At 65.9% G+C, this 54,959-nt stretch carries 60 protein-coding genes (2 of these 60 only partly in view); 32 read left to right on the top strand and 28 right to left on the bottom strand.

Annotation, left to right across the window (positions count from 1 at the left end):
* The 5 genes in view from nqrE to HNS34_RS06210 are tightly spaced (at most 3 nt apart) and all read right to left on the bottom strand, a layout consistent with a single transcriptional unit that may run on beyond the window.
* Positions 1 to 274, bottom strand: partial view of an NADH:ubiquinone reductase (Na(+)-transporting) subunit E gene (gene nqrE, locus HNS34_RS06230; RefSeq protein WP_172319148.1) — the 5' portion only. It extends 341 nt beyond the left edge of the window; 274 of the gene's 615 nt are visible here — the first part of the coding sequence; its start codon is at positions 272 to 274; its stop codon lies beyond the left edge, outside the window.
* Positions 274 to 936, bottom strand: a complete 663-nt coding sequence (locus tag HNS34_RS06225) for an NADH:ubiquinone reductase (Na(+)-transporting) subunit D (protein ID WP_172319146.1) — start codon at positions 934 to 936, stop codon at positions 274 to 276. Before HNS34_RS06225 ends, nqrE begins: the two co-directional genes overlap by 1 nt.
* Positions 937 to 939: 3 nt before the next feature.
* On the bottom strand, positions 940 to 1,734 hold the full coding sequence (nqrC, locus tag HNS34_RS06220; RefSeq protein ID WP_172319144.1) for an NADH:ubiquinone reductase (Na(+)-transporting) subunit C: 795 nt from the start codon (positions 1,732 to 1,734) through the stop codon (positions 940 to 942).
* Positions 1,721 to 2,503, bottom strand: coding sequence for an RnfABCDGE type electron transport complex subunit D (locus HNS34_RS06215; RefSeq protein WP_172319142.1), 783 nt, complete (start codon positions 2,501 to 2,503; stop codon positions 1,721 to 1,723). Before HNS34_RS06215 ends, nqrC begins: the two co-directional genes overlap by 14 nt.
* The gene (locus tag HNS34_RS06210) at positions 2,500 to 3,753 is read right to left on the bottom strand and encodes a Na(+)-translocating NADH-quinone reductase subunit A (protein ID WP_214647443.1); all 1,254 of its coding nucleotides are present in this window, start codon (positions 3,751 to 3,753) and stop codon (positions 2,500 to 2,502) included. Before HNS34_RS06210 ends, HNS34_RS06215 begins: the two co-directional genes overlap by 4 nt.
* 198 nt (positions 3,754 to 3,951) lie before the next feature.
* On the opposite strand from HNS34_RS06210, the gene HNS34_RS06205 reads away from it, so the two are divergent.
* The 4 genes from HNS34_RS06205 to HNS34_RS06190 all read left to right on the top strand — a co-directional run bounded on the left by HNS34_RS06205 (position 3,952) and on the right by HNS34_RS06190 (position 7,825).
* Positions 3,952 to 5,142, top strand: coding sequence for a cytochrome c3 family protein (locus HNS34_RS06205; RefSeq protein WP_235952638.1), 1,191 nt, complete (start codon positions 3,952 to 3,954; stop codon positions 5,140 to 5,142).
* Positions 5,143 to 5,165: 23 nt separating this feature from the next.
* Positions 5,166 to 6,323 (top strand): cation:proton antiporter, encoded by a 1,158-nt coding sequence (locus tag HNS34_RS06200; RefSeq protein WP_172319140.1) that lies wholly within the window; start codon positions 5,166 to 5,168, stop codon positions 6,321 to 6,323.
* A 297-nt stretch (positions 6,324 to 6,620) separates the two neighbouring features.
* A complete protein-coding gene (aroQ, locus tag HNS34_RS06195; protein ID WP_172319138.1) occupies positions 6,621 to 7,064 on the top strand; it encodes a type II 3-dehydroquinate dehydratase in 444 nt (147 codons plus the stop codon).
* Positions 7,061 to 7,825, top strand: coding sequence for a helix-turn-helix transcriptional regulator (locus HNS34_RS06190; RefSeq protein ID WP_328700476.1), 765 nt, complete (start codon positions 7,061 to 7,063; stop codon positions 7,823 to 7,825). Before aroQ ends, HNS34_RS06190 begins: the two co-directional genes overlap by 4 nt.
* A 466-nt stretch (positions 7,826 to 8,291) precedes the next feature.
* Here HNS34_RS06190 and tsf read toward each other — a convergent pair whose 3' ends face one another.
* Both tsf and rpsB read right to left on the bottom strand, forming a co-directional pair.
* Entirely contained in the window at positions 8,292 to 9,167 is an 876-nt protein-coding gene (tsf, locus tag HNS34_RS06185) for a translation elongation factor Ts (protein ID WP_172319136.1), read from the bottom strand.
* A 77-nt stretch (positions 9,168 to 9,244) separates the two neighbouring features.
* Positions 9,245 to 10,045, bottom strand: coding sequence for a 30S ribosomal protein S2 (rpsB, locus tag HNS34_RS06180; RefSeq protein ID WP_172319135.1), 801 nt, complete (start codon positions 10,043 to 10,045; stop codon positions 9,245 to 9,247).
* A 300-nt stretch (positions 10,046 to 10,345) separates the two neighbouring features.
* Between rpsB and HNS34_RS06175 the strand changes: the two genes are divergently transcribed.
* The 3 genes from HNS34_RS06175 to HNS34_RS06165 are packed head-to-tail and all read left to right on the top strand — an operon-like array spanning position 10,346 to position 13,008.
* Positions 10,346 to 11,236 carry a PfkB family carbohydrate kinase gene (locus tag HNS34_RS06175; RefSeq protein WP_172319133.1) on the top strand — a complete coding sequence of 297 codons (891 nt, stop codon included), beginning with the start codon at positions 10,346 to 10,348 and terminating at the stop codon, positions 11,234 to 11,236.
* Complete coding sequence (locus tag HNS34_RS06170; RefSeq protein ID WP_172319131.1) at positions 11,233 to 12,168, top strand: pseudouridine-5'-phosphate glycosidase; 936 nt, start codon at positions 11,233 to 11,235, stop codon at positions 12,166 to 12,168. The genes HNS34_RS06175 and HNS34_RS06170 overlap by 4 nt, the downstream gene beginning before the upstream one ends.
* A 60-nt stretch (positions 12,169 to 12,228) precedes the next feature.
* On the top strand, positions 12,229 to 13,008 hold the full coding sequence (locus HNS34_RS06165; protein WP_172319129.1) for a DUF502 domain-containing protein: 780 nt from the start codon (positions 12,229 to 12,231) through the stop codon (positions 13,006 to 13,008).
* A gap of 68 nt (positions 13,009 to 13,076) precedes the next feature.
* On the opposite strand, the gene HNS34_RS06160 is transcribed toward HNS34_RS06165, so the two are convergent.
* Positions 13,077 to 14,885, bottom strand: a complete 1,809-nt coding sequence (locus HNS34_RS06160) for an extracellular solute-binding protein (RefSeq protein ID WP_172319127.1) — start codon at positions 14,883 to 14,885, stop codon at positions 13,077 to 13,079.
* A 224-nt stretch (positions 14,886 to 15,109) separates the two neighbouring features.
* On the opposite strand from HNS34_RS06160, the gene HNS34_RS06155 reads away from it, so the two are divergent.
* The 7 genes from HNS34_RS06155 to HNS34_RS06125 all read left to right on the top strand — a co-directional run bounded on the left by HNS34_RS06155 (position 15,110) and on the right by HNS34_RS06125 (position 21,578).
* Complete coding sequence (locus HNS34_RS06155) at positions 15,110 to 15,478, top strand: nuclear transport factor 2 family protein (protein ID WP_172319125.1); 369 nt, start codon at positions 15,110 to 15,112, stop codon at positions 15,476 to 15,478.
* Positions 15,479 to 15,546: 68 nt separating this feature from the next.
* Positions 15,547 to 16,332 carry a 3-hydroxybutyrate dehydrogenase gene (locus HNS34_RS06150; RefSeq protein ID WP_172319123.1) on the top strand — a complete coding sequence of 262 codons (786 nt, stop codon included), beginning with the start codon at positions 15,547 to 15,549 and terminating at the stop codon, positions 16,330 to 16,332.
* 175 nt (positions 16,333 to 16,507) lie between these two features.
* A complete protein-coding gene (locus HNS34_RS06145) occupies positions 16,508 to 17,539 on the top strand; it encodes a patatin-like phospholipase family protein (protein ID WP_172319121.1) in 1,032 nt (343 codons plus the stop codon).
* Positions 17,540 to 17,671: 132 nt separating this feature from the next.
* On the top strand, positions 17,672 to 19,147 hold the full coding sequence (locus HNS34_RS06140; RefSeq protein ID WP_172319119.1) for a class I adenylate-forming enzyme family protein: 1,476 nt from the start codon (positions 17,672 to 17,674) through the stop codon (positions 19,145 to 19,147).
* The gene (locus tag HNS34_RS06135) at positions 19,144 to 19,788 is read left to right on the top strand and encodes a DsbA family oxidoreductase (protein ID WP_172319117.1); all 645 of its coding nucleotides are present in this window, start codon (positions 19,144 to 19,146) and stop codon (positions 19,786 to 19,788) included. Before HNS34_RS06140 ends, HNS34_RS06135 begins: the two co-directional genes overlap by 4 nt.
* A 6-nt stretch (positions 19,789 to 19,794) precedes the next feature.
* Positions 19,795 to 20,343: a methyltransferase family protein gene (locus tag HNS34_RS20975; RefSeq protein WP_172319115.1), complete on the top strand. Its 549-nt coding sequence runs from the start codon at positions 19,795 to 19,797 to the stop codon at positions 20,341 to 20,343.
* The gene (locus HNS34_RS06125) at positions 20,340 to 21,578 is read left to right on the top strand and encodes a multidrug effflux MFS transporter (RefSeq protein WP_172319113.1); all 1,239 of its coding nucleotides are present in this window, start codon (positions 20,340 to 20,342) and stop codon (positions 21,576 to 21,578) included. Before HNS34_RS20975 ends, HNS34_RS06125 begins: the two co-directional genes overlap by 4 nt.
* Here HNS34_RS06125 and mfd read toward each other — a convergent pair.
* Both mfd and HNS34_RS06115 read right to left on the bottom strand, forming a co-directional pair.
* Positions 21,575 to 25,018 carry a transcription-repair coupling factor gene (mfd, locus tag HNS34_RS06120; protein ID WP_172319111.1) on the bottom strand — a complete coding sequence of 1,148 codons (3,444 nt, stop codon included), beginning with the start codon at positions 25,016 to 25,018 and terminating at the stop codon, positions 21,575 to 21,577. The two genes, HNS34_RS06125 and mfd, sit on opposite strands and share 4 nt — an antisense overlap.
* A 20-nt stretch (positions 25,019 to 25,038) precedes the next feature.
* Positions 25,039 to 25,560, bottom strand: coding sequence for a component of SufBCD complex (locus HNS34_RS06115; RefSeq protein WP_172319109.1), 522 nt, complete (start codon positions 25,558 to 25,560; stop codon positions 25,039 to 25,041).
* Positions 25,561 to 25,691: 131 nt separating this feature from the next.
* On the opposite strand from HNS34_RS06115, the gene hemB reads away from it, so the two are divergent.
* Entirely contained in the window at positions 25,692 to 26,690 is a 999-nt protein-coding gene (gene hemB, locus HNS34_RS06110) for a porphobilinogen synthase (protein ID WP_172319107.1), read from the top strand.
* A 3-nt stretch (positions 26,691 to 26,693) separates the two neighbouring features.
* Here the strand turns inward: hemB and HNS34_RS06105 are convergent, their stop codons facing one another.
* Entirely contained in the window at positions 26,694 to 26,855 is a 162-nt protein-coding gene (locus HNS34_RS06105; protein WP_172319105.1) for a hypothetical protein, read from the bottom strand.
* A gap of 237 nt (positions 26,856 to 27,092) precedes the next feature.
* Here HNS34_RS06105 and HNS34_RS06100 point away from each other — a divergent pair, with 237 nt between their 5' ends.
* The 7 genes from HNS34_RS06100 (at position 27,093) to HNS34_RS06070 (ending at position 34,426) form a co-directional block, all read left to right on the top strand.
* On the top strand, positions 27,093 to 27,953 hold the full coding sequence (locus HNS34_RS06100; protein WP_172319103.1) for an MBL fold metallo-hydrolase: 861 nt from the start codon (positions 27,093 to 27,095) through the stop codon (positions 27,951 to 27,953).
* A 72-nt stretch (positions 27,954 to 28,025) separates the two neighbouring features.
* Positions 28,026 to 28,454 (top strand): protein tyrosine phosphatase family protein, encoded by a 429-nt coding sequence (locus tag HNS34_RS06095; protein WP_172319101.1) that lies wholly within the window; start codon positions 28,026 to 28,028, stop codon positions 28,452 to 28,454.
* A 75-nt stretch (positions 28,455 to 28,529) separates the two neighbouring features.
* Complete coding sequence (locus tag HNS34_RS06090) at positions 28,530 to 29,450, top strand: lysophospholipid acyltransferase family protein (protein WP_172319099.1); 921 nt, start codon at positions 28,530 to 28,532, stop codon at positions 29,448 to 29,450.
* Between the two features lie 299 nt (positions 29,451 to 29,749).
* Complete coding sequence (locus HNS34_RS06085; RefSeq protein ID WP_172319096.1) at positions 29,750 to 30,307, top strand: lipid-binding SYLF domain-containing protein; 558 nt, start codon at positions 29,750 to 29,752, stop codon at positions 30,305 to 30,307.
* 132 nt (positions 30,308 to 30,439) lie between these two features.
* Positions 30,440 to 32,905 carry a penicillin acylase family protein gene (locus tag HNS34_RS06080; RefSeq protein WP_172319094.1) on the top strand — a complete coding sequence of 822 codons (2,466 nt, stop codon included), beginning with the start codon at positions 30,440 to 30,442 and terminating at the stop codon, positions 32,903 to 32,905.
* Positions 32,902 to 33,336, top strand: coding sequence for a GNAT family N-acetyltransferase (locus HNS34_RS06075; RefSeq protein ID WP_172319092.1), 435 nt, complete (start codon positions 32,902 to 32,904; stop codon positions 33,334 to 33,336). The genes HNS34_RS06080 and HNS34_RS06075 overlap by 4 nt, the downstream gene beginning before the upstream one ends.
* 163 nt (positions 33,337 to 33,499) lie before the next feature.
* Positions 33,500 to 34,426, top strand: coding sequence for a hypothetical protein (locus HNS34_RS06070; protein ID WP_172319090.1), 927 nt, complete (start codon positions 33,500 to 33,502; stop codon positions 34,424 to 34,426).
* Between the two features lie 66 nt (positions 34,427 to 34,492).
* On the opposite strand, the gene HNS34_RS06065 is transcribed toward HNS34_RS06070, so the two are convergent.
* Complete coding sequence (locus HNS34_RS06065) at positions 34,493 to 35,695, bottom strand: DVUA0089 family protein (protein ID WP_172319088.1); 1,203 nt, start codon at positions 35,693 to 35,695, stop codon at positions 34,493 to 34,495.
* Between the two features lie 132 nt (positions 35,696 to 35,827).
* Between HNS34_RS06065 and HNS34_RS06060 the strand changes: the two genes are divergently transcribed.
* Positions 35,828 to 36,997: a cytochrome P450 gene (locus HNS34_RS06060; protein ID WP_172319086.1), complete on the top strand. Its 1,170-nt coding sequence runs from the start codon at positions 35,828 to 35,830 to the stop codon at positions 36,995 to 36,997.
* 234 nt (positions 36,998 to 37,231) lie between these two features.
* Here HNS34_RS06060 and HNS34_RS06055 read toward each other — a convergent pair whose 3' ends face one another.
* Both HNS34_RS06055 and HNS34_RS06050 read right to left on the bottom strand, forming a co-directional pair.
* Positions 37,232 to 37,678 (bottom strand): YaiI/YqxD family protein, encoded by a 447-nt coding sequence (locus tag HNS34_RS06055; RefSeq protein ID WP_172319084.1) that lies wholly within the window; start codon positions 37,676 to 37,678, stop codon positions 37,232 to 37,234.
* On the bottom strand, positions 37,675 to 38,433 hold the full coding sequence (locus tag HNS34_RS06050) for an HpcH/HpaI aldolase family protein (RefSeq protein ID WP_172319082.1): 759 nt from the start codon (positions 38,431 to 38,433) through the stop codon (positions 37,675 to 37,677). Before HNS34_RS06050 ends, HNS34_RS06055 begins: the two co-directional genes overlap by 4 nt.
* Before the next feature lie 163 nt (positions 38,434 to 38,596).
* On the opposite strand from HNS34_RS06050, the gene HNS34_RS06045 reads away from it, so the two are divergent.
* From HNS34_RS06045 to HNS34_RS06005, 9 genes are all read left to right on the top strand, one after another.
* Positions 38,597 to 39,793, top strand: a complete 1,197-nt coding sequence (locus tag HNS34_RS06045) for an ABC transporter substrate-binding protein (RefSeq protein WP_172319080.1) — start codon at positions 38,597 to 38,599, stop codon at positions 39,791 to 39,793.
* Positions 39,794 to 39,865: 72 nt separating this feature from the next.
* Positions 39,866 to 40,642, top strand: coding sequence for an ABC transporter ATP-binding protein (locus tag HNS34_RS06040; protein ID WP_172319078.1), 777 nt, complete (start codon positions 39,866 to 39,868; stop codon positions 40,640 to 40,642).
* Between the two features lie 94 nt (positions 40,643 to 40,736).
* Positions 40,737 to 41,564, top strand: coding sequence for an ABC transporter ATP-binding protein (locus HNS34_RS06035; protein WP_172319076.1), 828 nt, complete (start codon positions 40,737 to 40,739; stop codon positions 41,562 to 41,564).
* 5 nt (positions 41,565 to 41,569) lie between these two features.
* Complete coding sequence (locus HNS34_RS06030; RefSeq protein WP_172319074.1) at positions 41,570 to 41,980, top strand: hypothetical protein; 411 nt, start codon at positions 41,570 to 41,572, stop codon at positions 41,978 to 41,980.
* On the top strand, positions 41,977 to 42,366 hold the full coding sequence (locus HNS34_RS06025; protein ID WP_172319072.1) for a hypothetical protein: 390 nt from the start codon (positions 41,977 to 41,979) through the stop codon (positions 42,364 to 42,366). Before HNS34_RS06030 ends, HNS34_RS06025 begins: the two co-directional genes overlap by 4 nt.
* Entirely contained in the window at positions 42,363 to 42,731 is a 369-nt protein-coding gene (locus HNS34_RS06020; protein WP_172319070.1) for a hypothetical protein, read from the top strand. The genes HNS34_RS06025 and HNS34_RS06020 overlap by 4 nt, the downstream gene beginning before the upstream one ends.
* The gene (locus tag HNS34_RS06015; RefSeq protein ID WP_172319068.1) at positions 42,731 to 43,132 is read left to right on the top strand and encodes a hypothetical protein; all 402 of its coding nucleotides are present in this window, start codon (positions 42,731 to 42,733) and stop codon (positions 43,130 to 43,132) included. Before HNS34_RS06020 ends, HNS34_RS06015 begins: the two co-directional genes overlap by 1 nt.
* A gap of 85 nt (positions 43,133 to 43,217) precedes the next feature.
* Positions 43,218 to 44,228 carry a branched-chain amino acid ABC transporter permease gene (locus HNS34_RS06010; protein WP_172319066.1) on the top strand — a complete coding sequence of 337 codons (1,011 nt, stop codon included), beginning with the start codon at positions 43,218 to 43,220 and terminating at the stop codon, positions 44,226 to 44,228.
* Positions 44,225 to 45,532 (top strand): branched-chain amino acid ABC transporter permease, encoded by a 1,308-nt coding sequence (locus HNS34_RS06005; protein WP_172319064.1) that lies wholly within the window; start codon positions 44,225 to 44,227, stop codon positions 45,530 to 45,532. The genes HNS34_RS06010 and HNS34_RS06005 overlap by 4 nt, the downstream gene beginning before the upstream one ends.
* A gap of 63 nt (positions 45,533 to 45,595) precedes the next feature.
* On the opposite strand, the gene HNS34_RS06000 is transcribed toward HNS34_RS06005, so the two are convergent.
* From HNS34_RS06000 to HNS34_RS05935, 14 genes are all read right to left on the bottom strand, one after another.
* A complete protein-coding gene (locus HNS34_RS06000) occupies positions 45,596 to 45,820 on the bottom strand; it encodes an SDR family oxidoreductase (RefSeq protein ID WP_172319062.1) in 225 nt (74 codons plus the stop codon).
* Positions 45,817 to 45,933: an SDR family oxidoreductase gene (locus HNS34_RS20910; protein ID WP_172319060.1), complete on the bottom strand. Its 117-nt coding sequence runs from the start codon at positions 45,931 to 45,933 to the stop codon at positions 45,817 to 45,819. The genes HNS34_RS06000 and HNS34_RS20910 overlap by 4 nt, the downstream gene beginning before the upstream one ends.
* 114 nt (positions 45,934 to 46,047) lie before the next feature.
* Positions 46,048 to 46,872 carry a sulfite exporter TauE/SafE family protein gene (locus HNS34_RS05990; RefSeq protein ID WP_172319058.1) on the bottom strand — a complete coding sequence of 275 codons (825 nt, stop codon included), beginning with the start codon at positions 46,870 to 46,872 and terminating at the stop codon, positions 46,048 to 46,050.
* Between the two features lie 71 nt (positions 46,873 to 46,943).
* Positions 46,944 to 47,933 (bottom strand): tRNA dihydrouridine(20/20a) synthase DusA, encoded by a 990-nt coding sequence (gene dusA, locus HNS34_RS05985; protein WP_172319056.1) that lies wholly within the window; start codon positions 47,931 to 47,933, stop codon positions 46,944 to 46,946.
* Positions 47,934 to 48,211: 278 nt separating this feature from the next.
* Positions 48,212 to 48,919: a ferric reductase-like transmembrane domain-containing protein gene (locus HNS34_RS05980; RefSeq protein ID WP_328700473.1), complete on the bottom strand. Its 708-nt coding sequence runs from the start codon at positions 48,917 to 48,919 to the stop codon at positions 48,212 to 48,214.
* Positions 48,920 to 49,215: 296 nt separating this feature from the next.
* On the bottom strand, positions 49,216 to 49,581 hold the full coding sequence (locus tag HNS34_RS05975; protein ID WP_172319054.1) for a hypothetical protein: 366 nt from the start codon (positions 49,579 to 49,581) through the stop codon (positions 49,216 to 49,218).
* A gap of 117 nt (positions 49,582 to 49,698) precedes the next feature.
* Positions 49,699 to 49,866 (bottom strand): hypothetical protein, encoded by a 168-nt coding sequence (locus HNS34_RS05970; RefSeq protein ID WP_172319052.1) that lies wholly within the window; start codon positions 49,864 to 49,866, stop codon positions 49,699 to 49,701.
* 98 nt (positions 49,867 to 49,964) lie between these two features.
* On the bottom strand, positions 49,965 to 50,660 hold the full coding sequence (locus HNS34_RS05965; protein WP_172319050.1) for a CBS domain-containing protein: 696 nt from the start codon (positions 50,658 to 50,660) through the stop codon (positions 49,965 to 49,967).
* 39 nt (positions 50,661 to 50,699) lie between these two features.
* Positions 50,700 to 51,299, bottom strand: a complete 600-nt coding sequence (petA, locus tag HNS34_RS05960) for a ubiquinol-cytochrome c reductase iron-sulfur subunit (RefSeq protein ID WP_172319048.1) — start codon at positions 51,297 to 51,299, stop codon at positions 50,700 to 50,702.
* Positions 51,296 to 52,141 (bottom strand): enoyl-ACP reductase FabI, encoded by an 846-nt coding sequence (gene fabI / locus HNS34_RS05955; protein ID WP_172319046.1) that lies wholly within the window; start codon positions 52,139 to 52,141, stop codon positions 51,296 to 51,298. Before fabI ends, petA begins: the two co-directional genes overlap by 4 nt.
* Positions 52,134 to 52,313: a hypothetical protein gene (locus HNS34_RS05950; RefSeq protein ID WP_172319044.1), complete on the bottom strand. Its 180-nt coding sequence runs from the start codon at positions 52,311 to 52,313 to the stop codon at positions 52,134 to 52,136. The genes fabI and HNS34_RS05950 overlap by 8 nt, the downstream gene beginning before the upstream one ends.
* Positions 52,314 to 52,319: 6 nt before the next feature.
* Positions 52,320 to 54,086: a DUF3141 domain-containing protein gene (locus HNS34_RS05945; RefSeq protein ID WP_172319042.1), complete on the bottom strand. Its 1,767-nt coding sequence runs from the start codon at positions 54,084 to 54,086 to the stop codon at positions 52,320 to 52,322.
* Positions 54,083 to 54,415 carry a hypothetical protein gene (locus tag HNS34_RS05940; RefSeq protein WP_235952637.1) on the bottom strand — a complete coding sequence of 111 codons (333 nt, stop codon included), beginning with the start codon at positions 54,413 to 54,415 and terminating at the stop codon, positions 54,083 to 54,085. The genes HNS34_RS05945 and HNS34_RS05940 overlap by 4 nt, the downstream gene beginning before the upstream one ends.
* A 92-nt stretch (positions 54,416 to 54,507) precedes the next feature.
* Positions 54,508 to 54,959, bottom strand: partial view of an RNA polymerase sigma factor gene (locus HNS34_RS05935; protein ID WP_172319040.1) — the 3' portion only. The gene runs 175 nt beyond the window's last position; the window shows 452 of its 627 coding nt (coding positions 176–627); its start codon lies beyond the right edge, outside the window; the stop codon is at positions 54,508 to 54,510.

Below are 54,959 nucleotides of genomic sequence, written 5' to 3'. Positions count from 1 at the left end.
CGATCACCCCGATAAAGGCGATGAGCGCGAGATAGGAGAGGTCCAGCTCCGGCCTGCCCGCCCATGCCCAGGCGCCGGGTGCGAGGACCGCCTGGTAGATCAGGTGGTTGAGCGGCACCGACACGCCAAGCACGAAGGTCATCGCCACGCCGAGCCCGATCGCGCTTTCGGTTCGCCGCGACAGCGCCAGGAAGGTGCAAAGCCCCAGGAACAGCGTCAGCGGCATGTTATCGACGAAAGCCGCAAGCAAAAACAGGTTCCAGGCGTCGCTCATTACGCGGGCTCCATCCGTGCGGGAGGCGTGTGCTCGGGGGCCTCGGCCTGTTCGGGCCGGATCGAACGGATCGCCCAGACCATCCCGCCCAGAAGAAAGAACCCCGAAGGCGCCAGCAGCATCAGGCTGAGCGGCGTGAACCAGCCGCCCTGATCGGCCAGCGGCAGCACCTGCGCCCCGAACAGCTCGCCCTTGCCGAACAGCTCGCGCAGGCCGCCGAGGATCATGAGGATCAGCGAATAGCCAAGGCCATAGCCGAAGCCATCGACCATCGACGGCAGCGGCGGGTTGTGGCTGGCATAGGTTTCGGTCCGGGCCATCACCACGCAATTGGTGGTGATCAGCCAGACATAGACCGACAGCGCCCGGCTGATCTCGGCGAAATAGGCCTGCAGGAACTGGTCGATGACGATCACCATCGCCGCGATGATCACGATCTGCACGATCATCCGGATGGTGTCGGGAATGTGCCGCCGGATCAGGCTGATGATACCGCAAGACAGCGTGACCACGATCGTCAACGACACCGACATGGTCAGCGCCGTGGCCAGCGTCGTCGTGACCGCCAGCGCCGAGCAGAGGCCGAGGATCTGCAAGGTGACCGGGTTCTGCCGGATCAGCGGTTCGGTCAGGGTTTTCCAGTACGGGGCGCGGGCGACCATGGCTCAGAACTCCCCGCGCTCGATGGCGTCCAGCAGGGGGCCGTAGCCATCCGGCCCGAGCCAGAAACGCACCATCTGCGTCACGCCCCGCCCGGTGCGTGTGGCCCCGGTGATGCCATCGACCTCGTGCACGCCCGAGGCGGGGCCGCGCGCGACGCGAAAGCGCAACTCGCCGCTCGCGTCGCGCAATTCGGTGCCCGGAAAGCTGGCCCGCCACGAGCTCTCCTCGATCCGCGCGCCCAATCCCGGCGTTTCCGAGTGCTGCGTGACGGCGATACCGGCGATCGTGTTCATGTCGCCGCGCAGCGCCATGATGGCGTCGATGCGCCCGCCATAGCCCTGGCCGCTGAGCGGCAGCAGCAGCAGCGAAACGGTATCGCCGTCGCGCAGCAGATAGACCTGCACGAAGTTGGGCCGCTGGCCGAGCCCCGCGATGTTCTGACCGGCATCGAGCACGGTCCAGTTCGCGGGATCTGCGAGGGCCGCCTCCAGCGTGGCGGGCGTCACCTCCGCGGCGGCGCGGCCCCGGTCGAGGTCGATCACCACGGTCGAAAGCGTGCCGCCCGATTGTTCCAGCAGATCGCTCATGCCGGGAATGCCCTGCACCAGTGCGGCGATGCGGGCCTGTTCCTCGGCGGCGCGGTTGGCGGCCTGGATCGGGCGCAGCCAGACGGTCGCGCCGCTGACCAGCGCCGCCGAGATGGCCGAGACCAGGAAGGCCACCAGGATCGTCTTGGTGCGGCTTTCATTGGGCAGCGCCAGCAAGCGGCGCAGCGGGTTCCAGTCACGTGCGGCCATGTCGCCTCCTGCGTTGAGCGACCCAGAGCGCCAGCGCGGCTTCGTCCAGCAGCGGCGCGACGAGGGAGGTGAGCAGGGCGGCGGCGACAGCGATCTGCACCGGCGCGGCCCCGGTCCATTGCATGGCGAACATGACGACCAGCGCGGCATAAAGCGCGCCGCCCGTGACGCGGCCCAATTGCGTGGCGGGGCTGGTGACGGGGTCGGCGACCAGCAGCACAAGGGCGATGCCACCCGCGAAGATCACCGGATCGGGCAAGACCCCGGCCAAGACGGCGGCAATCGCCACCACACCGGCCCCCGCGAACAGGGCCAGCGGCATGACGCCGGTTGCCACGCCGATCAGCGCCGCCGGGATCGCCGCCCAGGCGACGGGATCGTCGAAACCGGGCCAGCCGAAGCCGGGAAAGCCGAAACCCAGGAAGGACAGCGTGACCGTCGCGGGATGCACCACGTTGCGGCCCCAGCCGCCGAAGACAAGCTCGCCCATCACCACGCCGAAACTGATGCCCAGGACCATGCGGAACGCGCCGAGCCCCTCGGGCGCCAGCATCGCGATGGCCAGCGCCGTCGAGATCGCGGCCAGCGAGGGCGGCTGCGCCCGCACCAGCATGAAGACGAGGTGCCAGACCGCCACGACCAGCAGCGCAAGGCCAAGCTGCGCCAGCGCGCCCGCGCCGCCGAACCACAGCCAGAACAGCATCAGCGGCAGGTAGGCGGCCAGCAGCAGCAGGGCCACGGTCTCGCGGGTCCAGAGGCCACGGGTCATGCGGCGGCCTCCGTGCGGATCCGGTCGAGCAGGGCGCGCAGTTGCGCCATCAGCGTGCCGCCCTCGGCCAGGACATAATCGGCCAGCGCGACGTCCTCCTCCAGCAGCGACAGCAGGCCGAGCCGGGTCGCGGTTTCCTCGTCGCCCGCGCCAAGCGCGCGCAGGAACGGCACGGCGGGCAGGGCGCCCCCGAAAGCCTGTGTCAGCGCGGCCGAGGGAATGACGGGCCTGCCGATAACGGATCTTGTCAGCGCCGCGATCAGCCAATGCGGGCGGGGCCCTGCCTCTTCGCGCGGCAATACCGTGACCTGGCGGTGGCGCGGCGCCAGCCACTGCGCGACATGCCCGTCCAGCGGCGATCCCGACATCAGGACATGGGGGCCGGGCAGGGCGATATGCTGCGTGAGCTGCCGCAGGTCGGCACCGGGATGGGTGCGCACCATCCGCCCCTCGCGCAGGGCCGCCCCGGCGAGATGCACCAGCCGTGTCATCGGCAATTGGCCTGTCTCCACCAGCGCGCCGATGGCGGCCACATCCTCGGCGTGGATGTCCCAGACCGGGTTGTCCAGCGTGGCGGGGCAAAGCTGATGGATGCAGATCCCGGCGGAGCCTTGCGGATGGCGCCCTCCGCGCGGGACGATGCGGATGCGGTCATGATCGAGGTCGGGCGCGACCGGCCCGCAGACGATCACCACCCCCTCGGTCATCCGGGTCAGGGCATGCAGGCCACGGGCAAAATCCTCGTCGCGCCCTTCAACCGCCGATTGCGGGGCAGGGGCGTGGGGCCGCGTGTCGCTGGCCATGACGACGATTGCGGCGGGCGTCTCATCTTGTGCGGGCATGCCCCCGAAGGGCCGCCGCCTGAGCCAGGGCCAGACGCCCGCGCCCTGCAGCAGCGCGCGCAACCCGCCAGCCATGTCTGCCCGGTCGGTCGCGTGGCGCTCAACGCCGCCACCCGCCTCGCGGAAGATCACCACCTCGGAGAGTTTCTTGCCCGGCAGGAGCGACATCCGCGCGATGCGTCCCGCGATGGGCGCCGTGAAACAGATATCGGGCGCATGGCGCAGGCAGGCCACCGCCGCGCCTTGCGCGACAAGATCGCCCTCGGACACCAGCGGCGTGACATGCAGCCTGGCGCCGACAGGCGGGCGCACCGCCGCTTCCTCGGTCTGGACCTCCGCGATGTCGGGGGAGGCGGGCGGCGACGGGAAAACCGGGCTCAGCCCGGCACGGGATATTGCAACTGCCATCCTGTCCCCACTCGATTACCTGACCAGAGGCTACGCCCTCGGGCACGTCCCGACACATCCTGCGCGCACGCTAGCAAAGACAGGATGCAAGGGAATTGATTCACGTCAAGGCGGGGCAGGGTGGATTGATTAGCATCGCCCCTGCGGCTTATGCTCTCAGGGCGCGTGAATGTTTTGTGAACAAATCGAGGATCTGTCATGTCGATTTCATCCCATCTCTTCCCGTCCGGATTGCTCGCGCGCGGATTTGTCATCGCGGTCTGGCTTGCCGCCATGATCGCCGGCGGGGCGGTCTTCGGCCAGACAACCGATACGGAAACGGGCGAGGAGGCGGTCATCCCCTTCGCGCTGCCGCAATCGGGGCCCTTCACGCCTGCCGAGATCGAGATCGGCAATGACCAGGCGATTGCCGACTGGTTCCGTTCGGCCCACGCCAACGCGGCCTCGCAAGCCTTCAGCCATTGGGACGACGAGGGCGAGATCAACGCCTCCTGCGCGACCTGCCATTCGGGCGAGGGGTTCCGCGATTTCCACGGGCTGGATGGCACGCCCGCGGGCGTCGTCGACGGCCCCATCAATGTCGGCGGCGTCGTGGATTGCGGCACCTGCCACAATGCCGGACTGGCGCAGATCGAAGAGATCACCTTTCCCAGTGGCGTCGTGCATCCCGTCCAGGGCGTCGAGGCTTCGTGCCTGACCTGTCACCAGGGCCGCTCCGCCGGGATCGACGTGGTCGAGGCCATCGCGGGGCTTCCGGATGATGAGCCGAATGCCGAACTGCGCTTCATCAACCCGCATTACGCCACCGCGGCCGCCACCTGGCTCGGCGGGTATGGCGCAGCGGGTTACCAGTACGAAGGGCAGGAATATTCCGGTCGCTTCTTCCACGCGCGGCCCGTGGCAAGCTGCAATTCCTGCCATCAGCCGCACACACTGGAGGTTGAATTCGAGCCCTGCCTGACCTGCCACCTGGCCGACAGCCCCCAGGAGATCCGCATCGCGCGGCAAAGCTATGACGGCAGTGGCGACACCTCGGTCGGCATCCGCTCGGACATCATGGCCAATGCCGATACGCTTCTGGGCCTGATCGAGGCCTATACCGTCGAGATCGCCGAGGCCCCGGTCATCTATGACGGCAACCGCTACCCGTATTTCTTCTCGGACGCCAATAATGACGGCGAGATCGACATGTCCGAAGGCCGCCCCGTCGCTTATTCCGCCTGGACGCCGCGGTCCTTGCGCGCCGCCTTCAACTGGAAGCTGGTGACAGCCGATCCCGGCAACTACGCCCATAACCCGCAATACTCGCTGGAACTGCTCTATGACGCGATCGCCGATCTGAGCGGGCCCCTGGGCATCGACATGGACGCGTTGAACCTGCTGCGCTGACCGGACCCGGGAGGCCCCGCGCCATGGACCAGCCTGTCCTGCTGATCACGCTCGGCGTGCTGTTCCTGGGCGGGCTGGCCGCGGATCATATCGGGCGGATGACCCGGCTGCCGCGCGTGACGCTCTTGCTGCTGATCGGGCTCATGGCGGGGCAATCCGGGTTCAACCTGTTGCCTGCGCAGGCGCATGACTGGTTCGAGCCGATCTCGGTCGTGGCGCTGACCATGGTGGCCTTCCTGCTCGGGGCGGACCTGACGCGCGGGAACCTGTCGCTGCATGGCCGCGCGATCTTTGCCATCTCGATCATGATCGTGATCGGGACGGCGCTGATCGTCTGGGGCGGGCTCAGCCTTCTGGGGCTCGATCCGGGCCTGGCGCTGCTTCTGGGCGCGATTGCCACGGCGACGGCGCCCGCCGCCATGGCCGATGTGATCCGGCAATCGGGCCTGCGCAACAGCTTTACCGAGACGCTTGGCGGCATCGTCGCCATCGACGACGTCTGGGGCCTGATCCTCTTTGGCATCTGCCTGGCGCTGGTGCATGGCTCGGGCGGCTGGTCCGGGCCACTGGTCACGGCAGGCTACGAGATCGGCGGCGCGATCCTTCTGGGCCTGATCGTCGGCGGGCCTGCCGCGGCCTTGACGGGGCGCCTGAAACCCGGTGAGCCGCTGAGGACCGAGGCTTACGGGATCGTCTTCCTGACCGCCGGTCTGGCACTGTGGTTCGAGGTGTCCTTCCTCATCGCAGGCATGACGGCGGGGGCGATGATCGCCAATTTCGCGCGCCACCACGACTATGCCTTCAACGAGATCGAGCGGATCGAGCTGCCCTTCATGCTGCTCTTCTTCCTGCTGGCGGGTGCCTCGCTGGAGCTTGACGCGCTCTGGTCGCTCGGCTGGATCACGGCGGCCTATGTGGGCCTGCGCATCGTCGCGCGGCTGATCAGCGCCGAGATCGGGGCGCGGGTAGGGCGGGTGCCGGCCTCCGAGGTCCATCTCTATGGGCCGGCCCTGATGCCCCAGGCGGGTGTCGCGGTCGGCATGGCGTTGGTGGCCGCGGAAACCATGCCGGATTGGGCGGTGACGATCATGTCGCTGACGATTGCCTCGACCGTGGTGTTCGAAGTGATCGGCCCGCCGGTGACGCTGGCCGCGCTGCGCCGTCAGGCGCGGACCGCGTGAGGGATGCCGGTTGCGGTGTCAGGGATTGAAGGGCGCGGTGCAAATATCCGAAAACGTAATCTGATAATCATGATTATGTAAATATAATACACACATATCGGCGGGACACCATATCAAATACATGGCGTTATATCAAAATATTACACCGCATTCTTAAAGCACTTTCGCCCAACCGCGCCCCGCTTCAGCCACCACAGCCCACCTCAAGACGGCAGCGCCCAACAGCGCCGCACCGCATTCCTGTCTCGACAGCGGCTTTCGCCACCCGCTATACCTGTCACCAGTTGGGGAACTGAAATGCGAATACTTGTCCTGAACGGGCCGAACCTGAACCTTCTGGGTCAGCGAGAGCCCGCCATCTACGGCACCACGACATTGGCCGACCTCGAGGCGCTTTGCCGGTCCGAGGCCGAGCGTTCGGGCGTGACCCTAGGCTTTGCGCAGTCGAACCAGGAAGGCGTGCTGGTCGATGCGCTGCACGGCGCGATGGAGGATCAGGACGGCGTGATCCTCAATGCCGGGGCCTATACGCACACATCGGTCGCGCTGCGCGACGCGATCAGCGCCATTTCGATCCCCGTGATCGAACTGCATCTCAGCAATACCCATGCGCGCGAGGCGTTCCGCCATGTCTCGATGATCGCGCCGGTCTGCCTGGGCGTCATCGCCGGGTTCGGCGCGCAGGGCTATCCGCTGGCGGTACGCGCCATGGCCGATCACCTCAAGGCCCCTGCCCCGTGAGGCAGCTGCGCGCATATCTCGACGCCCGCACGGTCGATGACCTGTGGGAATACCACACCGGCCTGATGGCCGATTACGGGTTCGACCGGCTGTTCTACGCCTATACCTGCTTTCAGACCGCCAACACGTTCAGCGACCCCGAGGATGCGCTGATCCTGACCAATCATCCCGCCGATTACGTCTATTCCTACGTCTCGCAGGGGCTGTTTCGGGATGCGCCGATGCTGAACTGGGCGACGCGCAATGTCGGCTCGACCAGTTGGCGGGTGATCCGCGAGTCCTTCATGGCGGGTAGCGACCTGTCGCCGGGACAGCGCAGCGTGATCGAGCTGAACCGCAAATACGGGCTGACTGCGGGCTATACCATCGCCTTTCCGATGGCCGTCAAGCGCGCCGCCGCCGGGATCGGCCTGACCGCGAAGCGCGGCGTCACCCAGGATGAGGTCGACGCGCTGTGGCAGATCAAGGGCGAAGAGATCGAGATCATCAACCATGTCGCGCATCTGTGCATCACGCAATTGCCCGCGACAGGCCAGAGCCGCGTCCTGACCCCGCGCCAGAGCGAGGTTCTGGAACTGGTGGCAGATGGCAAATCGGTGCAGGACATCGCGCTGCTTCTGGGGCGCAAACCGGCCACGGTGGACAAGCACCTGCGCGGCGCGCGCGATACCCTGGGCGTCGAGACCACGGCGCAGGCGGTGCGCAAGGCCTCGGTCCTGAACCAGATCTTCGTGCTTGAGGATCAGCCTGCGATTCGCTGACCGAGCGCGGAAAACCACCCCCTCAAAGCGCTTTGGCCACCGATCGGCTGGCAGGTTTCCGCCCAAAGGTAGGGGAAACCTGACTTTTGCTTTGGCTGACTTTACGTCAATCTGACGGGGTTCCGTGAGTGATGACTGAAATTTTCTCGGTCAGGAGCATTGGGGCCATCGGGGGCATTATTCACCCCGGTGGTCCGCAAACCGGGTTCGTCCCGGACCTGACCCAGTCCGCCGGTCGGATTTCAGATCGGCGGCGGGTCACCAAGACCCGACGAACGGCCATCCCCAACCGGCCACCACATCGGGATATCAGGTTAAGAAGCGGCGCTTTTCCGTCTCGTCCCTCAGGATTTGCGCCGCTTCTTATCCGTCCTTCCCCCGAAACATGAAAAGGCAGAGACCCCTCCCAAGATCTCTGCCTTTCTGGCGGTCGCCCTTGCGGGCCCGCCGGGATAAGCGGTGCGGCTTACCCCTGAACGGCCTTCGCAACCTCGGCTGCGAAATCCTCTTCCTTCTTCTCGATGCCTTCGCCCACTTCCAGCCGGACAAAACCGGTGACGGTGGCGCCAGCCTCATTCGCGGCCTCGGCGACGGTGACATCGGGGTTGACCACGAATTGCTGGTTCAGAAGCGTGGATTCTGCAACGAATTTCTTCATCCGGCCCACGATCATCTTCTCGATCACCTGCTCCGGCTTGCCGGATTCCCGGGCGATATCCATCTGAACCTGCTTTTCCTTCTCGACCACGGCGGGATCGAGGTCATCCTCGGACAGGGCTGCCGGGTTGGCGGCGGCGATATGCATCGCGATCTGTTTGCCAATGGCCTCGTCGCCGCCCGAAAGCGCGACCAGGACGCCGATCTTGCCCATGTCGGGCGCGGCGGCGTTATGGACATAGGAGATCACGGTTTCGCCCTCGACGCGCGCCATGCGGCGCAGGGTCATGTTCTCGCCGATGGTGGCGATCTTGGCGGTCAGCGTGTCGGCGACGGATTTGCCGCCCAGGTCGGCGGCTGCCAGCGCGTCCACGTCCGAGACACTCAGCGCGACCTTGGCGATGCCCGACACCATGTCCTGGAACTCGGCGTTCTTGCCGACGAAATCGGTCTCGGAGTTCACTTCGACCGCGACGCCGACACCGCCCTCGACGGCAACGGCCACCAGGCCCTCGGCGGCAACCCGGCCCGATTTCTTGGCGGCCTTGGCCAGTCCCTTGGTGCGCAGCCAGTCAACCGCGGCGTCCATGTCGCCATCGGTTTCGGTCAGCGCTTTCTTCGCGTCCATCATGCCGGCACCGGTGGTGTCGCGCAGCTCCTTGACCATTGCAGCAGTGATTGCCATGGGTCATATCCTCTTGATATTCTTGCAGAACATTGCGGGACCAGCGGCAAAGCCGGTCCCGGGCTCAGGTGCGGTCTTCAGCTTTCGGCGGGCGTGTCCTCGGCGGGTGCGGCCTCTGCCGTCTCGCCGGACAGGACTTCCTCGACGCTGCTTTCCTCCAGCGCGCCCAGGTCGACGCCTGCGCCTTCCATCTGCGCGGTCATGCCGTCCAGCGCAGCACGCGCCACGAGGTCGCAATAGAGCGAGATCGCGCGGGCCGCGTCGTCATTGCCGGGGATGATGTAATCGACGCCATCGGGCGAGCAGTTGGTATCGACCACGGCGACGACCGGAATACCCAGCTTCTTGGCTTCCGCGATGGCCAGGTCTTCCTTCTTGACGTCGATGACGAAAAGCAGGTCGGGAACGCCGCCCATTTCGCGGATCCCGCCGAGCGAGGCCTGCAGCTTGGCCTGGTCACGCTCCATGCCCAGACGCTCTTTCTTGGTCAGGCCCTCGGTGCCCGATTCCATCGCCTCGTCGATCGACTTGAGGCGGGAGATCGAGGCCGACACGGTCTTCCAGTTGGTCAGCGTGCCGCCGAGCCAGCGGTGGTTCATGTAATATTGCGCGCAGCGTTCTGCGGCGTCGGCGACGGGCTTTTGCGCCTGCCGCTTGGTGCCGACGAAGAGGATGCGGCCGCCCTTTGCGGCGGTCTCGCGCACGACATTCAGCGCCGCGTCCAGCATCGGAACGGTCTGCGTCAGGTCGAGAATATGGATGCCGTTGCGCGCGCCATAGATGAACTCGCCCATGCGGGGGTTCCAACGCTGCGTCTGGTGGCCGAAGTGAACGCCAGCTTCGAGAAGCTGACGCATGGAGAATTCAGGAAGCGCCATGCTTGTTTTCCTTGTTTCCGGTTTATGCCTTGGTGAAGGATGAGGGCGGAAGCCCAACCGGTGGACCGCAAGGGATGTCTCCCCTCTTGGCCCGCCTTCACCTGTGAAGTGGGTGCGCTTTATGTCAGGCTGCGGGGAATGGCAAGCCCCCAGCCCTTTTTTCACGCGGTGTCGAATTGCTGCGCAATCCGACCGATGCGAGGGGGCCGGCTGCCCCCTCGCGCTCCCCCGCAGGTATTTTCGGCAAAATGAAAGCAAAAGGCGTGGACCTTGGTCACCGGGCTGGCTAGGGAAGGCCGCATGAGCACCACCCCCGATATCCTGTGCATCGGCTCGGTCCTGTGGGACATTATCGGGCGCTCGGATCACGCCATGCTGGCGGGCAATGACAAGCCGGGCCGCATCAGGCGCATTCCGGGGGGCGTGGCGCTGAATATCGCCATGCAGCTGCGTCATGAGGCGATGCACCCTGAGCTGTTGAGCGTGGTGGGCGACGATGCCGAGGGGCGCGCGCTGCTGGCGGCCTGTGTGGGCATGGGCCTTGGGGTGCGTCATATGCTGATTGACCGAGACCTGCCGACCGATCATTACATGGCGGTCGAGGCGCAGGGGCAGCTGATCGCCGCAATCGCCGATGCCCATTCGCTTGAGACGGCGGGCGCGCGCATCCTGGAACCGCTGGAAGATGGCAGGCTGGCCAGCCCTGGCGCCCCCTGGACCGGCCTCATCGCGCTGGATGGCAACCTGACCACCGCGCTGTTGGGTGAGATCGCGGAAAACCCCGTCTTCGCGCAGGCCGATCTGCGCATCGCCCCCGCCTCGCCCGGCAAGGCGGAACGGCTTTGCGTGTTCCTGGGCCACTCCCGTGCCACGCTCTATGTCAATTGCGAGGAGGCGGGGCTGATCTCGGGCCGGACCGTAACCAGCGCCGAGGCTGGGGCGGCGGCGATGCTGGAGGCGGGCGCCATGCGGGTTCTGGTCACCGACGGGGCGCGCGCGGCGGTCGATGCCAGCCCCGATCGCATCATCGGCAAGGCCCCGCCGCTGATCCAGCCCCGCCGCGTCACCGGCGCGGGCGATACCTTCATGGCGGCGCATATCGCGGCGGAAGCGCGCGGGCAGACGCCCGAGGCCGCGCTGGAGACCGCCTTGCAGACCGCCGCGACTTACGTTGCAGGAGACACAGAATGACGCCCGATTTCATCACGCTCTCGCCCGAGGTGGCGCAGGCGCAGTCCGAAAACGCCCCCGTGGTGGCGCTGGAAAGCACCATCATCACGCATGGCATGCCCTATCCGCAGAACCTGGAAACCGCGCAGACGGTGGAACGCGTGGTGCGGGACGCGGGCGCGGTCCCTGCCACGATTGCCGTGCTCAAGGGGCAGATCCATATCGGCCTGACCGCCTCGGAGCTTGAGGCGCTGGCGCAGGCCGGGGATGTCATGAAGCTCAGCCGCGCCGATTTCGCGGTCGCCATGGCGGCGGGCAAGACCGGGGCCACGACCGTCGCGGCGACCATGATCGCGGCGCATCTGGCGGGCATCCGGGTCTTTGCCACCGGCGGCATCGGCGGCGTCCACAAGGGGGCCGAGGACAGTTTCGACATCTCCGCCGACCTGATGGAACTGGCGCAAACCCCGGTGACGGTGGTCGCCGCCGGGGCCAAGGCGATCCTCGACATCCCCAAGACGCTGGAAGTGCTGGAAACCCAGGGCGTGCCCGTCATCGCCTACCGCCAGGACGGGTTTCCGGCCTTCTGGTCACGCGAAAGCGGGATCACCGCGCCCCTGCGCATGGACAGCGCCGAGGCCATTGCGCGGGCCCACCTTATGCGCGAGCGTATCGGCCTGCCCGGTGGCCAGCTTGTCGCCAACCCGATCCCAGTCGCCGCCGAGATCCCGGCCCGAGACCTCGCCCCGCTGATTGCCGATGCGCAGAACGAGGCGGCAGCGCGCGGCATCGCCGGCAAGGCGGTCACGCCCTTCCTGCTGCAACGCCTATTCGAGTTGACCGAAGGCCGTAGCCTCAGCGCCAATATCGCCCTTGTTCTGAACAATGCCCGGCTCGCCGCGGAGATCGCCCGCGCGATTTTGAACAGCCGGGGTGACGCTGCGTCCTTGTAAGGCGGGGGCCGCGCCCTTACTAAGTATAACGGACCTCCCCCTTGGACGCTTGAGCCCCGCATGGAACTGCCCAAACCCCCAGAGCCGCCCCGGCGCGGCTGGATTTCGTCGCTGCAGGCGAGTTTCCTGACCGGCCTCGTCGTGATCGTGCCGATTGCGCTGACCGCCTGGCTGATCTGGTCGCTCATCGGCTGGATCGATTCCTGGGTGCTGCCCTTCCTGCCCGAGGCCTATAACCCCGCGACCCTGATCAACCGCTATCTCGGCACCAATATCGACATCCGCGGAATCGGCCTGGTGATGATCCTGCTCTTCACCATCCTGGTGGGCTGGATCGCCAAGGGGCTGATCGGCCGGTCGCTCATTCGCACCTCCGAGTCGGTCGTCCTCTCGATCCCCGGTGTGCGCTCGCTCTATTCAGGGCTCAAGCAGATCACCGAAACGGTGCTGGCCCAAGGCAAGGGCTCGTTCGAGAAGGCCTGCCTGGTGGAATATCCGCGCAAGGGGATCTGGGCCATCGCCTTCATCTCGACCGACGCCAAGGGCGAGATCGCATCAAGCCATGACAAGGCGATGATCTCGGTCTTCCTGCCGACGACGCCGAACCCGACCTCGGGCTTTCTGCTGTTCCTGCCGCGCGAGGATGTACAGGTGCTGGAGATGAGCGTCGAGGATGCCGCCAAGCTGGTGATCTCGGCGGGGCTGGTCTATCCCAGCACCAAGCCGCCCAAGGAGGTGTCCGAGGAGGCGGTGCTGCTGGAGATCGACCCGCAATACCAGCCTGACCCGGATGAAGACATCGACGACAGGGCCGAGCGCCGCACGCGCGAAGATGCCTGACATCTGACAAGAAAACGCGCCGAAGGCCCCTGGCCCCGGCGCGCTTGATGGATCGACGTCAGATCGCCTTATTCCTCATACCACCAGACATCGGGCTGGAACCCCAGGAAATCGCCATAGATCGGCAAGGTCTCGGGGTAGCGCAGGGCCCGGTCATGCGCGATACGGCTGATCGGCGAATACCAGATCGGGATCACGTAGCGCCCCGAGGTCAGCACCCGGTCCAGCGCCCGCACGGCGGCGCGGTAATCCTCCTGGTCGGCCGAGGTCAGCATCTCGCCGATCATCGCGTCAATGGCCGGGTTGCAGGCCCGCATCAGGTTGCGGCTGCCTTCCGTATCGGCCATGTCACAGCCCCAGTAGAGGTATTGCTCATTACCGGGCGACAGCGATACGCCACGCTCGAAATAGGTCATGTCATAGTCGAACCGGTCGGTGCGTTCGCGGTATTGCGCGCTGTCCACGGTGGTGACATTGGGCGATATGCCAAGCCGGTCCAGCGCCTCAAGGTAGATGTTGATGATGGCCTGGATCTCGGCGCTGCCCTGTTGCAGCACGATATCGAAGCTGAAGGGCTGCCCGTCGCCATCGACCATGACGCCATCCTCGACGCTGTAGCCCGCCGCCTCCATCAGGCGCAGCGCCTCGCGGATGCCCGCCCGGTTTGCGGGGCGACCATCGGTGACCGGAAATGTATAGCCTTCCAGCGCGCCGGGCAGAAGATCGTCGGCGAAGGGCTCCAGCAATTCCGCCACACGGCCCTCGGCCGCGCCCTCATTCATCCCCAGGATGGAGTTGGAGAAATAGGAGGTGATGCGCGGCTCGGTTCCGCCGTTCTGGGTCTGGTTGATATATTCGAAATTGAAGGCCTGGATCATCGCCTCGCGCACGCGCCAGTCCTGAAACTGGGGGCTGCGCGTGTTCATGGCAAAGCCGAACATGCCGGTGGGGCGTTCATGGGGGATCTCCGAGAACACGACCTCGCCCGATTGGGCGCGGGGGAAATCATAGTTGTTTTCCCAATTCGCGGCATTGGTCTCGCGGATGGTGTTGATCTCGCCCGCGATGAAGGCCTCGAACATGGCGGTGCCGTCGCCGAAGAACTCCAGCCGGACCTCGTCGATCACGTTGGTGCCGCGCCGGAACCCCAGATCGGCGCCCCAGTAATCGGGGTTGCGCGTCAGCGAGACATAGCGCCCCGCTTCGAAATCGGTCACGACATACGGGGCCGAGCCGATCGGCACCACGTCCAGCCCGCTTTCGGTGAACGCGTTCTCCTCCCATTGGGCACGTTGCAGGATCGGGCGCATGCCCATGATCAGCGCCAATTCGCGGTCGGGTTCGTTGAAGGTCAGGCGGATACCGCGTTCGCCCACCGGCTCGATGCTGGCCACCTTGGACCAGGCATTGAGGTAGCGCGGGTGGCCAACGGTCCCAAGCGTCTCGTAGCTCCAGATCACATCCTCGACCGTGACCGGGCTGCCATCGGAAAACCGCGCCTCGGGGCGCAGGTGAAACTCGACCCAGAGGCCATCGGGATCGGCCTCGACCGATTCGGCGAGCAGCCCATAAAGCGTGAACGGTTCGTCATAGGACCGGCCCATGAGCGATTCGTAGGCAAGGAATCGCAGCTGCCACGGCACCCGGCCCTGCCGGATATGCGGGTTCAGACTGTCGAAACTGCCGACCTCGCCGGTGACGATCCGCCCGCCCGTGGGGGCGTCGGGATTGGCATAGGGCAGATGCGTGAAACCCGGCGGCAGCGCAGGCTCGCCATACATCGCGATCCCGTGCATGGGCTCGCTCTGCGCGGCCCCGGCCAGGCACACCCAGACCCCCAGAATCTTCGCTGCCCGCGTGAAACAATCTTTCAGCATTTGTGGACAATCTCCCCTGCCCTTTGTTTGATTACCCCCGACGCTACCCGCCCCCGTCCCGGCTTTCAAACTTTTCGGTTGGACTCTGGGCAAGCTATTGCTTATAAAGGGATCACTGCTCGATAGGTTTCTTGCCTGTATGAAACCTGCCTCAATAACTTAACGCCAGCCTTGTGCTGGCGTTTTTTTTGGCAAGTGGTCCCGAGCATGGAGGGAGAGCGGCCATGACCCCCGACGCGCTGATCGCAACATATGGGGCCGCGTGGCTGGAAGAGGACGAGCAGGCGCGCCTTGGCCTTCTGGAACGCTGTTGGGCCGCGGATGGCGTCTATGAGGATCCCTCGGTCCAGGCCGAGGGGCGCGCGGCGCTCAGCAGCCATATCGCGTCTGTCCACGCCACCTATCCGGGTGCGCGAATCGAGGTGACCAGCGGCGTGCAGGGCTACGGCCAGAACCTGCGATTCGATTGGCACATGCGCGCCGCCGACGGATCGGTCGCAATCCACGGTGTCGATTTCGGCCAGATCGGCCCGGATGGCCGCCTGACCCGGATCACAGGCTTTTTCGGCGACGTGCCCAAGCCCACCGGTTAGACCGCCTCTCGCATCTCGCAAACTCCGCGGATAGGATGCGCCAAGATCAGCATTTCGGAGCAGACCCCATGGCCATCACCACCTCGCTTTCCGGCAAGACCGCCGTCATTACCGGTTCCAACTCAGGCATCGGCCTCGGCATCGCGCGCGAACTGGCGCGGGCGGGCGCGGATGTGGTGCTGAACTCCTTCACCGACCGCGAGGAGGATCACGCCCTGGCCCGCGACATTGCCAAGGAATTCGACGTTACCGCACGCTACATCAAGGCCGACATGTCGAAAGCAGACGAGTGCCGCGACCTGATCGCGCAAGCCGGAGCCTGCGATATCCTGATCAACAACGCAGGCATCCAGCATGTCGCCGCGATCCCCGAATTTCCGACCGAGAAATGGGACGCGATCATCGCCATCAATCTCAGCTCGGCCTTCCATACCACTGCCGCAGCGCTGCCGCTGATGCGCAAGGCCGGTTGGGGCCGGGTGATCAACATCGCCTCGGCCCATGGCCTGACCGCCAGCCCCTACAAATCCGCCTATATCGCCGCCAAGCACGGCATCGTGGGCCTTTCCAAGACCACCGCGCTGGAAACCGCGGAGGAGCCCATCACCTGCAACGCAATCTGCCCCGGCTATGTGCTGACGCCGCTGGTCGAGGCGCAGATCCCCGACACGATGAAGGAATACGACATGGGCAGGGATGAGGTGATCAGAAACGTGATGCTGACCCGCCAGCCATCCAAGGAATTCGCCACCGTCGAACAGATGGGCGGCACCGCCGTCTTCCTGTGCTCGGACGCGGCCGCCCAGATCACCGGCACCACGATCAGCGTCGATGGCGGCTGGACCGCGCTGTAGCCCACTTGCGTTAACCTTACCCCATCCCGGTTAAGGTTAACGCGCGCCCTTCACCTTGACGCCCCCCCGCCCGCTTCTTTGTTCCGCAAATATCCCCGCCCATTGCCCGACAGGCGGCGTCATGCCGCTGAAAGGGGAGGCATCCCGCCCTCCCCCCCCTCGCACAAGGCCCGCCATGACCCGCCAACAGATCAACCTGGCCCTGCAAGGCGGCGGCGCGCATGGCGCCTTCACCTGGGGCGTGCTGGACCGGCTGCTGCGCGAGCCGTCAATCGAGATCGCGGGCATTTCCGGCACCTCCGCCGGTGCGCTCAACGGGGCCGCGCTCAAGGCGGGCCTTGCCGAGGGCAGCCGAGACCTCGCGCGCGAGAACCTGGAATGGCTCTGGCAACAGATGGGCGCGATCACCGACCTGCGCTTCGCGGGCTGGCTCGATGCCGCCTCGCCCTCGGCGATCAGCCAGATCATCGAGGCCTCGCTCCCCTTCGCGATGTCGGACGCGCTCAGCCGCGTGGTCAGCCCCTACGCCTACGGGCCCTTCTACCAGAACCCGCTGGAACCCGTCGTGCGCCGGTTTCACTATGACGAGGTCTGCGGTGAGGCCGGCCCCGTCTTCCACATCTGCGCCACCAATGTGCGCACCGGCAAGATCCGGGTCTTTTCGGGCCACGAGATCACCAGCGACGCGATCCTGGCCTCGGCCTGCCTGCCGACGCTCTTCCAGGCGGTCGAGATCACCGATCCGGTGACGGGGATGGAGGAGGCCTATTGGGATGGCGGCTATACCGGCAACCCGGCGCTCTTCCCGCTTTTCGCCCCCGACCTGCCCGCCGATATCGTGATCGTCAATATCAACCCGCTCTACCGCGAGGATGTGCCGAAGACCGCCCGCGCGATCCAGAACCGGATCAACGAGATCGGCTTCAACACCTCGCTCCTGCGGGAATTGCGCGCGATCTCCTTCGTCCAGCGCCTGCTGGCCGATGGCGCGCTTTCGCCCGGCACGATGAAGAATATCCATGTCCACATGATCGCCGATGACGACCTGATGGCGCAGCTCTCCGTTGCCACCAAGACCGTGCCGGTGCCCCAGGTTCTCTACAAGCTGCGCGATGCGGGCGAACGCGCCTGCGACCGGTTTCTTGAGCGCCACGGCGAGAATATCGGGACGCGAGGCAGCGCCGATCTGGCGGCGATGTTCGGTTAGGGTCCTGCCCGTCAGGTGCCGGTTTTCGCGGTCTGGGCCGAAAGGGACGAGCCAGGGAAAACCGACCCCACGCTACCCGGAAACGATCCCGCACCCTTGCCATGGGTCAGCGTCTTGCTTACGCCCGCTGCCATGACCTGCCCCGCCCCCTTCAACCTTGCCGCCCATGTGCTGGCGTCGGCGGCGACCCATCCCGACAAGGTGGCGCTGGCGGTACTGTCGCCTGCCCGCGCCGACCGTTGGAGCTATGCGCGGCTCGAAGACACCGTGCGCCGGATGGCGGCGGGGCTGCTGGCCGAGGGGCTTGTCCCCGGTGACCGCGTGCTTCTGCGCCTCGGCAACCGGCCTGCTTTTCCCGTCGCCTACCTTGCCTGCATCGCGGTCGGGCTGATCCCCGTCCCGACCTCCGCCGCGCTGACCGTGCCCGAGATCACCTCCCTCGCAAAGCTGGTCCAGCCCCACCTGATCCTGGCCGAAGACGGCATCGCCCTGCCCGCCCCACTGCCCTGCCCGGTCGTGACCGATCTGGACCGCCTCACGGCGCATGAGCCCGCCGATTATGCCTTGGGCGATCCCGACCGGCTGGCCTATATCCTCTTCACCTCCGGCACCTCCGGCGGGCAGCGGGCCGTCGCCCATGCCCATCGCGCGATCTGGGCGCGGCGGGCGATGTATGACGGCTGGTATGGCTTGCGTGGGACCGACCGCGTGCTGCATGCGGGCGCCTTCAACTGGTCCTTCACGCTCGGCACCGGCTTGCTCGATCCCTGGTCCGTGGGGGCCACCGCCCTGATCCCTGCGCCCGATACCGCGCCCGAGGCGCTGCCGCTTCTCCTCAAACGCCATGACGCGACCATCTTCGCCGCCGTACCCGGCATCTACCGCAAGCTGTTGCGCACCCCCCTGCCCGCCATGCCGAAACTCCGCCACGGCCTTTCGGCGGGCGAGAAACTGCCCGAACCCATCCGCGCGCAGTGGCGCAAGGCCACCGGGACCGAGATTCACGAGGCGCTTGGCATGACCGAATGTTCCACCTTCATCTCGGGCTGTCCCGACCGGCCCGCGCCGCCCGACACGCTCGGCTTTGCGCAGCCGGGGCGCAGGATTGCCATTCTGGACGAGGCGAACACCCCGGTCGAGGACGGCAGCATCGGCACGCTGGCCATCCACCGCGATGAACCCGGCCTGATGCTCGGCTACCTCGACGGCGACACGGTCGACCTGCCCCTGTCTGGCGCGCATTTCCTCACCGGGGACCGGGTCGCGCATGTAGGTGACGGTGCCATCGCCTATCATGGCCGCGTCGATGACGTGATCACCGCGGGCGGCTACCGCATCGCCCCGCAGGAGATCGAGGCCGCCTTCCAGGGCGCAGCGGGGCTGACCGAGGTTGCGGCCCTCTCCTACCCGCTCGGCGACACAAACGTCATCGCGCTGGCCTATACCGGGGAGCCGCAGCCCGACCGCGCGTTGGCCGACCTCGCGGCGCGGTCATTGGCTGGCTACAAGCGGCCGCGCCTCTATATCTATCTCGACGCCATGCCGCGCGGCGCCAATGGCAAGCTGGACCGACGGGCATTGGCCCGCAAACTGAAAGACCGCTCATGATCAAGCTCGACATCATCTCGGATCCGATCTGCCCCTGGTGCTTCATCGGCAAGGCCAATCTCGACCGGGCGCTGGAGGCGGCGGGCGATCACCCCTTCACCGTCGAATGGCATCCGTTCCAGCTCAACCCCGACATGCCGCGCGAGGGGATGGACCGGCGCGCCTATCTGGAGGCGAAGTTTGGCGGCAAGGAGGGCGCGGTCAGGGCCTATGCACCGGTGGTCGAAGCGGCGGAGAAAGCAGGGCTCAAGATCAATTTCGAGGGCATCGCGCGCACGCCCAACACGCTGGACGCGCATCGCCTGATCCATTGGGCGGGACTGGAAGGGCGGCAGACGCCGATGGTGGCCGCCCTCTTCAAGGCATATTTTCAGGAGGGGCGCGATATCGGTGACGCCACTGTGCTGGCCGACATCGCCGAAGCGCTGGAGATGGACCGCGCCATGACCCTGCGCCTGCTGGCGGGCGATGCTGATACCGACGACATCCGCGCCCGCGACGCCCATGCCCGCGAACGCGGGGTCACCGGCGTGCCCTGTTTCATTGTCGCGAACCAGCACGCCCTGCCCGGCGCGCAACCGCCCGAGCTATGGGCGCAGGTGATCCGTGAGATCCGCGAGCAGCTTGCGGACAAGGGATAGGGCGCGGTGGCGCTCCTCCTCGGGCTCGGCGCAAGCGCGCTCTGGCTGGTGATCCTCCGGCTGTCGGACCGTGCGCCGGGACGGGGGCCGTGGCCGCCGCGACGGGGCAACCTCTTCACCGCGATATGGGCCTGGGGGCTCACGACCTGCCTCTACCTGGGGCTGGTGCAGACCTGGGGGCAACCCCCTGTCCTGCCGGGGCTTTTGCGCAACGGCATCGGCCTGCCGCTGGCCATCGCGGGCTCTGTGCTGCACACATGGGCCACGGCCACCCTCGGGCTGAAAGGCACCAGCGGGTGGGATGTGGGGGTGACGACAGGCGGCCCCTACGCGCTGTGCCGGCATCCGCAATACCTTGGCCAGATCGCCTCGCTGGCCGGGATCGCGCTCTGGATCGGATCGACCCAGTCGCTGGTCCTCGGCCTTGCCGCTTCGGGCGTGCTGCTATACGGCTCGGCCGTGGAGGACCGCGCCCTTGCAGACCGACATCGCGCGGCCTTTGCCGCCTACCGCGCCAGAACCCCGTTCCTAGTGCCCGCCGTGAGCCGCCCATGACCGACACCGCCCTGCCCCTGCCGCCGCGCCGTCTGCACCGGGTGGAGTTCGTGGCGCTGATGGCCATGCTCATCGCCTCCATCGCGTTCTCCATCGACGCGATGCTGCCCGCCCTGCCCGAGATCGCCGAGGAGCTCAGCCCCGACGACATCAACCGCGCGCAGCTGATCCTGACGATCTTCGTGCTTGGCATGGGCGTCGGCACCTTCGTCACCGGGCCCATTTCGGACGCGATCGGGCGCAAGCCGGTGATCTTGATCGGGGCCGCGCTCTATTGCACCGCCTCGGTCGCGGCATGGTTGGCGGGGTCGCTGGAATTGCTGCTGCTCGCGCGCTTCGTGCAAGGCCTGGGGGCCGCAGGGCCGCGCATCGTCGCCCTGGCGATCATCCGCGACCTCTATGCGGGGCGCGACATGGCGCGGCTGATGTCCTTCATCATGCTGGTCTTCACCATCGTGCCGGCCATCGCCCCCACGATCGGCGCGGGCATCATCGCGCTTGTGGGCTGGCGCGGCATGTTCGGGGCCTTCATCGCCTTTTCGCTGGTCTCGGCCGCGTGGCTGACGATCCGCCAGCCCGAAACCCTGCCCCCCGAGGCGCGCAAGCCGATGCGCGTGGGCGTGTTGTGGCGCGCGGTGAAGGAGGTGCTGTCCCTGCCCATGGTGCGCCTGTCGATCCTGGTGCAGACGCTGGCGCAGGGGATGCTCTTTGCCGTGCTCAGTTCGACCCAACAGGTCTATGACCTGACCTATGACCAGGGCGCGCAGTTTCATTTCTGGTTCATGGGCACGGCCTTCCTGGCGGCGACCGCCAGTATCCTGAACGCGGTGCTGGTGATGCGGTTGGGGATGCGCCTTTTGATCACCTTCGCGCTTGGCGGGCAGATCGTGCTGAGCAGCCTCATGATCCTCTTCGAGATCACCGGCCCCTGGGGCTATGGCGCGGGGCTAACGGCGTGGTTCCTGTGGTCCACTTCCGTGTTCTTCATGGTCGGGCTGACACTTGGCAACCTCAACGCGCTGGCGATGGAACCGTTAGGCCATATCGCCGGGCTTGCCGCCTCCATCGTCGCCTCGCTGGCCACCGTGGGGGCCGTGATCATCGCCATTCCCATCGGGCTGGCCTTTGACGGCACGCCCTTGCCGCTCTCGCTCGGGGTGCTGGCCTGCTCGGTTATGGGCTTTGCCCTGACCCGGTCGATGGCCCGGCTCGAGCGTGTCAGGGCTACCCCCTAGCCCTTCTTGCCCACCACCTTCTCGGCCAGGTCACGGGCGATGGCGAAGGCGCCCTTGATCTTGTCGGCCTCGTTCTTCCAGTCGCGCCGCACCACGATCTTGTTGTCGCGCACCTTGGCCAGGCCCTTCTGATCCTGGACGAATTCCACCAGACCGGCGGGGTTGGCGAATTTATCGTTGTGAAACTGGATCGTCGCGCCCCGCGGGCCACCGTCGAGCTTGGCAATCCCCGCCCGCTTGCACATCGCCTTGATGCGCACGACCAGAAGCAGCGTGTTGACCTCGCGCGGCAGCTTGCCGAAACGGTCGATCAGTTCGGCGGCAAAGCCCTCAAGCTCCACCTTGGTGGTCAACTGGCTGAGGCGGCGGTAGAGGCCGAGGCGCACGTCCAGATCGGGCACGTAATCCTCGGGGATCAGCACCGGCACGCCCAGGTTGATCTGCGGCGCCCAGGTGCCGTCATCATCCGTGAGCCCCTCCATATCGCCCGAGCGGATCTTGGCAATCGCCTCCTCCAGCATTGACTGGTAGAGCTCGAAGCCGACCTCGCGGACATGGCCCGATTGTTCCTCGCCCACGATATTGCCCGCGCCGCGAATATCGAGATCCTGGGACGCGATGGTAAAGCCCGCGCCAAGGCTGTCGAGGCTGCCCAACACGCGCAGGCGCTTCTCGGCCGCAGGGGTCAGCTTGCGGCGCGGCTTCGTGGTCAGATAGGCATAAGCCCTTGTTTTGGAACGCCCAACCCGGCCCCTGATCTGGTAGAGCTGCGCCAGCCCATACATGTCGGCGCGGTGGATCACCATCGTGTTGGCGGTCGGAATGTCGATGCCGCTCTCGATGATCGTGGTGGCCAGCAGCACGTCATACTTGCCGTCATAAAAGGCGTTCATGCGGTCATCCAGCTCGCCCGCTGCCATTTGCCCATGCGCCACGACAAAGGTGACTTCCGGCACCTGGTCGCGCAGGAAGGCTTCGATTTCGGGCAGATCCTCAATCCGGGGGACGACATAGAACGACTGCCCGCCGCGATAATGCTCGCGCAGCAGCGCCTCGCGGATGGTGACAGCGTCGAATTCGCTGACATAGGAGCGGATGGCGAGGCGGTCGACCGGCGGCGTGCCAATGAGGCTCAGGTCGCGCACGCCCGACAGCGACATCTGCAAGGTGCGCGGAATGGGCGTGGCGGAGAGGGTCAGCACATGCACATCGCTGCGCATCTCCTTCAGGCGTTCCTTATGCGTGACGCCAAAGCGCTGTTCCTCGTCGATGATCAGCAGCCCGAGATTGGCAAAGCGGATGTTCTTGGCCAGAAGCGCATGGGTGCCGATGCAGATATCGACGCTGCCGTCAGTCAGCCCCTTGCGCGTGTCGCTGGCCTGTTTTGCCGGAACAAAGCGCGATAACTGCCTGACATTGATCGGAAATCCCCGGAACCGTTCGCGGAATGTCTGCGCGTGCTGGCGTGCCAGAAGCGTCGTCGGCGCGATGATCGCGACCTGCTGACCGGCGGCGGCGGCGACAAATGCCGCGCGCATCGCGACCTCGGTTTTTCCAAAGCCCACATCGCCCACGATCAGCCGGTCCATGGGGCGGCCGCGCGCCAGATCGTCCATCACATCGGCGATGGCGGTAAGCTGATCCTCGGTTTCCTCGTAAGGAAAACGCGCGGCGAAGGCGTCCCACATGTCGCCGGGCGGCTCGATCACCGGCGCGTGGCGCAATTCGCGTTCGGCGGCGATGCGGATAAGCTTGTCGGCGATCTGGCGGATACGTTCCTTGAGCTTCGCCTTCTTGGCCTGCCAGGCACCGCCGCCGAGCCGGTCCAGCAGTCCCTCCTCATGGCCATAACGGCTGAGAAGTTCAATGTTTTCAACAGGAAGGAACAGGCGGTCGCCACCGGCATATTCCAGCGCGATACATTCATGCGGCGCGCCCATGGCGGTCACAGTTTCCAGCCCCATATAGCGCCCGACACCGTGATCGACATGCACGATGAGGTCGCCGGGGCTGAGGCTCTGCGCCTCCGTCAGGTAATTCTCGGCCCGCTTGGTGCGGCGTTTCGGGCGGATCAGGCGGTCGCCCAACACGTCCTGTTCCGAGATGACGCAAAGCCCGCCGCCGGTAAAGCCCTGCTCCAGCGGCCAGACCACCAGATGCACGCCACCGGGGGAGAAATTGACAGAGATGTCAGGAATTTTTGACAGGTTTGTCAGGTTCTGGTCTTCCAGCAGCCCCTCAAGCCGCTCCCGCGCGCCTTCGGACCAGGACGCGATGATCACGGCCCGCGATTGCGCCTGATCTCGGATGTGATCTGCCAATGCGTCAAAGAGGCTGACATTTTCCTGTTGCCGCTCGGGCGCGAAGCTGCGCCCGATGCGCCCGCCCGCATCCACGACGCCGGGACCGCTGGCCTGCGGCAGAGGCGAGAACTGCACCACGCGGTGGCCCGCCACGGCCCCCTCCCACGCGGCATCGTCAAGGTAAAGCAGGCCCGGCGGGCACGGCTTGTAGACGCTGTCCAGCCGTCCTTTTTGCGTGAGCGCGGTCTTGCGCGTGTCGTATTGATCCTCGATCGCCTCCCACCGCGCCAGCCGCTGCGGCGTGGTCTGATCGTCCTGCGTGATGGTGGCGTCCGGCAGGTAGTCGAAGAGTGTTTCCAGCCGCGCGTGAAAGAAGGGCAGCCAGTGTTCAATCCCGGCATGTTTGCGGCCCGCGCTGACCGCCTCGTAAAGCGGATCGTCGGTGCCGCCCGCGCCGAACTCCACCCGGTAATTCTGCCGGAAGCGGGCGATGGCGGCGTCATCGAGGATGACCTCGGAGACCGGGGCAAGCTCGATCCGGGTCAGCTTTTCGGTGGTGCGCTGCGTGGCGGGATCGAAGCGGCGCGCGCCGTCCAGCAGGTCGCCGAAGAGGTCGAGGCGCACCGGGCTCTCCTCGCCCGGCGGCCAGACGTCGATGATACCGCCGCGAATGGCGTAATCACCGGGCTCCATCACCGTGGGCGATTGGCTGTACCCCATGCGCACGAGAAATCCGCGCAGGGCGTCCTCGTCGATGCGTTTCCCGACCTCGGCCAGGAAGGACGAGCCGCGCAGCAGGTCCTGGGGCGGGATATATTGCGTCGCGGCATTGAGCGTGGTCAGCAGGATGAAGGGGCCGGAGAGACCGGCGGCCAGCGCGGCCAGCGTCGCCATCCGGGCGGCAGAAATATCGGCATTGGGCGAAACCCGGTCATAGGGCAGGCAATCCCATCCGGGAAATTGCAGCACCGGCACGGACGGATCGAACAGGCGCAGGGCGGTCGCCATCGCGGCCAGCCGCTTGTCATCGCGCGCGATGTGGATGACGGGGGTGCCGCGCGCCAGTTCCGCCAGCACGCGGGTGGCGTCAAAGCCTTCGGGCACGCCGCCCATCAGGATATGAGTATCCTTTTCCATCAATACCCTATCGCGCGACGTTAAAGTCCCAACGCCCCATAATTCAGGTTCGTCCACATGCCCCAGAAGGCGGTGATGAAGATCGACACGACACCGATTCCCTGCACCATCATGCGGTGATTGCGCAGGCGGCGGGGCAGATCCTCGAACCCTGTGTCCCGCAAGGAGCGCGCGGTGTGGATGGTCAGGATCGCCACCAGCGTCATCGGCAGCGCCAGCAGGAAGACGGCCTGCGCGAACTCCACCCGGTAGCCCCATCCAAGCACACCAAGCGCGGTCAGCACGAAGGCGGCGAAGCCCGCGACCCAAGGGCCGGAAACCTCGATGATGGTCAGGATGCGGGCCACGTTGACCTCGGCCAGCACCCGCATGTCATGCAACGAGCGTTCATGCCCGCGCCGCGCGCGTGTCACCATGTCGAAAGGCACGCCGACGACCCAATGGCTGGCGGTGGACCAGAGTGCGGCCAGCGCGATCCAGTACCACAGGTTGGAAAACGACCTGAGGTCGATCACTTCGGTTGCGAGTTCGAGAAAGTCCAAGGCGGCGTTGCCCCTGATGCCTGCAAATTCCGGCGCACATTAGTCGCGCCTTTCAGGGGTTTCCAGCCCTTGAGAAAGTGGGCGTGGTATGCAACCAGAATTGCAACAGTTTGCCCCGCGAAAGGCTGCCCATGCCCGTCAACCAGGCCCCCTTCCCCGCCACGCGTCTCCGGCGCCTGCGCAAATCCCCCGCGATGCGCGACCTGGTGCGGGAAACCCACCTGTCGGTGTCGGACCTGATCTGGCCGGTCTTCGTGCGGCAGGGCAAGGGCGAGGTGGAGCCCGTCGCCTCGATGCCCGGCGTCAATCGCTATTCGGTCGACAAGCTGGTCGAGGCGGCCCGCGAGGCGCAATCGCTCGGTATTCCCGCGATCTGCATCTTTCCCTATACCGGCCAGGAGGACCGGACCGAGAGCTGCGAGCTTGCCTGGGATCCGGACAATATCGCCAACCGCGCGATTGCCGCGGTCAAGGAGGCGGTGCCCGAGCTTGCGGTGATGACGGATATCGCGCTCGACCCCTATAACGCCAACGGCCATGACGGGATCGTGCGCGACGGGATCATCGTCAATGACGAAACGGTCGAGGCGCTGGTCAGGATGGCCTTGGCACAGGCGGCGGCGGGCGCGGATATTCTGGGACCATCGGACATGATGGACGGGCGTATCGGCGCGATGCGGGCCGCGCTGGAGGCGGAAGGGCATCACGATGTCGCGATCCTGAGCTATGCCGCAAAATTCGCCAGCGCCTTTTACGGGCCGTTCCGCGATGCGGTCGGGGCCTCGGCGGCGCTGAAGGGCGACAAGAAGACCTACCAGATCGACCCCGGCAACCGAAACGAGGCGCTACGCTGTGTCGAGCGTGACCTGTCGGAAGGCGCGGATATGGTCATGGTCAAGCCCGGGCTGCCCTATCTGGACATTGCCCGCGCCGTGAAGGACCGCTTCGGCGCGCCGACTTATGCCTACCAGGTCTCGGGCGAATACGCGATGATCGAGGCCGCCGCCCAGAATGGCTGGATCGACGGCGACCAGGCGATGCTGGAAAGCCTGACGGCGTTCCGCCGGGCGGGCTGCGACGGGGTGCTGACCTATTTCGCCCCCCGCATGGCGCAGATCCTGAACGGGTGAGGCCTAGACGGGAACGTCGTTGAACAGCTCCTCCTCGGCGTCCTCCTCGGGCGCGGTGTAGCGCGGGCGGTGGCGGTGCGGCCCTTGCTGCTTGCTGTCCGGCCTGACCTTGTTGTCTCTCATCTTCTCGTCCGGGGTCTTGGTCTCGTCGCGTTTCTCGGCCATCTCGGGGTCTCCCTTTTCCTTCGGACCGCATCGGGTGTCTGACGCAGGCTCCAGTCTGGCGGAGAACACATGGCCGCGCCAAGTGTTCCGCGCCCCGCATCGACGCGGCAGGCGTGTTCCCGCCGCATGTTCGAGCATAACGCCCCGGCCCTGCCCGTTCCTTGACCAAAATCAAACCGCTTCCCATCTGTTTCATGCTAAGGGTCTTTCACCAGAACCTGCCGGAGGACTTTTGCCATGCACCCTGATGTCACCGCCTTCTTCGACGATGCGACCAACACCGTCTCCTACGTCGTGCGCGAGCCAGAGGGCAGCGCCTGCGCGGTGATCGATTCGGTGCTGGATTTCGACCATGCCTCGGGGCGCACCGACACGGGATCAGCCGACCGGATCATCGCCCATGTCAGGGATCAGGGGCTGGACTGCCAATGGGTGCTGGAAACCCATGTCCATGCCGATCACCTGTCCGCCGCGCCTTACGTCCAGACCCAACTGGGCGGCAAGATCGGCATCGGGGCGAATATCACCGTGGTGCAGGATGTGTTCGGAAAGGTCTTCAACGAAGGCACCGAGTTCCAGCGCGATGGCAGCCAGTTCGACCAGCTCTTCCGGGAGGGCGACAGTTTTCATATCGGCCAGCTGCGCGGCGACGTGCTGCACACGCCCGGCCACACGCCCGCCTGCATGACCTATGTGATCGGAGACGCGGCCTTCGTGGGCGACACCGTCTTCATGCCCGATTTCGGCACCGCGCGCTGCGATTTTCCCGGCGGCTCGGCCGAGGAGCTCTACGCTTCGATCCAGAAGATCCTGGCCCTGCCGGACGAGACCCGGATTTTCGTGGGGCACGATTACAAGGCGCCGGGGCGCGATGACTATGCCTGGGAATCCACTGTGGCCGAACACAAGGCGCGCAATGTGCATATCGCCGACCGTTCGCGCGCCGAGTTTGTGAAGATGCGCGAGGAACGCGACGCGACGCTCGGCATGCCCAAGCTGATCGTGCCGTCGATCCAGATCAACATGCGCGCAGGCAAAATGCCCCCCGCCGAGGATAACGGCACCACCTATCTCAAGCTGCCCGTGAACACGCTTTGACGCTACGGAAGCGGTTTTCATCGCGCGGCGCACGCGGCAAAGATCATCCTCTGACTTTCGATGAGGACCGCCATGGATCTGCGCCCGCTTTCCGAAGATCACTCCGTCGCCCCCCAGCTTGAGCCGGGTGACATGGCTCGGCTGGCCCGCGCGGGCGTGCGCCTGGTGATCTGCAACCGCCCCGACGCCGAGGTTCCGCCCGCTCTGCAAGCCGCGAGTATCGAGGAGGCCGCGACCGCCGCCGGGCTCGATTTCGTCTACAACCCCGTCAATGGTGCCGCGATGACGCTGGACAATGTCGAGGAGCAGGCCGAGGCGATGGCGGCCGCCGAAGGCAAGACGGTGGCCTATTGCGCCAGCGGCATGCGCTCGGCCGTCATCTGGGCCTTTGCGCAGGCGGGTCGGCAGGAGACGGATGCGATCATCGCGGCGGGCAACGCGGCGGGCTATCCGATGGACGGGCTGCGCGCCCAGATCGAGGCGCTGGCGGCGCGCGGCTGAGGCCCGGTTGTGCCGGTCCCCGGCGCGCAGTAATCTGGCCGCCGATGTAAACCCGCAAGATGGGGCCTCGCCGCGATGGCTGACAACGGGAGAGAGGGCCGCGGCCTTGGCAACTGGCTGGTGGACCGGCTGCTGCGCGCTGTGATCTGGCTGCTGCTGGCGCTGCCGCACCGGCTGCGCGTGCCCCTGATGGGATGGCTGGCGCGCCATGTCATCGGGCCGCTGACCGGATACGGGCGGCGCGCGCGCGCCAACCTCGCCTATATCTGGCCCGAGATGCCCGAGGCCGAGCGCCGCCGCATCGCGGGCGAAGTGCTGGATAATGCGGGCCGCACCCTGATCGAGAACTACGCCACGGCGGAACAACAGGCCCGCGCCCGCGACTGGCAGGTTCACGGGGCCGGTCTGGCCGAGGCCGAGGCGGCGCTGGCCGAAACCCGCCCGATCCTCTTCGTCTCCGGCCATTTCGGCAATTACCAGGCCGCGCGGGTGGCGATGAATCTGCGCGGCTTCTCGCTCGGCGGGCTCTACCGTCCGATGAACAACGCCTGGTTCAACGATCATTACGTGCGCACCATCGAGGAGGCAGGCGGGCCCGCCTTCTCGCGCGGGCGGCGGGGGCTTGCGGGCTTCATGCGCCATGTGCGCGAGGGCGGCCATGGCGCGCTGCTGATCGACCAGTATTACGGCGATGGCGCGATTGTCGATTTTCTGGGCAAACCCGCCCCCACGGCGCTTTCGGTCGGCGAGATCGCCCTGAAATACAACGCGCTGGTGATCCCGATCTACGCCCGCCGCCTGGAAAACGGCCTCGATTTCGACGTCGTGCTGGAGGCGCCCATCCCCCACGGCACCCCGCGCGAGATGACGCAGGCGCTGATGGATTCGCTGTCCGACGAGGTCCGCGCCCGCCCCGGCCAGTGGTTCTGGGTGCATCGCCGCTGGAAGCCCGACCGCCAGCAGGACCGCCGCCGCCACGGCCTGACCAACCCCTGACGTTCTGTTGCTTTCATTTTGCTGAAAATACCTCGGAGGTCGCCATTGTCGCGCCATTGGTCCGAGAGACAATGGCGACGGCTGGCCTCAAGCGGCGCATCGACCCCGCCCCCTCTTCGGGGCGGGCGAGATGCGCCGCCCCCCACCTCTCCAACCCAAAATACAGACGAAATCGGCGAAAACCCGCAACATTCAGTGGTTGGCGGATGACAGCGCCGCAAAACCTGCGTATCCTCCCGCGCAAGGGCGAAAACGTCCACCCTTCGAGCAACCAAGAACCTACAGGCGGTCCCCAACTCATGAGCATCCTGACCCGGCGCAATTTCATCCTTTCCACGGCAGCGACCCTTCCGCTTGCGGCCTGCGGCAACGGGATCGGCAGCGATGCCGGTCAGCGCATCGACAGCCGTGTCGACAGCGCCATCGACTTCATGCACACCAACATCCCCTATACCCGCGAGCTGAGCGAGAACGCCCAGGGCGTTCTGGTCATGCCGCTGATCACCGAGGCGGGTTTCGGATTTGGCGGCGGCTACGGGCGCGGCGCGCTGCGCATCAATGGCGCGACGGTGGATTACTATTCCTCGGCGCAGGCCACGGTCGGCTTCCAGATCGGGGCGCAGCAATACGCCCATGCGCTGTTTTTCATGACCCAGGACGCGCTGCGCGATTTCCGCTATTCCTCGGGATGGGCGGCAGGGGCCGATATCCAATATGCGGTGAACCGCGAGGGCGGCAATCTGGGCACCTCGACCACCAACCTGCTCAGCCCGGTGATCGGGGTCGTGTTCGGCCAGGCCGGCCTGATCGCGGGCGCCACGGTGGAGGGGCAGCGCTACACGCGCATCCTGCCCTGAGACGCAAGACAGGTCTCTTGACGGATGGGGGCGGTCCCCGGCGGGCCGCCACTTCCCTTTGCAAGCTCCGCTGGCCCGCGTTAGGCTGGCCTTTGCTCGACCCCGACCCCCGTTTCCTTTCCCAGGCGGCACATGGCCTTTTTCCTGCGCTGGATGATCCGATTAGTCTCTGTCGCTCTGGCGCTGTCCGTGGCCGCCGCGCTGCTGGCCTATTGGGTGTTTTCGCGCTCGATCCCGGATTACGATGCCGAATGGCAGGTGCCGGGGCTGGAGGCACGGCTGGACATCGTGCGCTCCAACGCCAATGTCCCGCATATCTACGGCGAAAGCGATCAGGACGTGTTTTTCGGGCTCGGCTTTGCCCATGCGCAGGACCGGCTTTGGCAGATGCTGATGACGCGGCGCACGGCGCAGGGCCGCCTGTCCGAGCTCTTCGGCACCCGCACACTTCAGATCGACGAATTGATGCGGCGGCTGGATCTTTACGGCTATGCCCGCCGCTCGGTGGCGGCGCAGGACGATGAGACGCTGGCCATGCTGGAGTCCTATTCGGCGGGCGTGAATGCCTGGCTGGAACTTGTCGCCGACGAGGCGCTTGGCCGGGGTGCGCCCGAGCTTCTGCTCTTCACGCCCGAGATCGCGCCCTGGCGGCCCGCGGATTCGCTGGCCGTCCTCAACATGATGGCGATGCAACTGGCCAGCCAACAGGAAACCGAGGTGCTGCGCGCGCGCACCGATCTGATGCTGAACGACCCCGCGCGACTGGCCGATATCCTGCCCGACCCGCTGGATGGGGCGGTCGCGGAATTGCCCGAATTCTCGGCCCTCTTCCCCGACCTGCCGCGCTATGCCGCCGATACCGAACCGCCCCGCGACCCGCTGCACCCGTCACCGGGGCGCATGCTGGCGGGCGCGTCGAACGCCTGGGCCGCCGCCGGCAGCCGCTCGGCCACCGGGCGCAGCTTGCTGGCCAACGACCCGCATCTGAACCTGACCGCGCCGACGATCTGGTATCTGGCGCGGCTGGAGCTGTCGACCGGCGGGGTCATCGGCGGCACCATTCCCGGCATGCCCATCGTGCTGGTCGGGCGCTCGGACGCGCTTGGCTGGGGGCTGACCTCCTCCTACATGGACGATATCGACCTCTATATCGAACGGCTGAACCCGGAAAACCGCGAGGAATACCAGACCCCGGACGGGTGGGCCCGGTTCGAGACCCGCCGCTCGATCATCGAGGTGGCCGACGCCCCACCCGTCACCGTCACCCTGCGCTGGACCGAGAACGGCCCGGTCATTCCCGGCAGCCACTGGAATATCGGCACCGTCACGCCGCCCGGCCATGTCATGTCGATGGCCTGGACCGCGCTGACCGATGAAAACACGTCGATGCGCACCGGGCTGGAACTGATGCGCGCCACCACGATCGAGGAGGCGCAGGCGGCCGGTCAGTATTTCGTGGCGCCGTCACAGGTTCTGACGCTGGCCACGATGGACCGGGTGGCGATGCAGGTGATCGGGCATATGCCCTGGCGCCTCCTGGAGCATGAAAGCCAGGGCCGCATCCCCTCACGCGGGTGGATTGCCGGCAACCGCTGGCAGGGTGTCACGCAATATTTCGCCAACCCGCATTTCGAGGATCCCGAGGGCGGCATCCTCGGCAACACCAACAACCGCATCGTGGAGCGGGATTTTCCGCTGCATATGAGCTTTTCCTGGGGTGACACGCAGCGCATCGAGCGGTGGGAAAACCTGATGCAATCGCGCCAGGTCCATACCCGCGACAGTTTCATCGAGGCGCAGTTGGACACCGTTTCGCCCACGGCGCGCACATTGCTGCCGCTGGTGGGGCGCGAATTGTGGTTCACGTCAGAGGCCGCCGAGCCCGGCAGCGTCGAGGCGCGGCGCGAGGAGGCGCTTGGGCTGCTGGCGGCGTGGAATGGCGAGATGAACGAGCATCTGCCCGAACCCCTGATCTACGCCGCCTGGATGCGGGCGCTGCAACAGCGGCTCATCCAGGACGATCTCGGTCCGCTAGCCAGTGAATACCAGGCGCTGGAACCGATCTTTGTCGAACGGGTCTACCGCGATGTCGACGGCGCCTCGGCCTGGTGCGATATCAGGCCGTCCTCCATCGAGGAAAGCTGTACCGATATTGCCCGTCTCGCGCTGGACGATGCGCTGCAAATGCTGGTGGATCGCTATGGCTCCAACATCTCGTCCTGGCGGTGGGGCGACGCACATGAGGCGGTGCATGAACACCAGGTGCTTGGCGATTCACGGCTGTTCGGATGGGCCGTCAATATCGTGCAATCGACCTCGGGCGGCGACAACACGCTGAACCGGGGCCGCACGGCGGCCACCGGCCCCGACCCGTTCCGCAACGTCCACGCGGCGGGCTATCGCGGGGTTTACGATTTCGCCGACCCCGACAGTTCCGTCTTCATCACCGCGACCGGGCAATCGGGCCATCCGCTGAGCCGCTATTACGACAACCTGGGCGAGCTGTGGCGGCGCGGCGAATACATCCCGATGTCGCTGGACGATGAACTGGCGGCGGCCGGCAATATCGGGGTGACGATCCTGAGGCCACGGGAGTGACGGATGCTCCCACCTGCCATGTCCAGACGCCCGAGACGGCGCATCTGCTGGCGGGGGCGCAGGTCTTCGACCATCCCCTCCGGCCCGCGCAGCTTGCGGCGTTCATCGCCGATCCCGGTCACGACCTGGTCTTTGCCACGCAGGGCGCCCGGGTTGTCGGCTTCGCGTCGGGCACTGTCTTGCTGCATCCCGACAAGCCGCCCGCCTTCTTCATCAACGAGGTCGGCACGGTCGAGGATCTCCGCCGCCAGGGCATCGCGCTGCAACTTTGCCGGTTGCTGATGGAAAGGGCGCGGGCGCGCGGCTGCATGGGGATCTGGCTGGCGACCGAGACCGACAACATCGCGGCCCGCGCGCTCTATCGCCGCCTGGATGCGGACGAGACGACGGGCATTGTCGTCTATGACTGGGACGGCGCGATGCAGGGGTGAGAACCGTGACCGGGCGGTATCCATCACGAGTGAACAGTCTGTTTCAAGCAAACCGAAAGCTTACAGGGCATTTTTGAGGCATACTTCCGCCGGAACCAAGGAAATACCGGGGCGGCCCCATGGCGCGCCGAGATCATAGCTCAGCAAATGAAAGGTTGTGAGAATGCCCGATTACACGAAGATCTTTACATATGAGGTTGAGGGGCTGTCCTATACGGTCGGCCTCTATCAAGATCCCGACACCGGCGATTTCCTGGCCGATATCTCGGTGCTGGAGGGCGGCATGGATGTGAATGCCATCTATTTCGGGGATGATGATTTCTCGGGCAGCAGCGAATCCCTGGGCGGGCCGCTGAACATGAACGGCGCGCGGTTGGACGGCGACCAAGTCCAGTGGGACGGGGCGACAGCCCTCAGCCGTCCTGGCCTCGGGCGCGACGGGACCGACAAGGAGACCTATGTTGCCGAAGGTGATACGCTGACCGTTGAACTGGATATCGACAGTCTGGACGAGGTCGATGTGTTCGGCATCCGCGCCACATCGACGACAACGCCCGAGGGTTCGATCAAGGCCGTCTCGGATGACCCCGAAGAACCAGAAGAGCCTGAAGAACCGGAGGATCCGACATTCGACAAGATCGGATTCGGGGTCGAGATCGGCGATAATGGCGGGATCGAGAACGGCATCTTCCTTATGGCGGATGACTTGCCGGACGGCGAGGAGGCGAGTTTCGAGAGCTATGTCGATTTCTACGACAGCACCTTCGGCGACGATCCGGATTACAACGTGACGCAAGTGGAATCGGTGATCTTCTACGAGCTTCTACCGGGAACCGACGAGAACGGAGACCCGATCGAGATTCCGCAGGAACTGTTTCGCATCGACGCCCCCGAAGGTGGGTTTCAGGATGCAGACGCGATGCTGGCCGCCTATGACGATGCAATCGCCGACGGAGCGCTGGACGGCGCGCAGTCAGGGGCCGAGGCTGGCCTGGAATTGATGGCGGCGCTCAGCCTCGATGACGATTTTGCCCCAGACAGCTCCGCCCAGGACGACAGCATGGTCGAGGACGATATGGAAATAGCCTGATCCGCAGGCGAGGCCAACCGGAGAAGAAACCTGCATCCGCAGAGGGGTGCCTGCCGGTCGGACCGCTCACCTCTCGCGCCTGATCTCCAGCCGGATGGTGCCGGGTTGGCCGTGATACTGCATCAGCGCCACCGTGTAGCTGCCCGCCCCGATCCAGGCCGAGACCTGCGAATCGAGCGTGCCGTTCGCGTCGTCATTCTGTGCGATCAAGGTGCCGCCACCGAAAAGATACACGATCGGGTCGGAGGATCCGAAGCCGGTCGCGTCGATGGTCACGCGGCCCGCCGCATCCATGGTGAAGGCATGCCAGATCGCATCGCCCGCAACGGACGCATCGCGGCTGAGCCTTGTCTCGAGGGGCCCGAGCTGCGTCACGGGATAGGCGGAGCCATCGGCGGGCGGGCTGGCCTCGGCCGTGGAAAAGAGCGTCTGCTGCGCGACCTGCGAGGACATTGCCGCAACCGAGACCTGCACCGGCTGGCTCGCATCGCTGAGCGCGCGCATCCCGATGCAATAGCTGCCCGCGGGCAGGCCCTCGGGGAAATCGAGCCGGGAATTCAGGCTGTTATGGTCGTCATTCTCGTCGATCAACTGGCCCTGCGCATCGTAGAGGTAGATGTAGGGGTCGGCGCGCGGATTGGTGGCGCGGATCACCAGCGGCGTGCGCGATTGCAGGGTGAAGCGGTAATAGGGCACCTGCGCCACGCTGTGAAAAGCCACGGCGGAGCCATCGGGCAGCTGGTCGATGGCGGCGGCCCCCAGGGCGGTCGCGGCGGTCTCGGACGTGCAGGCCAGGATATTCGAGCCGCCCGAGCCGGGGGTCAGCGCGGGATGTGCTGCCAGCCCGATACGCAGATCGGCCTGGCCCGCCCTATCGTCATAGCTGCGGGTGGCAAGGCAGTATCGGCCGGTCTCCAGCGCGATCTCGCCGCGCGCATCGAAGCGCCCGCCGCTGTCATCGTCGAACAGGACCAGCGCGCCGGTGGCGTCGTAAAGCTCGATCAGCGGATCGGTCCCGTCCCGGCCCGCCGCTTCCAGCCGGACATCCGCTGGGGCCGAGAGGGTGAAGAGCGTCACGTCATAGCCATTCGCGGGGATGCTCGCGGGGCGGTCGGTGGGCGCGGGCGCGGTGGCGAGGTCCGAGGCGGCCTCGGACCCGCCGATCCAGCTGCCGCGCGGCAGCTCCGCGCCACAGGGCTGGCTTTGCGCGAAGGCCGGAACGGGCGAGAGCAGGACCAGCGCGAGGGCGGCGAGACGGCGAATGGGCATGGGCGATCCTTATCCTTGACGGGGTGAGGATAGCCTTGGCGCGGGCGATCCCGCCAGCCCCGATTTCGGGCCATTGCAGGCGCCGCGCGCGCGGGTCAGGATAGGGGCAGACCAGGAACGGAAAAGACCGCCATGCAGTATCTCAGCCAATCGCCCACGGACCCCGGTTTCGTGCAGGACCCCTACCCGTTCTACGCCCGTGCCCGCGCCGCCGGGCCGCTTGTTCACTGGGACGATTACAACATGGTTTGCGCCACCACGCATGAGGCGGTGAACACGATCCTGCGCGACCGGCGCTTTGGCCGCGAGGCGCCCGAGGAGATGCGCCCCGAGATCCCCGCGCATCTGGCCCCCTTCTACGCGGTCGAGGCGCATTCCATGCTGGAGCTGGAGCCGCCGCGCCACACGCGCCTGCGCGGCCTCGTCATGCGCGCCTTCACCTCGCGCCGGATCGCCGGATTGAAGGATGGCATCGGGGAGCTGTGCCACGAGCTGATCGACGCCTTCCCCGATGGCCCGTTCGACCTGCTGGACGCCTATGCCCGCCCCCTGCCCGTGCGCGTGATCGCGCGGCTGTTGGGCGTGCCCGAGGAGATGGGGCCGCAGCTGTTGCAATGGTCCAACGCCATGGTGGGGATGTATATGGCGGGCCGGACGGCAGAGGATGAGGCGGCGGCGGTGGCGGCGACGGAAGATTTCGTGGCGTTCATGCGCGGCTATGTCGAGGCGCGGCGCAGCGACCCGCATGACGACCTGATCACCAGCCTCATTGCGGCGGAGGAGGATGGCGAAAGGCTCAGCACCGATGAGTTGATCACCACCTCAATCCTGCTTCTGAACGCGGGCCACGAGGCGACGGTGCATTCGCTCGGCAACGCGGTGAAGAGCATCCTCGAACATGGGATGGCCCCCGCGGGGGAGGCGGGCGCATTGGTCGAGGAATGCCTGCGCTATGACGCGCCGCTGCATCTGTTCACGCGCCATGTCTATGAAACGGTGGAGCTGTTCGGGCATGAGTTCCGGCGCGGCGACGAGGTCGGGCTGATGTTGGGCTCGGTCGGGCGCGACGCAGGCGTGACTGCCGACCCCGACCGGTTCGATGCCACGCGGCAGGCCCCGGCGCATCTGGCCTTCGGCGCCGGGCTGCATTTCTGCGTCGGTGCGCCGCTGGCGCGGATGGAGATGGCGATTGCGCTGGAGACCCTCTTTGCGCGCTGTCCCGGTCTGGCGCTGGAAGAGGGGCCGCGCTACGCGGATATCTATCATTTTCACGGGCTGGAGCGGTTGAGGCTGCGGCGCTGATCCCGATGGTGTGTCGAATTGCTGCGCAATCCGACCGATGCGAGGGGGCTGTCTGCCCCCTCGCGCTCCCCCGAAGGTATTTTCGGCAAAATGAAAGAGGGGGGTGGGAGGCGCGGTTCGGCATTTTGCGTTTCATCTGATCCAGACAGCATCGAAAGGCGCGTTCGACCGCAGGGCGAGGCAGCGTCTTTCAATTCGGATCAAACGCAAACTGCCTGTGACCTCGATGCGGGACTAACGGGGCAGCTTGCGCAGGGCGTTTTCCAGCGCGTTCAGGAACTGGCTGCGGTCCTTTTGCGAAAACGGTCGCTGACCGCCTATCCCCTGGCCGTCCAGACCAGCGCGGAGATCGGCCATGATCGCGCGGGTGGCGATCTGCGCCCCGATGGAGGCGGCGGAGAAGCTCTGGCCCTTGGGGTCCATCACCGCGGCCCCCGCTTTCAGACAGCGATCGGCCAGCAGGATGTCGGAGGTGATGACCAGCGTGTCGGGACCGGCGGCCTCGGCGATGGCATCGTCGGCGGCGTCGAAGCCCGCATCGACCACCTGCATCGAAATCAGCGGATGATCGGGCAGGCGCAGCCCCTGGTTGGCGATGAACCGCACCGGGCATTTGTGGCGCAGGGCAACGCGGGTGACCTCCTCCTTCACCGGGCAGGCATCGGCATCGACGAGGATCATGGGATCTCCGTTCCGGCGAGGCGGGCCAGCGCCGCTTGCAGCAGCATCGCGTCCGATCCCATCCCCAGGAAGGTGACGCCAAGCCCGGTGTAATGGGCGAAATCGGCATCAGGGCAGATGATCCCGGCGGCTTTTCCGGCGGCGCGGATGCGGGGGATGGCCCCGGCGATGGCGCGGCGCAGGTCCGGCGCGTCGATGGAGAGCCCCATATCGGCGGCGAGGTCGGCGGGACCGATGAAAACCGCATCGACACCGTCGACGGCCGCAATCGCGTCGAGGTCGTCCAGCGCGGCGCGGCTTTCGGCCTGCACCAGGCAACAGATCTGATCATTTGCCGTCTCGGCATAATCCGCAATTGCGCCGAACCCGGAGGCGCGGGCCACCATCGCGCCCTGCCCCCGTACGCCATCGGGCGGGTAGCGCAGGCCGCGCACCACCGCGCGGGCCTGGTCGGCTGAATGTACCATCGGCACCAGCACCGATTGCACACCCAGATCCAGCACCTGTTTCAGGATCCAGTCGGCATCCGTCGGCACCCGCACCACCGGCGCGGTCCCCGTCCCCTCCAGCGCCATCAGTTGCGCGCGGATCGCAGACGGATCCCAGGGCCCGTGTTCGCCGTCAATCAGGCACCAGTCGAACCCGGCCTGTCCGGCCATCTCGGCCACTAGGCCCGAGGACAGGTTGAGCCAGAGGCCGCGTTGCAGCCGCCCCTGTGACAGGGCCGATTTCAGGGGGTTTCGCGGCGCGGGCATGGGGCAGTCCTTTCCGGGGTCGGTTGCGCGGACTGTGCCAAGTTGCAGGCCCGGGCGAAAGCCCCCTCGTTGTCCGGCATGAAAGGACCAAATCGGCCCTTTTCAATCGCCCCGCCGCGGCCTAACTTGGCCCCAGACAACACTGTCCAACTGGGAGAGAGACATGAAAAAGATCCTGCTGGCCACCGCGGCCACCGCAGCCCTTTCGGGTGCGGCCTTTGCCGATGCGCATGGCAATGAAGTGCGCCTCGGCGTCCTGCTCAGCTTCACCGGGCCGATTGAATCGCTGGTGCCCGCCATCGCGGGCGGCGCCGAACTGGCCATGGCGGAAGCCACCGCAAGCGGCAACTTCATGGACGGCATGACCGTGACGCCGGTGCGCGCCGATGCAACCTGTGTCGATGCCTCCGCCGCGACCGCCGCCGCCGAACGCCTGGTGACCTCAGACGAGGTGGCGGGCATCGTGGGGGCCGATTGCTCGGGCGTGACCACCGCCGCCGTGTCCAACGTAGGCGTGCCGAACGGGATCGTGATGATCTCGCCCGCCGCGACCTCGCCCGCGCTGTCGGAGATCGAGGATAACGGCCTGTTCTTCCGCACCGCGCCGTCGGATGCGCGCCAGGGCGAAGTGCTGGCCAACGTGATCATGGATCGCGGCTTCGAGAGCATCGCGATCACCTATACCAACAACGACTATGGCCTCGGGTTCGCCGATGCGCTCTCCGCCGCCTATGAGGAGCTTGGCGGCACCGTGACGCTGGTTGCCGCCCATGAAGACGGGCGCGCGGATTACTCGGCCGAGGTCGGCGCGCTGGCGGCTGCGGGCGGTGATGTCCTGGTCGTGCTCGGCTATGTCGATCAGGGCGGTGCGGGCGTGGTTCAGGCAGCCCTTGATACCGGCGCGTTCGACACCTTTGCCTTCGGCGACGGCATGATCGGTGACGCGCTTGGCGACACGTTCGGCAGCGATATTGACGGCAGCTTCGGCACCAACCCCGGCAGCCAGGGCGATGGAATCGAAGCGTATCAGACACTTGCGGGCGAGGCCGGGATCGACGGCTCGGGCGTCTATTCGGCGGAAGGCTATGACGCGGCGGCGCTGATCATCCTGGCGATGCAGGCGGCGGGATCGACCGATGCGGGCGATTATGCCGGCATGATCGAGGCCGTGGCCAACGCACCGGGTGAGGAAATCATGCCCGGCGAGTTGGGCCGCGCGCTGGAGATCCTGGCCGAGGGTGGCGAGATCGACTATGTCGGCGCAAGCTCGGTCGAGCTGGTCGGCCCCGGCGAGGCCGCGGGCACCTATCGCGAGACCGAGATGCAGGGTGGCGAGCTGACCACGATTCAGTTCCATTGAGCCGCGCAAGCACTTGAAAACGTTAGCAGCCCGGTTCTAGGCCGGGCTGTTTTTCTTGGGAATGACCGCCGCATGATCACCGTTCACGACCTGCACAAACATTTCGGCGGCTTTCACGCCGTGGATGGCGCGAGCCTCAGCATCCAGCCCGGATCAATCACCGGGCTGATCGGACCCAACGGGGCCGGAAAAACAACTCTTTTCAACGTGATCGCGGGCGTTCTTGAACCGACCTCGGGCCGCGTCGAGATGGATGGCGAGGATATTACCGGGCTGCCGCCGCATGTCCTCTTTGGCAAGGGGCTTCTGCGCACGTTCCAGATCGCGCATGAATTCTCGTCGATGACGGTGCGCGAGAACCTGATGATGGTGCCGGGGGACCAGTTGGGCGAGACGCTCTGGAACACCTGGATGCACCGCAAGCGCATCGCGGAAGAGGAACGCGCGTTGGCGAAGAAGGCCGACGAAGTGCTTGATTTCCTGACGATTTCCCATCTGGCGGATGAGCGTGCGGGGAACCTTTCGGGGGGGCAGAAGAAGCTGCTGGAACTGGGGCGCACGATGATGGTGGATGCCAAGATCGTGTTCCTGGACGAGGTCGGCGCGGGCGTGAACCGGACGCTGCTCAACACCATTGGCGACGCCATCCTGCGCCTCAACAAGGAGCGCAACTATACCTTTGTCGTCATCGAGCATGATATGGATTTCATTGGGAAAATCTGCGATCCGGTGATCTGCATGGCGGAAGGGAAAGTGTTGGCCGAGGGCAGCCTGGAGGAGATCAAGGCCAATGAGCATGTGATCGAGGCCTATCTGGGCACCGGGCTGAAGAACAAGGAAACCGCGTGATGGAACAATCCGCGAAAATGGGGGGGTGCCCCCCGTACACCCCCCGATGCACCCCCTGTACACCCCCCGGCGCGGATGCGAGGGGAATTGCCCGATGAGCGACAAACCCTATTCCGGACGCGGCAATAAGGATCTCTCGATCGGCAACCCCGACGGGATCGGCACGCTGACGCCCGCCAGGGGCCAGCATGACCGCGCCACACCCGCCCCCGGCGGGCCGTTCCTGATCGGCGAGGCCATGACCGGCGGTTATGGCAAGGGGGCGGACATCCTGCATGACTGCACCATCGCCGTGGAGAAGGGCGAGATCGCGGTTATCGTCGGGCCGAACGGCGCGGGCAAATCCACCGCGATGAAGGCCGTCTTCGGGATGCTGGACCTGCGCGAAGGCGCCGTCCGGCTGGATGGCGAGGATATTACCCACCTGACGCCACAGGCCCGCGTGGCGCATGGCATGGGCTTCGTGCCGCAGACCTCGAACATCTTCACCTCGATGACGGTTGAGGAGAACCTGGAGATGGGCGCCTTCATCCGCACCGACGATTTCTCGGGCACCCTGGCGCAGGTCTATGACCTCTTCCCGATCCTCAAGGACAAGCGCCGCCAGCCCGCGGGCGAGCTGTCGGGCGGCCAGCGCCAGCAGGTGGCCGTCGGTCGGGCCTTGATGACTCGGCCAAAACTGCTCATGCTGGATGAGCCCACGGCAGGCGTCAGCCCGATCGTGATGGACGAATTGTTCGACCGCATCATCGAGGTCGCCCGCACCGGCATCTCGATCCTGATGGTGGAGCAGAACGCCCGTCAGGCGCTTGATATTGCCGACAAGGGCTATGTTCTGGTGCAGGGGAGGAATGCCTACACCGATACCGGCAAGGCATTGCTGAACGACCCCGAGGTGCGCCGCAGTTTTCTTGGAGGATAAGACTTATGAAATATCTGATTGCGGCGGGCCTTGCGGCCCTGACCAGCCCCGCGATGGCCGAGATACGCAGCTATTCGTGCCAGATGTACGAGGCGTGCCGAACCTCCTCGGGCGGCTGTTCGCCGATTGACCGGGTGCATGAATACCACCTGGATGCCGAGACCGGCGAGGGCCGCATGGTGCAGGAGGGCTCGCCCTTCGATGGCGAGGTATCGACCAGCGGCGAGGCGACGCATTTCGTCTTTGTCAACAGCACGGGCATCGAAATGGCCACCGTCGCCTCGGGCCAGGTCGTGTTCCTGGGCAACATGCTGATCGGCGACAGTATCGCGCATTACCGGCTGATGGGCAATTGCACCGAGATCGGCGCCAGCGACACCGCAGGCGGCGGCACCCCCGGCGGCGGCAGCAAGTGATCCTGCGCGCGGTCCTTGGTCTGGCCCTTGCTCTGGGCCTGCCCGCGCAGGCGCTGGCCGAGGGCGCGCGCATTTCCGTGACCTGCCAGGTCACTTCCTCGTGCGATGCGGGCGGGCAATGCACGGCCACGCGCCAGCCTTTCGATTTCACACTGGACCCCGTCGATGTCGGCCCGGATGGCGCGGGAGATTTCCGCATCACCATCGCCGGGGCCGGGTTCGACGCAGAGGTTACGGCGGATCGCACCGTGACATGGGCCGGCGCGGCGGAGACCTGGAACCAGCTTGTCTTTGCCGCCGAGCCGCATGTGATCTGGACCGCGCGCAGGGCCGACCCCGCGCCCGAGGCGCAGATCCGGTTCCTGAGTTGCGAGACGCAATTGTGATTGCCCGCCTGCTGCCCCTGCTCTTGATCGCCCTGCCCGTCCCCGTCCACGCGGTGACGCCGCTGGTCTGCCTGTTCCGGCCGGTCTGTGCCGGTGACGCCTGCGACCGGGACAGTTTCACCGTCGAGATCGCGCCCATCGACCATGAGCCGGGGCTATGGGTGGTTTCGGACGCGGAACAGGTGCCGGTGGCCGATGTGACGCCCGAAGGCTCCGACACGCTGAGTTTCGTCAGCCGCGATCCGGCCAGCCGCATCCTGATCACGGTTTTTCCCTCCGGCGGGGCCATCCATTCCCGGCATATCCTGCGATCGGGTCAAGGCCCCGTCGCCCTGACCGCCATCGGCCAATGCGAGGTTCTTTGATGCTGACACGCGCCGCTATCGCCGCCCTTTGCCTGTCGCCCCTGCCCGGCTACGCCCAGGAGGTCAGCCTGACCTGCACCCTCTCGATCATCTGCATCGAGATCTCGGCCTGTTCCGACCTCGACCAGGAGATCGCGATTACGCAGGAGGGCGGTGTCTGGTCGGTGGACTGGAACGCCGAACTGCCCTCGGATTACGAGGAGATCGCCAATATCCCCGCGCCGGAGGGGGCGCTGGAGCCCACCGGTCTGCGCACGCTGATGCACACCAACGAGGAGACGCAGGCGGTGCAGATCATCAGTTTCGCCGACAATGGCAACCTGGTGCTGACCCTGCATCAACCCCATATCCGGCCGCAGGCGGTGACGGGGTTCGGCACCTGCGAGGCCGCGGCGCAATGAGGGCCGTGCCGGTGTCGAAAGCCTTGCCCTTATGGCGAAAACCCGCCATTCAGCGCGGGGACGAAACCAGGGGGAGAGGCCCGTCATGGACCTGCTGAACGCCATCGTTGTCTTGGCGAATTTCGTGATCGTGCCGGCCACCGCCTATGGCGCGCAACTGGCGCTGGGCGCGCTTGGCGTGACGCTGATCTACGGCATCTTGCGGTTCTCGAACTTCGCGCATGGCGACACCATGGCCTTCGGGGCGATGGTGACGATCCTGGTGACCTGGGGCTTGCAGGGCGCGGGCGTGTCGCTGGGGCCGCTGCCGACCGCTTTGCTGGCGCTGCCGGTGGGGATCGCGGTGACGGCGCTGTTGCTCATCGGGACCGACCGGGTGGTCTATCGTTTCTACCGGGCGCAGAAGGCGAAACCGGTGATCTACGTGATCGCCTCGCTCGGCGTCATGTTCATCATGAACGGGCTGGTGCGCTTCATCATCGGCGTGGGGGATCAGCGGTTCGCGGATGGCGAGCGCTTCATCGTCTCGGCACGCAATTTTCAAAGCCTCACCGGTCTTGACGAGGGGCTGGCGATCCGCACCAGCCAGGGGATCACGCTGGTCACGGCGATCCTTGTGGTCATTGCCCTCTTCTGGTTCCTCAACCGCACCCGCACCGGCAAGTCGATGCGCGCCTTTTCCGACAATGAGGATCTGGCGCTGCTGTCGGGCATCAACCCGGAACGCGTCGTGCTGATCACCTGGATCATCGTGGCGGCGCTGGCGACCACGGCGGGCGTGCTTTACGGGCTCGACAAGAGCTTCAAGCCCTTCACCTATTTCCAGCTTCTGCTGCCGATCTTCGCCTCGGCCATTGTCGGCGGGCTCGGCAACCCGGTGGGGGCCATCGCGGGCGGTTTCGTGATCGCGTTTTCCGAGATCTCGGTCACCTATGCGTTCCGCCGCGTGGCGGGCCATGTGCTGCCCGAGGACTGGATGCCCGAGGGGCTGATGCAGCTTCTGTCGACCGATTACAAATTCGCGGTGAGCTTTGGGATCCTGTTGATCGTGCTGCTGTTCCGGCCCACCGGATTGTTCAGGGGGAAAGCGGTATGACCCGGGTGGAACCACGCAATATCCTGCTTTTCGGACTGGTCGCCATCCTCTTCATCGGGACCGGCATGATGCAGTCCTGGAACTCGGCGCTTGGCATTTTCAACATGGGGCTGGTCTCGGCGATCATGGCCCTGGGCGTGAACATGCAATGGGGCTATGCGGGGCTGTTCAACGTCGGGATCGTGGGATTCACCGCGCTTGGCGGGCTGGCCGCGGTGCTGGTCTCGATGCCGCCGGTGCCGGAGGCCTGGGCCGCGGGCGGTCCGCGCATCCTGCTGGCGTTGCTGGCGGGGGCCGCGACCATCGCGGGCGCGATTGTGGTCTGGACGCGGCTGCCAAGGGGCTGGGTCCGGGTTGTGGCGATGCTGGCGGTCCTGATCGCGGGCTATGTCATCTACCGCGCGATCTTCGATCCCGCGCGCGACGCGATCGAGAGCGTCGATCCCGCGCTCACCGGCTATCTGGGCGGGCTTGGCCTGCCGGTTGTGCTGGCCTGGCCGGTGGGCGGGTTGTTCGCGGCGGGTGCGGCCTGGATCGTGGGCAAGGTGGCGCTTGGGCTGCGCTCGGACTACCTGGCGATTGCGACGCTCGGCATTGCCGAGATCATCATCGCGGTGCTGAAGAACGAGGACTGGTTGGGCCGGGGCGTCAAGAACGTGACCGGCCTGCCCCGCCCCGTGCCTTACGAGATCGACCTGCAACAGGCAGAGTGGTTCATCGCGCTGTCGGACCGGATCGGGGCCAATGTGGTCAGCTTCTCGTCGATCTTCGTCAAGCTCAGCTATGCAGGTCTGTTCATCGTCGTGATCCTGGCGCTGATCTGGCTGAGCCAGATGGCCCTGAACAGCCCCTGGGGCCGGATGATGCGGGCGATCCGCGACAACGAGGTCTCGGCCTCGGCGATGGGCAAGAACGTCACGCGCCGGCATTTGCAGATCTTCATCCTGGGCTCGGCGGTCTGCGGGCTGGCCGGTGCGATGATGACGACGCTGGACGGCCAGCTTGTGCCCAGTAGCTATAACCCGCTGCGCTTTACCTTCCTGGTCTGGGTAATGGTGATTGTCGGCGGATCGGGCAACAACTGGGGCGCGGTCCTGGGCGGGTTCCTGATCTGGTGGCTGTGGATCATGGTCGAGCCGATGGGCCTGGCATTGCTGGAGTTCGTCACCAGCGGCATGGCCGCCGACAACCCGCTGCGCGAGCACCTGATCGACTCGGCGGCGCATATGCGATTGCTGACGATGGGGATATTCCTGCTGGTGATGCTGCGCTTTGCCCCGCGCGGGTTGATCCCCGAGAAATAGGCGGGGCCGAAATTTCGAAATTTCGGATGAGGGCTTTCGAAAGCCCTCGCGCCCCGCCCCGGGTCAGTCGTCGGGGAAATCCACCACCTGCCCCGCCGTGGTGCCGCCGTCGATGACGAATTCCGACCCGGTCGAGAATGTCGCCTCGGTCAGCAGGAACCGGACCAGGCGCGCGACCTCCTCGGGTTGGCCGAGGCGCGCGATGGGTTGCTGCGTGATCGAATCCTCGTCGATGCTCTTTGTCTTGGGCGCCCCCTGCGCGCGAGACGGCGGCGGACCAATCATCATGGCAGGACTCGTCGAGCGCCGCCTTGCGCCAGAAGTCTGGACGTCGCCTTGCCGATGCCGCTGGCACCGCCGGTCACGATGATCTTGAGGTCGGAAAGCGGGTCGATGGGCATGGGGTGGGCTCCTCTTTACAGGATGACGAGGAGCAACGCCGGGGGGATGACCGGGTTCCGGGCGACCGAAATTTCGAAATTTCGGAACAGGGCTTTCGAAAGCCCTTGGCCCCGTCAGCCCCAGAACGCCTTGCGCAGCATGTTGAGCGCCATGATCATGATGAAGACCGCGAAGACGCGTTTCAGTGGCTTGGGGTCCATCGCATGGGCCAGCCGCACGCCCCAGGGCGTCGTGATCAGCGTCATCGCGACGACCACGGCGAAGGCCACCAGGTTGACCTGGCCCACCATGAAGGGGGGCCGGTCGGGATGGTCGCCGCTGACCATCAGGAACCCCAGGACCGAGGGCACCGCGATGATGACGCCGAAGCCCGCCGCCGTCGCCACCGCGTTGTGGATCGGACGGCCATAGAGCGTCATCAGCGGCACCCCGAAACTGCCGCCGCCGATCCCCATCAGCACCGACAGGAAGCCCACCAGCGGCGACAGGATCGCCCGTGCCCATCCGCCCGGCATCTGGTCCCCGAGCCGCCAATGCGCGCGCCCGAAGGCGAGGTAAAGCCCGACCGCCAGCGCCAGCACCCCGAAGAGGACCATCAGCGCCTCGTTGCGCAAGCCGCTGGCCGCCACCACGCCAAGCACCGCCCCGATGGCGATCCCCGGCCCCCATGCGCGCAATATCCCCCAATCGACCGCGCCCTTCCTGTGATGCGCCATGACCGAGCGCAGCGACGTCACGATGATTGTGGCCAGCGAGGTGGCAAGGCAGATCTGCATCAGCTCCGGCGTCTCGTAGCCAAGGGCTGCGAAGGCGAAGAAGAAGGCCGGGACCAGGATGATGCCGCCGCCCACCCCAAGAAGGCCCGCGACCACACCGGCAAAGGCGCCGATCGCCATGATCAGGGCCAGGAGCGGCAGGACCTGGGACAACTCGGGCATGGGCGGGGGCCTTTCGGGGGTAACGGCTGCGTCAGGTATTGCAGGCGCGGACGGGAAAGGAAAGCGGGCGCTCAGGCGGCGAATTGGCGGATGGCGGAGAGGCCGGCCTCGATCACCTCCGTCCCCGCGCCGGGCAGATGCGCGCGTTCCGACAGCGTGCGTTTCCAGTGCCGCGCGCCGGGGCGGCCCGCGAAGAGGCCCAACATGTGCCGGGTGATCTGGTTCAGCCGACCGCCTGCCGACAGGTGGCGCTCGATATAGGGCAGCATGGCACGGGCGATGTCCTCGGCGGTCTTCGAAGACTCGCCTGCGCCGAAGATCGTGGCATCGGCGTCGAGCAGCGTGTTTGCGGGCTCGTGATAGGCCGCGCGGCCGATCATCACCCCGTCCATGCCCGCATCGAGGTGGCTCTGCGCCTCGGCCAGGCTGGTGACGCCGCCATTGACCGAGAGGTGAAGATGCGGAAATTCGGCCTTCATGGCATGAACCAGCGGATAGTTCAGCGGCGGGATGTCGCGGTTTTCCCTGGGGCTGAGCCCTTGCAGCCAGGCCTTGCGCGCATGGATGGCAAAGCGCGTGACGCCCGCCGCGCTGACCGTGCGCAGGAAGGCGGGCAGCACCTCCTCCGGGATCTGGTCATCGACACCGATGCGGCATTTGACGGTGACCGGGGCGGGGCTTGCGGCGATCATCGCAGCGGCGCAATCGGCGACCAGGCCGGGGCGCTCCATCAGCACCGCGCCGAAGGCCCCAGATTGCACCCGGTCCGAGGGGCAGCCGACATTGAGGTTGATCTCGTCATAGCCGAACTCCGCCCCGATCCGCGCCGCCTGGGCCAGGTCATGCGGGTCCGAGCCGCCCAGTTGCAGCGCCACGGGATGTTCCGCCGGGTCGAACCCCAGCAGCCGGTCGCGGTCGCCATGAATGAGCGCGGGCGCGGTGACCATCTCGGTATAGAGCAGCGCATGCCGCGTCATCAGCCGGTGGAAATAGCGGCAATGACAGTCGGTCCAGTCCATCATCGGGGCTATGGACAATCTGGCGTGTTTCTCTATCTGCATTTCCTGTGTCTTCAAACTGCCGGCTCTTCAGGAGCCTGCGCCTCCACGCATGTCCGTTTCCCGCCTCCAGACCCCCGGTGGCCCCGCAGGCCACCCTATAGCCGATATGTGCGCGGCGGGGAAACCACCCCGGCGCGGTCCGGGCAAGGGCCGGATTGGCAAGCTCGATCAGACCAGGGCCGCTCGGCGACGGCAAGATGCGCGCCGGGCGGTCGCGTGACCCCCGGAGGCGCGAGACCCGCGGGGGCGCGGAACAGGCTGTGCCCCGCGATTCCCCCTCACGAGGAATTGGACGCGCGCTGCACCGGCCCGCGAACCTTGCGCCAGGTCTGGGTCGATGCCGCCAGTTGAAGCATCACGACCGTCCCGACCAGGACCACGAAGGGCCACTGTGCCCAGTTCGGGTCCGGCGTCCGGCGATGGAAGTCCAGAAAGTGCACGAACAGAAAATAGGCCGTATGCAGCACCGACAGCCACCAGAGGATATATGTCCCCTGCTGGACGAATTTCCAAACGCTATTGCCGAGCCAACGCATGCTGGCATCATTCGACGTGATGGCCAGAACGAACCCGTAGAGGAGCGCCACAATGCCGATCAGATTGGCCAGCGCGAAGCCGTGATTGACCATGACATATTGCTGAAGCTGGGGGTGAAATTCGAAGCCGAACAGGCGCATCAGGTCCAGGGATACCCAGCCGAACAAGATGATGACGGCATGGACCAGCGCCAGCAGGATCGCGTAGATGCCAAGCTCTCTGCGGTAGGGTGTGAGGCGCGCGACCCTGCGCGAGAGCCGCGACAGGGGGCCGATCGCCATCGCCATCGCGACCAGGACAAGCGAGACGTCGCCAACGGCCCGGTTCCAGCGGTGCATCGCCGACCATTCGGCGCGGCTGTAAAGAACAAGGGCGGTGGCGGCCGCGGAAAGGACGATCACGATCAGATGACGCTGCCACCACGACCTCTGAGCCAAAATTCCAATCACCGTGCTTCTCTCCTCTAGCCCTGACCTTGTCGTTCATTGTCCCGAAGGGCCGTGTCATCCATCGACACCGCCGGGCGCATTCAAGCGCCAAACGTCAAAGATGGCAACTGGCGCGGATTTTACAATAGCGTTATCGCCTTGCGGTTTGACCAAGTTGATGGTGGGGCGTGAGGCGGTCGCAACCGCCTGGGGCCGCAACTGGCCCGGGATGGCCCCGGTTCGGCCATCGGACGGGCCCGATCGCGGCTGCGCCCCCGCGGCATCGAGGAGGCGCAATCCGGGACGGGCGGTCGGGGTCAGGCCCCGGCCCCCCTGCCCGCGAAGGCGTTGAAAAGGCCGCCGAAGATCAGCGCGGCATACCAGCCGTAGAGAAAGCTCTCGACCAGGCCGATGGTGAAGCCCAACGGCGTCAGCCAGTCGAAACCGGGCAGCAGGCCGGACCAGATCTCGTACATCGCGTAGCCGGGAAAGATCAGATCGAAGGCGATGCACACAAGGTAGGTCAGCACCAGGAACAGGCTCAAGGCCCACCCCAGGGGCACCACGGGCAGATAGGCGCGCCCCGTCCCGTCATTCGTCCCCATGACGCAGGCCCCGCACGTCATGCGCAGGGCCAGGAACAGGATCGCCGCGACGGCGGTGAAATAGAGGATAGGTATCATGGCTTGCTCCAGTCTTGTTCGTGAACGATCCGGGGCGCGGGCGCGCGCACGCCCCGGATGGCACCGGTTCAGGATGGGCGCGACATCTGCAAGACGCCCATCCCGCGAGGCCCGGCCTCAGCTATGGCCGCAGCAGCAGCCGGATTTGGCCGGTTCTGCCTTTGTGGCCTCCGCGCGTTTCGGTTCGACATCCGCACCGGGCTGCGCGTGGGACTTGCCCCCGCAGCATCCGCCCTGTTCCTGCAGCGCGGTGTCTTGGGTCTGGGAAGGGGAACGGTCGTCCATCTGGACCTCCTTTTGTTTGGCTTCGTTCCAAAGACGCGGTCCGAGGAAAAACATTACAAGGATTGGCGATCCACCAAGCCGCCCGGAATGACGGGCGATCAGATCCCGTAGGCCCAGGCCGGCAGCCGGCCCATGTTGACATCGACCTTGCGGACACCGGACAGGTTTTCGACGGCGACGCGAATTGCGTTCTCCTGGAAATCGCTGTCGGCGACGCCCCAGACGGAGACAGTCCCGTCTTCCACCGTGTAGTTGATCAGGTTGACGGTTGCGCCCGGCACATCCTTGAGGGCCTTTTCAACCTTCACACGAAGCAGGCGGTCATCCTCAGACGGCTCCGGCAGCACCCTGTCGCGCAGCGCCGACAAGGCATGCAGCAGGTTCGCCCGGCTGACAATGCCGACCACCTGACCGGATCGCAGCACCGGCACCCGCTTGATCCGGTGCTTTTCCAGAAGGCGCGCGATCCGGGCGACAGTCGTGTCCTCCTCGACCGAAACGACATCGCGCGTCATCACATCCTCGACGCGGTTGCTTTTGAGTTTCACGAAATCCCTGGCGGTATTGCTCGTGCCGCCGAATATTTCGAGCCACCACGACCGTCGCGGGCTTTCGGTGTCGCGCACGCGCCGCATCAGGTCCCCCTCGCTGAGAAGTCCCTTGAGGCGGCCCTGGTCGTCGAGGACGGGCAGCGCGCTGATATGGTGGTCCAGCATCAGGCGCACCGCGTCCTCCACCGTTCCGTCCTGCGGAACCGAGATCACCGATGTTGTCATGATATCCTTGGCTTGCATGTCATGGTCTCCTTCTTGGACTATCGGATGATACGCCGGTCAGACGCCGATGACGAGTTGCAGGTCATCGCCGAGCGTGTAGGGCGGGATGTCGAGGTTGCGCGGCGCCGGTCCCCTACGGATCCGGCCCGATGTGTCGTAATGCGATCCGTGGCACGGGCAGAACCAGCCGCCGAACTCGCCCACCCCGGTCCCGTTCTGGCCCAGGGGAATACAGCCCAGATGGGTGCAGACCCCGATGACGATCAGCCATTCACCAGCCGCGTCCGCGGTGCGGTTTTCATCCAGTGCAGGCGCTTCGCCGCTTGCGTTCGGATTCTCGCGCGGGAAGTCGATGGGATCGGGAAGGTCGTCGAGCTCGACCGCTCGCGCGGCCTCGATGGCGTCCGGCGACCTGCGCCAGACGAAGACCGGGCGGCCCTGCCAGTTCACGGTGATCCTCTGGCCGGGTTCGACGCCGGAAAGATCGAGTCTGACCGTCCCGGCGGCGGCGACGTCGGCCGTGGGGTTCATCGTATCTATCAACGGCCAGACCGCCGCGCCCACCGCAACCGCGCCGGTCCCGGCTGTTGCATAATACAGGAAATCGCGGCGCCCGGTCGGGGGCGATTGATTGGTCTCGTTGCTGGTCTGGCTCATCCTGACTCCTCCGTTTTGGCCTTTGTCCGGGCCGAAAAGACCGGGCTTTCGACATGAACGCCCGCATCGACATGAAGCACCTCGCCCGTGATGGCGCTGGTATAGTCGCTGGCGAACAGCAAGGCGGCGCGGCCCACCTCGTCGGCCTCGATGTTGCGGCGCAGGGGGGCGGCGCGCGCGGTCGCGTCCAGCAGCCCCGAAAAGCCGGTCAATCCAGACGCCGCGCGGGTCATGACGGGCCCCGCCGATATGGCATTGACGCGAATGTTGGCGGGGCCCAGTTCATGCGCCAGATAGCGCACCGTGGCTTCCAGCGCGGCCTTGACCGGCCCCATCACGTTGTAGTTTTCCACCACGCGTTCGCCGCCGAGATAGCTTAGCGTGATCAGGCTACCGCCGCCTTTCATCAGGGGCTCGGCCAGATGCGCCATGCGGATCAGCGAGTGAACCGATACGGACATGGCGTCGGAAAACCCCTCGACCGAGCAATCGGTCAGGCGGCCATGCAGGTCGGCGGGCGGCACGCTGCCCACGGCATGAATGATGAAGTCGAGCTGTCCCCAGCGTCGGGCGATGGCGTCGAAAACGGCGTCGAGCTCGTGCGGCTCCTTCACGTTGCAGGGCAGCAGGATCGGGGCCTCCAGCCGTTCGGCCAGTGGCGCGACAAAGGGTTTGGTGCGCGCGTCGACATAGGTGATCGCCAGATCCGCCCCCGCCTGCCGGAAATGCAGGGCGGCGGGCCAGGCCAGGCTGCGATCATTGGCGATGCCGACCACCAGGCCCTTGCGGCCGGACAGGTCGAGCAGTTCGGCCGGATCGCAGCATTCGGCGAAATCAGGCATCTTCGGACGCCGCGTCGGAACCGGCGGGCCTGCCTGTCTTCTCTTCAACCGCGGCTTGACGCCTGGCCCTCTTGCCATGTTTGTGCCCGCCATGACCGTGCCCGAAAAGGTGCATCGCGGCCATTCCGCCGAAGAGGAGAACCAGGACCCAGTTCTCGGAAAGCCATTCCATGATCGTTCACTCCTTCTGTGATGCGGCGTCCGGATGGTCCGCCTGTGCAGGTGCCGTGATGACGGGGAAAGGGCCGAACATCGCGCCGAAGACATGGCCGATCCAGGCATCGCGCCCCTTGCGCCATGCGCCCAGAACCTCGCCGGTGCGCGCCGACAGCGCGCGTTCGGTGACAATCGCAAGGTGGTCTTCCGGCAAGGGGTCGCGCGTCTCGCGCAGCGTTTCGGCGGTGGATTTGACCAGCGCCATCCACGGGTTCACCCGTTCGGAAAACAGCGTCCGCGTCCAGCGCATCGGATGCAGGGCGCGCAGGGCCTCGGCGCTGGCCGGGCTGGTCGCGGCCCGCAGCCAGGGGCTGACGAAGGCCGAATAGGCCGCCTCGTTGATCCGCGAGACCTGCGCCACCTGCGCCAGTGCCGCATCCTCCGACGCGATGCGCAGATCATGAACCTCGCGTGGCACGAAGCGCACGGTGAAGTCGCCGGTCTCGCAATCCGGGTCGCCCGCGGGGGTGTCGATCACCATCTCGTAGAGCCCCGGCGCCAGTGCCTCGACCTTGTCCAGGCTTTCCAGGATCGCCCGATGCTGGAGCCGCGCGACCGAGCCCGAGACGAAGATGCCGAGGTGGCCGACATGGCCATGGGTCATGTAGACGATGCGTTGCCCCGCCGCCTTCAGCGCGTCGGTGTCGGGATAGAGTTTCGCGATCCAGCCCATCGCCTGTTCGGGCGGCGTGATGTTGTCGCCCTCGGAGGCGAAGATGATCATCGGGTTTTCGATCCGCCTCAGGTCGATGGTGCAATGATCGTCCAGCTGCATCTCGCCCTGTTCCAGCTTGTTGCCGATGAACAGGTTCTGCGTGATGGCGAGGATCTCCTCGCGGCTGAGCGTGTAGTAGCCGTTCCACCAGCGTTCAAACTCCAGGAACCTTTCGCGCTCGGTGTCGGCATGGGCAAAGAGGGTCGCGTATTTGTCCCAGATCGCCTTTTCCGGTTGCAGGGTCTCGAAGTTCTGCGCCAGCCACGCGCCGTCAAAGCGCCCGTCGCCCAGATCCGAGATCATATGCGCGGCCCAGGCCCCGCCGGTCAGCGCGCCCATCATCCGCATCGGGCTGCTTGCCGCCTCGCCCGACCAGTAGCTGAGCGGTGAGCCGTTCAGCACGATCGGCCCCGTGAGCCCCTCGCAATCGGCGGCCAGCAGCGTGGCGGCCCAACCGGCCTGGCAGTTGCCGTAAAGCACGGGCGCCGTGTCCCGGTGGCGGCGTGCGACCTCGGAGACGAAATCGCGCAGGGCATAATGCACATCCGCCAGGGTCTGACCCGGCACCGGCTCGGGAAAGAAGATCACGAAATAGACCGGGTGGCCCTCGTGCATCGCCATGCCGACCTCGCTGTCGCGCTTGAACCCGCCGATGCCCGGCCCGTGCCCGGCGCGCGGGTCGATCACGATCACCGGCGGCTTGGCCTCGTCCACGCAATCGTCCCAGCAATCCTCTCCCACCCGCGTGATCCTGAGCAGCGCGTAGTTGGCGGGCCGTTCGAAACTGCGGGCGTCAAGCAAAAGCTCGTAGTCGAAATCCAGCAGCGGTGGCATGTCCTGCCGCTCATGCGCGATCATGTTGTCGGCGCGTTCGCGCAGCGTGTCGAGGAACAGGATCCAGCGTTCAAAGGCGTCCTGGGCATAGGGCGTCTGCGCGCCCGTGCCCACATCGTCAGCGACAGGTGCAGAGGCGCGTTCGGGCGTCTCCATCGCAAGGCGCAGGCTCTTGTTCATGTTCGGTTTCCTCTTGACTGGGGGTCTGTGCCGGAAGGTCTTCCAGCGAGCATCACAAGCACGAGATCCTCCGCGACATCCTCGCGCAGACCGGTCAGCAGATAGGACGCATCGCCGGGCTCGATGTCCAAAGCGCGCGCCGCGAGTGACGGGGGCTGGTTCATCATTTCGACCCGGTTGAACAACGCCCGCGCCATCGGGGCGTCGGCATGCCCGCAGGTCTCGGCACAGGCACAGGTCATTTGCGAGAACAAGATCCGAAGATCATCGTCGTCGGATGATGAGTGACGGGTTCCCCCTGATTTCCGATCCATCGTCTTGCGTGGCATGGCTAGGCGACTCCTGTGGTTGAGCCTTCGGGCTTGGTCACAGAAGAAGACGCCGGAAGAAGGAAATCGTTACAGACCCGCCGACAGGGCGATCAGTGTTCCTGTCCCACGTCTTCGCAATCGGTTTCGTGTACGACGTTCGCGCAGCCTCTGGGCGGACAGGAACAATCCTCGCGATCCTCCCGGCAGCATGAGCCGCAATGCGCCGTCAGCGCCTCGCGCAGGGCAGTGCGCGCCCTGTGAAGCCGGACACCGAGGGCGTTGCGCGTCAGTCCGAGATCGGCCGCCACGGTCTCACGATCCTCCTCGCCGAAATCTATGCGCCGGATCAGTTCGGACTCCGCCGGGCGCAGTTCGGAAATCAACCCCTCATGGCAGGTGCATAGCCGCGCCATCTGACTGGGCGCGTCGGCGATCCAGTCTTCGGGTTCGCGCGCCGCCGCTGCCGCCAGACGGCTGCGCCGGGTTCCCTTGCGGTAGTGGTCGTTCAGGGTGGAGCGCAGGATCGTGTAGAGCCACGCATCCATCCGGTCGACATCGCGGA

The sequence above is a fragment of the Alterinioella nitratireducens genome (assembly GCF_013155465.1).
Classification (GTDB): Bacteria; Pseudomonadota; Alphaproteobacteria; order Rhodobacterales; family Rhodobacteraceae; genus Alterinioella; species Alterinioella nitratireducens.
The sequence above is the reverse complement of the archived record's forward strand: the minus strand, read 5'-3'. Positions and strand labels throughout refer to the sequence as shown.

Coding starts and splice junctions, on each gene's coding strand:
- HNS34_RS06030 (WP_172319074.1), top strand. CDS start 41,570: ATGAAATATCTGATTGCGGCGGGCCTTGCGGCCCTGACCAGCCCCGCG.
- HNS34_RS06100 (WP_172319103.1), top strand. CDS start 27,093: ATGCACCCTGATGTCACCGCCTTCTTCGACGATGCGACCAACACCGTC.
- mfd (WP_172319111.1), bottom strand. CDS start 25,018: ATGGAAAAGGATACTCATATCCTGATGGGCGGCGTGCCCGAAGGCTTT.
- HNS34_RS05965 (WP_172319050.1), bottom strand. CDS start 50,660: ATGCAAGCCAAGGATATCATGACAACATCGGTGATCTCGGTTCCGCAG.
- HNS34_RS06010 (WP_172319066.1), top strand. CDS start 43,218: ATGGACCTGCTGAACGCCATCGTTGTCTTGGCGAATTTCGTGATCGTG.
- HNS34_RS06090 (WP_172319099.1), top strand. CDS start 28,530: ATGGCTGACAACGGGAGAGAGGGCCGCGGCCTTGGCAACTGGCTGGTG.
- HNS34_RS20910 (WP_172319060.1), bottom strand. CDS start 45,933: ATGCCCATCGACCCGCTTTCCGACCTCAAGATCATCGTGACCGGCGGT.
- tsf (WP_172319136.1), bottom strand. CDS start 9,167: ATGGCAATCACTGCTGCAATGGTCAAGGAGCTGCGCGACACCACCGGT.
- HNS34_RS06055 (WP_172319084.1), bottom strand. CDS start 37,678: ATGATCCTCGTCGATGCCGATGCCTGCCCGGTGAAGGAGGAGGTCACC.
- dusA (WP_172319056.1), bottom strand. CDS start 47,933: ATGCAGATAGAGAAACACGCCAGATTGTCCATAGCCCCGATGATGGAC.
- HNS34_RS06000 (WP_172319062.1), bottom strand. CDS start 45,820: ATGATGATTGGTCCGCCGCCGTCTCGCGCGCAGGGGGCGCCCAAGACA.
- HNS34_RS06085 (WP_172319096.1), top strand. CDS start 29,750: ATGAGCATCCTGACCCGGCGCAATTTCATCCTTTCCACGGCAGCGACC.
- HNS34_RS06165 (WP_172319129.1), top strand. CDS start 12,229: ATGGAACTGCCCAAACCCCCAGAGCCGCCCCGGCGCGGCTGGATTTCG.
- HNS34_RS06125 (WP_172319113.1), top strand. CDS start 20,340: ATGACCGACACCGCCCTGCCCCTGCCGCCGCGCCGTCTGCACCGGGTG.
- HNS34_RS06060 (WP_172319086.1), top strand. CDS start 35,828: ATGCAGTATCTCAGCCAATCGCCCACGGACCCCGGTTTCGTGCAGGAC.
- HNS34_RS05945 (WP_172319042.1), bottom strand. CDS start 54,086: ATGAACAAGAGCCTGCGCCTTGCGATGGAGACGCCCGAACGCGCCTCT.
- petA (WP_172319048.1), bottom strand. CDS start 51,299: ATGAGCCAGACCAGCAACGAGACCAATCAATCGCCCCCGACCGGGCGC.
- HNS34_RS06080 (WP_172319094.1), top strand. CDS start 30,440: ATGGCCTTTTTCCTGCGCTGGATGATCCGATTAGTCTCTGTCGCTCTG.
- HNS34_RS06175 (WP_172319133.1), top strand. CDS start 10,346: ATGAGCACCACCCCCGATATCCTGTGCATCGGCTCGGTCCTGTGGGAC.
- HNS34_RS05950 (WP_172319044.1), bottom strand. CDS start 52,313: ATGGAATGGCTTTCCGAGAACTGGGTCCTGGTTCTCCTCTTCGGCGGA.
- HNS34_RS06050 (WP_172319082.1), bottom strand. CDS start 38,433: ATGCCCGCGCCGCGAAACCCCCTGAAATCGGCCCTGTCACAGGGGCGG.
- fabI (WP_172319046.1), bottom strand. CDS start 52,141: ATGCCTGATTTCGCCGAATGCTGCGATCCGGCCGAACTGCTCGACCTG.
- HNS34_RS06105 (WP_172319105.1), bottom strand. CDS start 26,855: ATGGCCGAGAAACGCGACGAGACCAAGACCCCGGACGAGAAGATGAGA.
- HNS34_RS06155 (WP_172319125.1), top strand. CDS start 15,110: ATGACCCCCGACGCGCTGATCGCAACATATGGGGCCGCGTGGCTGGAA.
- HNS34_RS06205 (WP_235952638.1), top strand. CDS start 3,952: ATGTCGATTTCATCCCATCTCTTCCCGTCCGGATTGCTCGCGCGCGGA.
- HNS34_RS06145 (WP_172319121.1), top strand. CDS start 16,508: ATGACCCGCCAACAGATCAACCTGGCCCTGCAAGGCGGCGGCGCGCAT.
- HNS34_RS06170 (WP_172319131.1), top strand. CDS start 11,233: ATGACGCCCGATTTCATCACGCTCTCGCCCGAGGTGGCGCAGGCGCAG.
- HNS34_RS06070 (WP_172319090.1), top strand. CDS start 33,500: ATGCCCGATTACACGAAGATCTTTACATATGAGGTTGAGGGGCTGTCC.
- HNS34_RS05975 (WP_172319054.1), bottom strand. CDS start 49,581: ATGATACCTATCCTCTATTTCACCGCCGTCGCGGCGATCCTGTTCCTG.
- HNS34_RS06215 (WP_172319142.1), bottom strand. CDS start 2,503: ATGACCCGTGGCCTCTGGACCCGCGAGACCGTGGCCCTGCTGCTGCTG.
- HNS34_RS06150 (WP_172319123.1), top strand. CDS start 15,547: ATGGCCATCACCACCTCGCTTTCCGGCAAGACCGCCGTCATTACCGGT.
- rpsB (WP_172319135.1), bottom strand. CDS start 10,045: ATGGCGCTTCCTGAATTCTCCATGCGTCAGCTTCTCGAAGCTGGCGTT.
- HNS34_RS06160 (WP_172319127.1), bottom strand. CDS start 14,885: ATGCTGAAAGATTGTTTCACGCGGGCAGCGAAGATTCTGGGGGTCTGG.
- HNS34_RS06040 (WP_172319078.1), top strand. CDS start 39,866: ATGATCACCGTTCACGACCTGCACAAACATTTCGGCGGCTTTCACGCC.
- HNS34_RS06065 (WP_172319088.1), bottom strand. CDS start 35,695: ATGCCCATTCGCCGTCTCGCCGCCCTCGCGCTGGTCCTGCTCTCGCCC.
- HNS34_RS06225 (WP_172319146.1), bottom strand. CDS start 936: ATGGTCGCCCGCGCCCCGTACTGGAAAACCCTGACCGAACCGCTGATC.
- aroQ (WP_172319138.1), top strand. CDS start 6,621: ATGCGAATACTTGTCCTGAACGGGCCGAACCTGAACCTTCTGGGTCAG.
- HNS34_RS06200 (WP_172319140.1), top strand. CDS start 5,166: ATGGACCAGCCTGTCCTGCTGATCACGCTCGGCGTGCTGTTCCTGGGC.
- HNS34_RS05990 (WP_172319058.1), bottom strand. CDS start 46,872: ATGCCCGAGTTGTCCCAGGTCCTGCCGCTCCTGGCCCTGATCATGGCG.
- HNS34_RS06095 (WP_172319101.1), top strand. CDS start 28,026: ATGGATCTGCGCCCGCTTTCCGAAGATCACTCCGTCGCCCCCCAGCTT.
- nqrC (WP_172319144.1), bottom strand. CDS start 1,734: ATGGCCGCACGTGACTGGAACCCGCTGCGCCGCTTGCTGGCGCTGCCC.
- HNS34_RS05940 (WP_235952637.1), bottom strand. CDS start 54,415: ATGCCACGCAAGACGATGGATCGGAAATCAGGGGGAACCCGTCACTCA.
- HNS34_RS06005 (WP_172319064.1), top strand. CDS start 44,225: ATGACCCGGGTGGAACCACGCAATATCCTGCTTTTCGGACTGGTCGCC.
- HNS34_RS06035 (WP_172319076.1), top strand. CDS start 40,737: ATGAGCGACAAACCCTATTCCGGACGCGGCAATAAGGATCTCTCGATC.
- HNS34_RS06210 (WP_214647443.1), bottom strand. CDS start 3,753: ATGGCAGTTGCAATATCCCGTGCCGGGCTGAGCCCGGTTTTCCCGTCG.
- HNS34_RS06140 (WP_172319119.1), top strand. CDS start 17,672: ATGACCTGCCCCGCCCCCTTCAACCTTGCCGCCCATGTGCTGGCGTCG.
- HNS34_RS05970 (WP_172319052.1), bottom strand. CDS start 49,866: ATGGACGACCGTTCCCCTTCCCAGACCCAAGACACCGCGCTGCAGGAA.
- HNS34_RS06045 (WP_172319080.1), top strand. CDS start 38,597: ATGAAAAAGATCCTGCTGGCCACCGCGGCCACCGCAGCCCTTTCGGGT.
- hemB (WP_172319107.1), top strand. CDS start 25,692: ATGCCCGTCAACCAGGCCCCCTTCCCCGCCACGCGTCTCCGGCGCCTG.
- HNS34_RS06015 (WP_172319068.1), top strand. CDS start 42,731: ATGCTGACACGCGCCGCTATCGCCGCCCTTTGCCTGTCGCCCCTGCCC.
- HNS34_RS06135 (WP_172319117.1), top strand. CDS start 19,144: ATGATCAAGCTCGACATCATCTCGGATCCGATCTGCCCCTGGTGCTTC.